Annotated in this window: 48 protein-coding genes (1 of these 48 running past the window's edge); 34 read left to right on the top strand and 14 right to left on the bottom strand. The window is 37.5% G+C overall.

Going from position 1 to position 57,671, the window contains the following annotated elements:
- The 4 genes from rocD to IW15_RS17990 all read left to right on the top strand — a co-directional run.
- On the top strand, positions 1-763 hold the 3' portion of the coding sequence (gene rocD, locus IW15_RS18005) for an ornithine--oxo-acid transaminase (protein WP_034714236.1). It extends 485 nt beyond the left edge of the window; 763 of the gene's 1,248 nt are visible here — the last part of the coding sequence; its start codon lies beyond the left edge, outside the window; its stop codon occupies positions 761-763.
- Positions 764-886: 123 nt separating this feature from the next.
- Positions 887-1,645, top strand: coding sequence for a glycosyltransferase family 2 protein (locus IW15_RS18000; protein WP_034714234.1), 759 nt, complete (start codon positions 887-889; stop codon positions 1,643-1,645).
- A 49-nt stretch (positions 1,646-1,694) separates the two neighbouring features.
- The gene (locus tag IW15_RS17995; protein ID WP_034714233.1) at positions 1,695-2,453 is read left to right on the top strand and encodes a glycosyltransferase family 2 protein; all 759 of its coding nucleotides are present in this window, start codon (positions 1,695-1,697) and stop codon (positions 2,451-2,453) included.
- Positions 2,454-2,455: 2 nt separating this feature from the next.
- Positions 2,456-3,196: a polysaccharide deacetylase family protein gene (locus tag IW15_RS17990; RefSeq protein WP_165585224.1), complete on the top strand. Its 741-nt coding sequence runs from the start codon at positions 2,456-2,458 to the stop codon at positions 3,194-3,196.
- Here IW15_RS17990 and IW15_RS17985 read toward each other — a convergent pair.
- On the bottom strand, positions 3,193-4,272 hold the full coding sequence (locus tag IW15_RS17985; protein ID WP_034714232.1) for a glycosyltransferase family 4 protein: 1,080 nt from the start codon (positions 4,270-4,272) through the stop codon (positions 3,193-3,195). The genes IW15_RS17990 and IW15_RS17985 overlap by 4 nt on opposite strands.
- Positions 4,273-4,331: 59 nt before the next feature.
- Here IW15_RS17985 and IW15_RS17980 point away from each other — a divergent pair, with 59 nt between their 5' ends.
- Genes IW15_RS17980 through IW15_RS17970 form a run of 3 tightly spaced genes read left to right on the top strand, consistent with a single transcriptional unit; the run spans position 4,332 to position 7,537 of the window.
- Positions 4,332-5,309, top strand: coding sequence for a CgeB family protein (locus tag IW15_RS17980; RefSeq protein ID WP_034714229.1), 978 nt, complete (start codon positions 4,332-4,334; stop codon positions 5,307-5,309).
- Positions 5,309-6,232: a glycosyltransferase family 2 protein gene (locus tag IW15_RS17975; protein ID WP_034714227.1), complete on the top strand. Its 924-nt coding sequence runs from the start codon at positions 5,309-5,311 to the stop codon at positions 6,230-6,232. Before IW15_RS17980 ends, IW15_RS17975 begins: the two co-directional genes overlap by 1 nt.
- Before the next feature lie 6 nt (positions 6,233-6,238).
- Entirely contained in the window at positions 6,239-7,537 is a 1,299-nt protein-coding gene (locus tag IW15_RS17970) for a glycosyltransferase (RefSeq protein WP_034714224.1), read from the top strand.
- Here IW15_RS17970 and IW15_RS17965 read toward each other — a convergent pair.
- The 3 genes from IW15_RS17965 to IW15_RS17955 are packed head-to-tail and all read right to left on the bottom strand — an operon-like array spanning position 7,534 to position 9,692.
- On the bottom strand, positions 7,534-8,175 hold the full coding sequence (locus tag IW15_RS17965; protein WP_034714222.1) for a glycosyltransferase: 642 nt from the start codon (positions 8,173-8,175) through the stop codon (positions 7,534-7,536). The genes IW15_RS17970 and IW15_RS17965 overlap by 4 nt on opposite strands.
- Positions 8,175-9,344, bottom strand: coding sequence for a glycosyltransferase family 2 protein (locus IW15_RS17960; RefSeq protein WP_084681482.1), 1,170 nt, complete (start codon positions 9,342-9,344; stop codon positions 8,175-8,177). The genes IW15_RS17965 and IW15_RS17960 overlap by 1 nt, the downstream gene beginning before the upstream one ends.
- 3 nt (positions 9,345-9,347) lie before the next feature.
- The gene (locus IW15_RS17955) at positions 9,348-9,692 is read right to left on the bottom strand and encodes a phosphomannose isomerase type II C-terminal cupin domain (protein ID WP_034714218.1); all 345 of its coding nucleotides are present in this window, start codon (positions 9,690-9,692) and stop codon (positions 9,348-9,350) included.
- Between the two features lie 122 nt (positions 9,693-9,814).
- On the opposite strand from IW15_RS17955, the gene gltX reads away from it, so the two are divergent.
- Complete coding sequence (gltX, locus tag IW15_RS17950; RefSeq protein WP_034714216.1) at positions 9,815-11,542, top strand: glutamate--tRNA ligase; 1,728 nt, start codon at positions 9,815-9,817, stop codon at positions 11,540-11,542.
- A gap of 48 nt (positions 11,543-11,590) precedes the next feature.
- Positions 11,591-12,547 (top strand): acetyl-CoA carboxylase carboxyltransferase subunit alpha, encoded by a 957-nt coding sequence (locus tag IW15_RS17945; RefSeq protein ID WP_034714213.1) that lies wholly within the window; start codon positions 11,591-11,593, stop codon positions 12,545-12,547.
- A 42-nt stretch (positions 12,548-12,589) separates the two neighbouring features.
- Here the strand turns inward: IW15_RS17945 and IW15_RS17940 are convergent, their stop codons facing one another.
- A complete protein-coding gene (locus IW15_RS17940) occupies positions 12,590-13,306 on the bottom strand; it encodes a DUF6759 domain-containing protein (protein ID WP_034714211.1) in 717 nt (238 codons plus the stop codon).
- Positions 13,307-13,441: 135 nt separating this feature from the next.
- On the opposite strand from IW15_RS17940, the gene tsf reads away from it, so the two are divergent.
- From tsf to IW15_RS17890, 10 genes are all read left to right on the top strand, one after another.
- The gene (gene tsf, locus IW15_RS17935; RefSeq protein WP_034714209.1) at positions 13,442-14,269 is read left to right on the top strand and encodes a translation elongation factor Ts; all 828 of its coding nucleotides are present in this window, start codon (positions 13,442-13,444) and stop codon (positions 14,267-14,269) included.
- 187 nt (positions 14,270-14,456) lie between these two features.
- A complete protein-coding gene (locus tag IW15_RS17930) occupies positions 14,457-17,804 on the top strand; it encodes a T9SS type B sorting domain-containing protein (RefSeq protein ID WP_034714207.1) in 3,348 nt (1,115 codons plus the stop codon).
- Positions 17,805-17,882: 78 nt separating this feature from the next.
- Positions 17,883-20,723 carry a T9SS C-terminal target domain-containing protein gene (locus IW15_RS17925; protein WP_034714205.1) on the top strand — a complete coding sequence of 947 codons (2,841 nt, stop codon included), beginning with the start codon at positions 17,883-17,885 and terminating at the stop codon, positions 20,721-20,723.
- A 132-nt stretch (positions 20,724-20,855) separates the two neighbouring features.
- Positions 20,856-23,696 (top strand): T9SS type B sorting domain-containing protein, encoded by a 2,841-nt coding sequence (locus tag IW15_RS17920; RefSeq protein WP_034714203.1) that lies wholly within the window; start codon positions 20,856-20,858, stop codon positions 23,694-23,696.
- 113 nt (positions 23,697-23,809) lie between these two features.
- Positions 23,810-27,208, top strand: coding sequence for a T9SS type B sorting domain-containing protein (locus IW15_RS17915; RefSeq protein ID WP_034714200.1), 3,399 nt, complete (start codon positions 23,810-23,812; stop codon positions 27,206-27,208).
- 159 nt (positions 27,209-27,367) lie between these two features.
- Positions 27,368-28,156, top strand: a complete 789-nt coding sequence (locus IW15_RS17910; RefSeq protein WP_084681480.1) for a hypothetical protein — start codon at positions 27,368-27,370, stop codon at positions 28,154-28,156.
- A 200-nt stretch (positions 28,157-28,356) separates the two neighbouring features.
- Positions 28,357-29,130, top strand: a complete 774-nt coding sequence (locus IW15_RS17905) for a DUF6759 domain-containing protein (RefSeq protein ID WP_034714198.1) — start codon at positions 28,357-28,359, stop codon at positions 29,128-29,130.
- A 99-nt stretch (positions 29,131-29,229) separates the two neighbouring features.
- Positions 29,230-29,907, top strand: a complete 678-nt coding sequence (trmB, locus tag IW15_RS17900) for a tRNA (guanosine(46)-N7)-methyltransferase TrmB (protein WP_034714196.1) — start codon at positions 29,230-29,232, stop codon at positions 29,905-29,907.
- Positions 29,908-29,924: 17 nt separating this feature from the next.
- Positions 29,925-30,623, top strand: a complete 699-nt coding sequence (locus IW15_RS17895; protein ID WP_034714194.1) for a DUF6759 domain-containing protein — start codon at positions 29,925-29,927, stop codon at positions 30,621-30,623.
- A gap of 4 nt (positions 30,624-30,627) precedes the next feature.
- Entirely contained in the window at positions 30,628-31,062 is a 435-nt protein-coding gene (locus IW15_RS17890) for a DUF6759 domain-containing protein (RefSeq protein ID WP_034714192.1), read from the top strand.
- Between the two features lie 100 nt (positions 31,063-31,162).
- Here the strand turns inward: IW15_RS17890 and rpsB are convergent, their stop codons facing one another.
- The 3 genes from rpsB to rplM all read right to left on the bottom strand — a co-directional run bounded on the left by rpsB (position 31,163) and on the right by rplM (position 32,957).
- The gene (gene rpsB, locus IW15_RS17885) at positions 31,163-31,924 is read right to left on the bottom strand and encodes a 30S ribosomal protein S2 (RefSeq protein WP_034714190.1); all 762 of its coding nucleotides are present in this window, start codon (positions 31,922-31,924) and stop codon (positions 31,163-31,165) included.
- A 182-nt stretch (positions 31,925-32,106) separates the two neighbouring features.
- Positions 32,107-32,493, bottom strand: coding sequence for a 30S ribosomal protein S9 (rpsI, locus tag IW15_RS17880; protein ID WP_034714188.1), 387 nt, complete (start codon positions 32,491-32,493; stop codon positions 32,107-32,109).
- An 8-nt stretch (positions 32,494-32,501) separates the two neighbouring features.
- Entirely contained in the window at positions 32,502-32,957 is a 456-nt protein-coding gene (gene rplM / locus IW15_RS17875; RefSeq protein ID WP_034714185.1) for a 50S ribosomal protein L13, read from the bottom strand.
- A gap of 345 nt (positions 32,958-33,302) precedes the next feature.
- Between rplM and IW15_RS17870 the strand changes: the two genes are divergently transcribed.
- Positions 33,303-34,418: a DUF3667 domain-containing protein gene (locus tag IW15_RS17870; protein WP_034714184.1), complete on the top strand. Its 1,116-nt coding sequence runs from the start codon at positions 33,303-33,305 to the stop codon at positions 34,416-34,418.
- Here the strand turns inward: IW15_RS17870 and IW15_RS17865 are convergent.
- On the bottom strand, positions 34,415-34,747 hold the full coding sequence (locus tag IW15_RS17865) for a hypothetical protein (RefSeq protein WP_034714376.1): 333 nt from the start codon (positions 34,745-34,747) through the stop codon (positions 34,415-34,417). The genes IW15_RS17870 and IW15_RS17865 overlap by 4 nt on opposite strands.
- A gap of 184 nt (positions 34,748-34,931) precedes the next feature.
- Here IW15_RS17865 and IW15_RS17860 point away from each other — a divergent pair, with 184 nt between their 5' ends.
- The 5 genes from IW15_RS17860 (at position 34,932) to IW15_RS17840 (ending at position 42,451) form a co-directional block, all read left to right on the top strand.
- Positions 34,932-38,279 carry a methylmalonyl-CoA mutase family protein gene (locus IW15_RS17860; protein WP_034714183.1) on the top strand — a complete coding sequence of 1,116 codons (3,348 nt, stop codon included), beginning with the start codon at positions 34,932-34,934 and terminating at the stop codon, positions 38,277-38,279.
- Between the two features lie 135 nt (positions 38,280-38,414).
- Entirely contained in the window at positions 38,415-39,293 is an 879-nt protein-coding gene (locus tag IW15_RS17855; protein ID WP_034714182.1) for a hypothetical protein, read from the top strand.
- 94 nt (positions 39,294-39,387) lie between these two features.
- Positions 39,388-40,434, top strand: coding sequence for a hypothetical protein (locus IW15_RS17850; RefSeq protein WP_131368594.1), 1,047 nt, complete (start codon positions 39,388-39,390; stop codon positions 40,432-40,434).
- 58 nt (positions 40,435-40,492) lie between these two features.
- A complete protein-coding gene (locus tag IW15_RS17845; RefSeq protein ID WP_034714178.1) occupies positions 40,493-41,203 on the top strand; it encodes a Dph6-related ATP pyrophosphatase in 711 nt (236 codons plus the stop codon).
- Positions 41,204-41,332: 129 nt separating this feature from the next.
- Positions 41,333-42,451 (top strand): serine hydrolase domain-containing protein, encoded by a 1,119-nt coding sequence (locus IW15_RS17840; protein WP_034714176.1) that lies wholly within the window; start codon positions 41,333-41,335, stop codon positions 42,449-42,451.
- Here IW15_RS17840 and IW15_RS22155 read toward each other — a convergent pair.
- The 3 genes from IW15_RS22155 to IW15_RS17825 form a co-directional block, all read right to left on the bottom strand.
- Positions 42,435-43,049: a hypothetical protein gene (locus tag IW15_RS22155; protein WP_051882184.1), complete on the bottom strand. Its 615-nt coding sequence runs from the start codon at positions 43,047-43,049 to the stop codon at positions 42,435-42,437. The two genes, IW15_RS17840 and IW15_RS22155, sit on opposite strands and share 17 nt — an antisense overlap.
- A gap of 80 nt (positions 43,050-43,129) precedes the next feature.
- The gene (locus IW15_RS17830; RefSeq protein ID WP_034714173.1) at positions 43,130-43,840 is read right to left on the bottom strand and encodes a hypothetical protein; all 711 of its coding nucleotides are present in this window, start codon (positions 43,838-43,840) and stop codon (positions 43,130-43,132) included.
- On the bottom strand, positions 43,837-44,160 hold the full coding sequence (locus IW15_RS17825) for a PadR family transcriptional regulator (RefSeq protein ID WP_034714171.1): 324 nt from the start codon (positions 44,158-44,160) through the stop codon (positions 43,837-43,839). Before IW15_RS17825 ends, IW15_RS17830 begins: the two co-directional genes overlap by 4 nt.
- 102 nt (positions 44,161-44,262) lie before the next feature.
- Here IW15_RS17825 and IW15_RS17820 point away from each other — a divergent pair, with 102 nt between their 5' ends.
- On the top strand, positions 44,263-44,811 hold the full coding sequence (locus IW15_RS17820; protein WP_034714169.1) for a 2'-5' RNA ligase family protein: 549 nt from the start codon (positions 44,263-44,265) through the stop codon (positions 44,809-44,811).
- A 42-nt stretch (positions 44,812-44,853) separates the two neighbouring features.
- On the opposite strand, the gene IW15_RS17815 is transcribed toward IW15_RS17820, so the two are convergent.
- Together IW15_RS17815 and IW15_RS17810 are read right to left on the bottom strand one after the other, a co-directional pair.
- Positions 44,854-46,218, bottom strand: a complete 1,365-nt coding sequence (locus tag IW15_RS17815) for a peptidase M64 domain-containing protein (RefSeq protein WP_034714167.1) — start codon at positions 46,216-46,218, stop codon at positions 44,854-44,856.
- 2 nt (positions 46,219-46,220) lie between these two features.
- A complete protein-coding gene (locus IW15_RS17810; RefSeq protein ID WP_131368593.1) occupies positions 46,221-46,712 on the bottom strand; it encodes a hypothetical protein in 492 nt (163 codons plus the stop codon).
- 102 nt (positions 46,713-46,814) lie between these two features.
- On the opposite strand from IW15_RS17810, the gene ruvC reads away from it, so the two are divergent.
- The 8 genes from ruvC to IW15_RS17770 all read left to right on the top strand — a co-directional run.
- The gene (gene ruvC / locus IW15_RS17805; protein ID WP_034714372.1) at positions 46,815-47,369 is read left to right on the top strand and encodes a crossover junction endodeoxyribonuclease RuvC; all 555 of its coding nucleotides are present in this window, start codon (positions 46,815-46,817) and stop codon (positions 47,367-47,369) included.
- Positions 47,370-47,654: 285 nt separating this feature from the next.
- A complete protein-coding gene (locus tag IW15_RS17800; protein ID WP_034714163.1) occupies positions 47,655-48,722 on the top strand; it encodes a DUF4407 domain-containing protein in 1,068 nt (355 codons plus the stop codon).
- A 14-nt stretch (positions 48,723-48,736) separates the two neighbouring features.
- Positions 48,737-50,599, top strand: a complete 1,863-nt coding sequence (locus IW15_RS17795) for an AAA family ATPase (protein WP_034714161.1) — start codon at positions 48,737-48,739, stop codon at positions 50,597-50,599.
- Positions 50,600-50,731: 132 nt separating this feature from the next.
- Entirely contained in the window at positions 50,732-51,322 is a 591-nt protein-coding gene (locus IW15_RS17790) for a phage tail protein (RefSeq protein WP_084681478.1), read from the top strand.
- Between the two features lie 5 nt (positions 51,323-51,327).
- Entirely contained in the window at positions 51,328-52,014 is a 687-nt protein-coding gene (locus IW15_RS17785; protein ID WP_034714159.1) for a T9SS type A sorting domain-containing protein, read from the top strand.
- A gap of 250 nt (positions 52,015-52,264) precedes the next feature.
- Complete coding sequence (locus tag IW15_RS17780) at positions 52,265-53,806, top strand: T9SS type A sorting domain-containing protein (RefSeq protein WP_034714157.1); 1,542 nt, start codon at positions 52,265-52,267, stop codon at positions 53,804-53,806.
- A 5-nt stretch (positions 53,807-53,811) separates the two neighbouring features.
- A complete protein-coding gene (locus tag IW15_RS17775) occupies positions 53,812-57,108 on the top strand; it encodes a hypothetical protein (protein ID WP_034714155.1) in 3,297 nt (1,098 codons plus the stop codon).
- A gap of 6 nt (positions 57,109-57,114) precedes the next feature.
- Positions 57,115-57,671 (top strand): DUF6443 domain-containing protein (locus tag IW15_RS17770; protein WP_034714152.1); only part of this gene is annotated, 557 nt, incomplete at its 3' end.

Below are 57,671 nucleotides of genomic sequence, written 5' to 3'. Positions count from 1 at the left end.
CAACCAAAATTATGGACCGTTTACTCCAGGATTTATTAAAATCCCTTATAATGATATTTCTGCCTTAGAAGAAATTTTGAATAGAGAAGCCGGAACTATTGCTGCATTCTTAGTTGAACCTATCCAGGGTGAAGCTGGAGTATATGTTCCCGATGAAGGTTTCCTGAAAAAAGCTTCTGAGCTTTGTAAACAACACAATGTGCTGTTCATTGCTGATGAAGTTCAAACTGGTATCGCAAGAACCGGAAAATTGATCGCATGTCACCATGAAGATGTACAGCCTGATATTCTGATCTTAGGGAAAGCTCTTTCAGGGGGAATGTACCCAGTATCTGCAGTTTTAGCTGATGATGCTATTATGAATGTTATTAAGCCGGGACAACATGGCTCTACGTTCGGAGGAAACCCTATTGCCTGTGCCGTAGCCATTGCCGCTTTAGATGTGGTCGCAGAAGAAAATTTATCGGAAAGAGCTGAAAATTTAGGAAATATCTTCAGAGCTGAAATCGAAAAATTAATAGGAAAATCTGATCTTATAGCGAAAGTAAGAGGAAAAGGGCTTCTGAATGCAATCATCATCAACGATACTCCGGAAAGTTCTACAGCATGGAATCTTTGTTTACAATTAAAAGAAAACGGATTGCTGGCAAAACCTACACACGGAAATATCATCAGATTAGCTCCCCCATTGGTGATTACTGAGGAACAATTACACGAATGTGTGAAAATTATTGAGAAAACTTTCCTAGAATTTAAAAAATAATCCCACAAAAATAAAAATATAACACTCATATTCAGAGTGTTATATTTTTTCAATCAAAACCCAACAAACGATTGTTTAACTTCCTGAAATTATTATAATCTAAAAAAATGAAAATAATAACGAATGGAAGATATAAAGCTGAGCGCACTGATGATCGTGTTCAATGAAGAGAAAAATATTGAGGGCGCCTTAAAGTCCCTCGAATTTGCAGATGAGATTATTGTTCTTGATTCATTTAGTACTGATAAAACAATTGAAATTATCCGCAAAAAATTTCCTCAGGTAAAAATATTTCAAAATAAATTTGAAGATTTTACAAAACAACGCAATTTGTGCCTTACGTACGCCAACCATGATTGGATCTTATTTTTAGATGCAGATGAAAGAATACCTCGCGCATTAAGGGATGAGATTAAAAAAGAAATTAAAAACCCGGATGCAAAGGATGCCTATTTTTTCAAAAGGAAATTTTTCTTTATGAAAAAACCTGTCAATTTCTCCGGCACCCGGAATGATAAGAATATCCGTCTTTTCAAAAAGGAAGTAGGACATTACGATGACACCAAAAGAGTACATGAAGGCTTAAGCAATATCCAAAGTTCAGGAACGTTACACAACTATCTTTTACATTTCTCATTTGACACCTACGAGGCTTATTATAGAAAAATACTGCATTACGCCAATCTCAAAGCCAAAGATTTACACGAGAAGCATGTTCAATATGGTTTTTTTAAGCAGATAGGGAAAAGTGCTTTTAACTTTTTTAAAATGTATATTCTTAAATTGGGAATTCTGGATGGCAAAAAGGGATTTATACTTTCTTATTTTAGTGCTTTAACATCTTTTAAAACGTTTGAATACCTGAAAGAACAGTATTCATAACAATATCTGAAAATAAACTGTATTTTTGCAACAATAAAGTGAGTACCTTATGAAACTTTCTGTTGCAATTATAACGTTCAATGAAGAAAGGATTCTTGAAAAAACCTTATCCTCAATTGAGGATTTGGCAGATGAGATTATTATTGTAGACAGCTATTCTACTGATCGTACAGAAACAATTTGTAAACGTTTTTCAAAACTTAAATTTATTCAGCAAAAATTTCCGGGTTTCGGCCGGCAGAAAAATTACGCGATAAGTTTATGTACCTCCGAATGGATTCTTTTTCTTGATGCCGACGAAATACCGGATGAAACCGCAAAAGATTCCATTCGTAAAATCATTTCTGACGAACATCAGAAATGTTTTGTTTATGATATCAGGTTTAACAATATTTTCTTAGGAAAAGCACTGAAATATGGTGGCTGGGGAAATACCAGAAGAGAACGTTTTTTCAAAAAGGGATATGGAAAATATTCTGAGGATATCGTGCATGAAGAATTCATTACGACAGAAAAAAAATGCAGACTGGACGGCAGAATCAATCACTATACTTATAAAGACATCCATCACCACATTGAAAAATCGAATAAGTATACATCTATGATGGCGGAGAAGATGTACAGAAACGGGAAAAAAGCAACCGTTGCGAAAATCCTGTTTAAACCACTTTATCAATTCATCAAATCTTATTTTTTAAGACTGGGCTTTTTAGACGGCCTCGTAGGATATTATGCAGCCTTTACAGCCGCTTTCTACACTTTTCTGAAATATAAAAAGCTACACGAGATTACCAATTTAAATAAATGACAATGTTTAATTTCTTTGCAAGAATATTGGGTTTTTCGAAAAAGAAAAGTATTCGGATCCTGATGTACCATATGGTCCTGCCTAAGGATAAAAGTTATAAGGAAAATCTCATTGTTACCACTGAAGATCTTGAAAAGCAATTTGAATATATTAAAAAAAGATATCAGACTCTGTTTTTTAAAGAATTAGAAAGTAAAAAATCGCTTCACCATAAAATTATATTAACCTTCGACGACGGCTATTATAACAACCTTGAATATCTGCTTCCTCTGCTTGAAAAATATCAGCTCAAAGCAACCATCTTCATTCCTACAGAACTTATTCAAAATGATGAGAAGAACGATAAAAGGAAAATGATGACCTTTGATGAAATACGTTCTCTAAATCCAGAACTGGTTGAGATCGCATTACACAGCCATACCCACAGAAATTACTCCCAGATATCATTGCAGGAAGCAGAAGAAGACCTTCGTGAAAACATGGCCATACTTGAGGAAAAGCAGATCGCTTTTACGAAAGTTCTCGCCTATCCCTATGGTAAGTTTCCTAAAAAAAATCCTCAGAAAGAAGAATTTTTCAGGATGCTGGAAAGATCAGGAATTACGGCTGCAGTAAGAATTGGAAATAATGTAGATTATTATCCCTGGAAAAATAAGTTTGAAATTAAAAGAATCGACATCAAAGGCTGCGACAGTTTTAATGCATTCAAATGGAAGCTTAGACTGGGGAAAATAAAGCTTTAATCCAGCAGCGCTGCATACAGTTTTTGATAAGCAACAGCCATTTCCTTATAGCCGAACTTCAACGCTCTTTCTTTCAGCTTTAGAGCGTACTCCTGTCGATTTGAATTGTATACCTGCATCCCAGATTCATAAATTCTCTGCATGTTTTCTGCAGAAAAATCATCAAAATAAAAAGCTAGATCACCGCCTATTTCCGGCAGGCTTGTCAGTTTGCTCAGGAACACAGGTTTTCCAAAGTACATGGCTTCTACGGGAGGAATACCAAACCCTTCTGCCAATGAAGGATGACAGTATGATTCACAATGCTGAAGAAGAAAGTATTTTTCATTATTATCAACATTTTCCAACATATGAACCCGCTCTTCTAGTCCCAGAGATTTAATTTTTCCTAAAAACTTTTCATTATAGGCAGATTTTGCCGAGGAAGTAATCAACACAAGATGTTTGTCATTTCCTGAAATAAGATCTAATAAAACCTCCTGATTTTTTTTAGGAAAAAGAACACCGATATTAACAATATATTTTTCATTGATAAAACTGTAGTGGTTTTTTGAATCAAAATTTAAAGTTTCCGGGAAAATAAGGCCATTATAGACCACTTCTATTCTAACGTTATCTTTCAAATGGAAAAGATGTTTATTTTTAATGAAATCATCTTTAGCAAATTCAGAAATACAGGCGATGGTATCTGCTGATCCGATGTTTTTCTGAACCAGTTTAATACTTTTTTGTATTTTCTGATCAGAGCTGTTGTCATGCAAAAAATTAAGGTCATGAAGCGTCACAATCTTTTTCTGCCCAGCTTTTACCTTATGAAAATAATCAGAAAGCTGATGGGTAGAATGAATTAGTGAAAAAGACTTTGTAGAAATAGGGAGTTTTTTCTCCCAGAACTTCCAGTTGATGATAGTAAATGTATTTTTAGTGACAGGAATATTTTTTTCAGGTCCGTAGAAAGAGTAATCAAAATTAGTTTTTTGTTCATCCAATCCCTTTATCAGCGAGACACATACATTGGCAATTCCCGATTTGGGGTACTTCAGTCTTTCAACATCAATGAGAATTTTATGATACATTATGAGTGAGCTTTTCTCCAAAAATATAAATTTAAATATGAAATCTTTATTTTTGCAATATGAAAATTTGTTTAATCAGTTTTGATTTTTGGCATTATGACGAGCATATAGTCAAAAAACTAAACGAGAAAGGTATTGAAGCTTGCCATATCAACATTGGTGCCTTTACTCATAAAAATTCCGGAGAGCGCCTCAAGAATACTTTCAGCAAAGTATTCCTAGGGAAAAATCTGAAATATCATAAGAGACAAGATTTCATTTTAGAATCTCTGGAAAAAATTGGCAGACAGGATCAAATCCTTGTCATTAATCCCGAAGCTATTGAGGAAAGAATTCATCAAAAGATCAGGGAATATACAGACCGGAACATCGCCTATCTTTACGACAGCGTGGCAAGAAACCCGGTTAAACATCTCCTACATTATTTCGACACCGTTTTTTCCTTTGATGATGAAGACGTTAAAAACTTTGGATTTGAAAAAATCACCAATTACAATTATCTGGACTATCTTCCGGCGGCAAAGCAAAGCCCTAAACTGGATCTTTTCTACATCACTTCCCATGATAAAAAAAGATTATCTATTTTAAATACGTTAATCAATAAATTAGAGCCCCTGAACATTAAATTTGAAGTGATTACAGCCGGGAAAAAGAGCTGGAAAAATCAGCTAATACAAATTTTTGACACCAAAAATATTGAAATTTTAAAATTCAGGACAAAAAATATCCCACACCATTCCCTTCCGTATTATTATAAAAATACGAAGGTTATTCTGGATTTGATGCGCTGCAACCAAACCGGACTAAGCTTCAGGATTTTTGAGGCCATGGCTCTTGAAAAAAAGATCATAGCCGATAATCCGGCAATCAAGAACTACGATTTTTACAATCCGGAAAATATTTTAATCTTAAACGAAGATTTCAGCAATATTGAAAAAGATTTTTTTGAAAAGCCATACGAAAAGCTTCCGGATACAGTTTATTATAAATACACCTTAGACAATTGGGTCAATACGATCTTCAAATTAGATAAATAATGAAAATTTCTGTTGCAGTCTGTACCTATAATGGTGAAAGGTTTCTTCACCAGCAAATCGATTCTATCCTTGGCCAATCGGTACAGGTAGATGAGGTGGTAATCTGCGACGACGGTTCTACAGATCAGACCATCCGAATTTTATCAGAATATCAGGATAAATTTCCCGGAGTTGTTAAGATTCACATTAATACAGAAAACCTAAGAAGCGTTAAAAATTTTGAAAAAGCGATTTCACTCTGTACCGGTGACATTATTTTCCTGAGTGATCAGGATGATGTCTGGCATCCTGATAAAGTAAAAGATTTCCTGAAAGTATTTGAGGAAAACCCTACTATTGAAGTGATAGCCTCCAATGCTGTTACCATTAATGAACAGGGCGGAACGATCGAAAAAAACACCATATGGGATATTTTCAGCCTTTTTAAGCAACATCATATCGCCTTTACTTATTTTGAGGTGATCAATCTGGTCGGAAATATTGCTACCGGAGCCAATATGGCCCTTAAAAGAAGCATCATCAACGATATCATCCCCTTTCCTGCCAATCATTATCATCACGATGAATGGATCGCTTTAGTGTCTTCCTGTAAAAATACTTTTTATTTTATAGATGATAAAAAATCCTGCTACCGCATCCATGACCAGCAACAGGTAGGCGGAATTTTCTTCAAAGGCAGTGAAGATATCATGATGCAGCGGTTTAATATTCACAACAATAATGTTTCTTTCAGAATCTTAAAAAGACGGATTTTACTGTTGAAAGATAAAAAGAATAAAATTTTATCTACGCAAAATTACGCCAGCAATCCTATCTTTGCACGAATGTTGAAGTCTATACAAGAGTATGAAAACCATGTAAAGGATCATCTTAAAATGACTAATTTCATACAATATCAACTATTTAAATTATTATATTTCTAATACAATATGGGCAGTAACGCAAATTTTGGGGTTAACATTTCAGGGTACATCAATAAGCAGTTTGGTTTGGGAGAGGGCGTACGCTCTAACATCAGAGCCATCAAAACCACGGATGTTCCTTATGTCATCAATGATTTCAACATCACCATTTCAAAACACGTGATGGATGAAACCCAAAATGCACTGGCTGTTTCTGAGGAGAATCCTTACAACATCAATCTCGTACAGATCAATATCGACCGATTGCATTCTGTAATGCAGGAAACGGATAAGTCCTATTTCCAAAATAAATACAACATCGCTTTTTGGGCTTGGGAACTGGAAAACTTCCCTGAAGAGTCTAAAGTTTTCTTCAGTCTTTTTAATGAAATATGGGTACCAAGTAATTTTTGTACAGAAGCCATTTCCAAAGTTTCACCGGTACCAGTGGTCAAGATGATGCACTCCATTGAAATTGAAACTCCATCCTATACAAGAAAGGATTTTAATCTTCCTGAAGACAAGTTCATTTTCATGACGATGTTCGACTATTACAGCTCGATCGTAAGAAAAAACCCTATTGCAACTATTGAAGCGTATGAAAAATCATTTGGAAAGAATAATCCGGATGTTCTTCTTCTTATAAAAACTTCTATCAGTAAAGAGTTTTCTGCTGAGAAAAAAATGCTGGTCGATAGAATCGCCGACAACAAAAGCATTATCATCATTGAAGAAATTTTAGAAAGAGATCAGTTGTACAGCTTAATGAACTGCTGTGACTGTTTTGTTTCCCTGCACCGTTCTGAAGGCTTCGGGCTGACGATGGCTGAGGCAATGTATCTGGGGAAACCCGTTATTGCAACCGCATATTCAGCAAACACAGAGTTTATGAATATCAACAACTCTTTTCCGGTGAAGTATACTCTTATAAAAACAGGAGATCTCTACTATTTCAGTACAGAAAAAGATATCTGGGCAGATGCAGATGTAGATCATGCTTCTGAACAAATGTCTCTTGTATATAATGATAAAAATATAGCAGCTGCAATAGCTCAAAGGGGACAAAGCGACGTTAAAAAATTCCTTTCACCCGAAATTATGGGTGAGAAAATCAAGCAGAGACTGGAACTGATCAATAGAGAAATCATTCCTACTCTTTCAAATAAAACATCTAACGAGGAATCGCTTTTAAAATTTGAGATTAAAATACTTGAAGAAAAACTAGCTAAAATCAGAAGTTTAAAACCGGTACAATGGAAAATACAATTTAAAAATCTGCAAAATAAACTTACCGGCAAAAAAAGAAAATATTTCTGGGAAGACTAATCCAGTGTTTCGTAGAAATCGTTTTGTTTCTTCTGCTTCTCAAAAGTTTTTTTGTGGATCAGGCAAAAGTCGTAATCTTTGGGCATTTCTGTGAAGTTTTTATTGCCATAGAGTACTTCATGGACTTTATTTTTCCAGAAAATCTTTTTGTTGTTTTTAATAATTCTGGCCTGGTAATCCGGAAAATTGACATATCCTTCTGCATTGACGTTCCATTTCATTTCTCTGATGTAATCTTCGGTGATACCTTCCACGATGTTAATTCTGGGAACAAAGAAACATTCTACGCTTTTTTCTTTTCTTAAATAAGGTTTAAGTTTTTTGATAAAGCCATCAGCAGGATATTCGTCAGCATCTATCTGAAAAAGATATTTACAGCTGGCATTGTGAATCAGATTATTTTTAAAAGTTGCAAAATCCCCATTCAACCGGGCTTCAACTACTTTGATTTTCGAACCGTACTGCGACAGCAGTTCCCCTACTTTCTCATCAGGATTCGTCATATCACGTAAAATGAGTACTTCATCTTTTGCGTCAATTAGAGGTAAAAGACTATTCAGAAGTATCTTCAGTTCTTTATGCTCATTGCATACCGTGATGCCATAGGTTACTGTAACAGGTCTTAAAAAATCAAACATTATTTCCTTTGTATTAGTTCGCGCTCATAAGAAGCATCCTTCAACACTTCTATTCGCAGATTATTGCTTTTAAAGTGATTCTGCTTTCCAAAAACTTTTTGGAAAAACGATCTCTCCGAGTTTTTCTTCTCGTCTATACTATCTGCAAGGTTCCTGAAGCTTTGCATATTTTTTTCAGAAAGCTTTCTCGCATCAAACCGGATAATAACATCATCTAAAACCTCATCATTTTTACCTTTAAACTTTTCGTTGAGATCAAATAATGTTTTCGGCTGCTCATCTGAAATATATGATTCGGCAGCATAATCGGAATAAATGTGATCTGCGAAAATCTCCAAAGCCCTGACAGCTTTGTGATTAGGGTTTTCTAAAATCAGTCCGTACTTCAATTTCTTTTTGGTTTTCGACTGATTCATGAATCCCCATTTCCGTATAAAATTACGAAGTGAGTTCTCTTCTATTTTCTGGGTTTTGTCTTGAAATTCTTCCGAAAATCTGGACGTTTTACTTACAAAATGATATACCATGGCATTTGGACACACAAATGTTTTTTCGCCCGACATTCTCAATCGTAAAATCAAGTCATCATCCTCACAAAACATGGGTTTGAAAAGCGGATCCAAACCGTTTACTTTACGCAATACCTCTTTTTTGGCTGCCAGAAAGAAACTTACGTCTTCGGTATAGTTTCCTTCCTGTTTTTCCTGTTGATTTTCAAACTGAAAAAAATCGTTGAACTGAAAGGAATCAAAATCACTTCCAAAATCCTGAATTTCTTTCCAGAGTCTTTTATCCGCAGCAAAGATAGGTGGTTCCACCACTTTATAATACACAAGATTGTGTTTTGAAAGTGCGTTTTCAAGTTCACCCAAAAAATTCCGTCCAATCACCATATCATTATGCAGAAAACACACATATTCTTTTGTAGAGATTTCTATGGCTTTGTTGTAGGTATCCGAAAGCGTTTTTTCATCCGGACTGAAAAAATGAACAAGATTTTCGTCTTTTAAAGAATCAAGCCACTCGTTGGTTCCATCCGAACTTCCATAGCTTACAAAAACAATTTCTGCATCCGGATAGTTCTCTCGTATCGAGTGATAACAGGTTTTTGAATATTCTACGTTATTTTTTAATCCTATTAAAAGAGAAATGGTGTTCATTCGTTTCATGGTTTAGCTTCTGTCGTATTCATCCTCAATTCTTACGATATCATCCTCTCCGAAATACGTTCCGGTCTGTACCTCAATAAAGATAACAGGCTTTTCTGACAGGTTCATCATCCGGTGTTTGGCTCCTAATGGAATAAAAATACTTTCACCGTAAGCCAATTGTATTTCTTTATCGTTCAAAACGACCGTTGCATCGCCTTCAATGATGGTCCACTGCTCCTGCCTTTTGTGGTGATATTGGTAAGACAGCTTCTCCCCCGGGTTTACTTCTATTCTTTTCAGTTTGTAATTGGGCTCATCTGCCAACACAAAATATTTTCCCCAGGGCCTTTCGCCGATTTCTAGCATAATCTCTGAATTCTTAATTGATACAAATGTAAAAATTAAGATTAAAAAAGCCAACAACCAAATGGTAAAACATCCTTAAAACGCATAATTTTAAGTAAATTTGCACCTAAATTTTAATTAAAATGGAGAAAGTAAGAGTACGTTTTGCTCCAAGTCCTACCGGACCTTTACATTTGGGAGGCGTAAGAACTGCATTATATGATTATCTTTTTGCCAAAAACCAAGGCGGAGAATTTGTATTGAGAATAGAAGATACGGATACGGCAAGGTATGTGGAAGGAGCTGAGGAATATATTGAAGAAGCCCTGGAATGGTGCGGAATCATCCCCGATGAAAGTCCTAAAAAAGGAGGGAAATTTGCTCCTTACCGACAATCTGAAAGAAGAGATATTTACGACAGATATACCGAGCAGATCCTTACAACAGATTATGCTTATCTGGCATTTGACACTCCGGAAGAACTGGATGCTGTCCGTGCTGAATTTGAGGCAAATGGTGATGTTTTCTCTTATGACAACAAAACCAGAAACCATTTAAGAAACAGCATTACCCTTTCTGAAGAGGAAGTACAGCAATTGCTGGATCAGAAAACGCCTTATGTGGTGAGATTTAAAATGCCTGTTGACAGAACATTAAACCTTGAAGATATCATCCGTGGGCATTCTTCTGTGAATACCAATACTTTAGATGATAAAGTTCTGGTTAAAAACGACGGAATGCCAACATATCATTTCGCTAACATTATTGATGACCATGAAATGGAAATCTCCCATGTGATCCGTGGAGAAGAATGGCTGCCTTCTTTAGGTCTTCATACCTTACTGTATGAGGCAATGGGTTGGACCGCTCCGCAATTTGCCCATCTTTCATTGATCTTAAAACCGGATGCCGCATCACTTATTAATAAAGATAATATAGACAGCATTACCAAAGCTTTTACCGAGGATTTTATTCTAAAAAACAACACTTATTCATTTGATGAAGCCTCTGTTTTGATTAAATCTTTCTTTACAGAGATTAAAAGCCCAAGGTTTAAATCATCCTTGACTGAAAATGAAAAAGACGATGCTTTAACTGCTGCCGTAAAAGCCTTTCTGAAGAAAAGTCTTTCCGGAAAATTAAGTAAAAGAGATGGTGATAAATTCGGATTCCCGGTATTCCCGTTAGATTTCAAAGATCCTGCAACAGGAAATATTTCTAAAGGATACAGAGAAAACGGATACCTTCCGGATGCCTTCATCAATATGGTGGCATTATTGGGCTGGTCACCGGCTGACGATAAAGAAATTCTTACCATTGAAGAGATGAGCAAGGAATTTGATCTTCACAAGGTACATAAGGCAGGAGCAAGATTCAGTAAAGAAAAATCAGAGTGGTTCAACCATCAGTATATGCAGACAAAATCCGACGAAGAAATTCTTCAGATGTTAAAAAACACGAAAGTGGATATCTCGGCTGCTTCTGATGAAAAATTACTGAGAATCATTCATTTGATGAAAGAAAGAGCAACCTTCCCGAAAGACATTTATGAAAACGGAAAATTTTTCTTCGAAACCCCTACTTCTTATGATGAAAAAGCATCGAAAAAAGCATGGAACGATGAAACTTCTACTATTTTAGAAGAACTTTCTGTACAATTGGAATCAGTAGATTTCACGGCGGAAATCTTAAAACAGGAAGTCCATGATTTTGCGGAAAATAAAGGCCTGGGAATGGGAAAAGTGATGATGCCGCTGCGTTTAGCATTGGTTGGAGAACTTAAAGGTCCGGACGTTCCTGATATCCTGGAAATCCTTGGAAAAGAGGAAAGTAAGGCCCGAATACACAATGCTATCAATAATTTTAAATAGAATTCTATAATTTTTCATAAATTTGAAAGATTTAATTTACTTCAAGAAATGGAATATTTAAGTTTCGAACTTCCTATAAAAGACTTAATGGATCAATACCAGACCTGTTCTTTAGTAGGAGAAGAAAGTGGTGTTGATGTAAAATTAGCATGCAGCCAAATTGAGGATAAGATCATAGAAAAGAAGAAAGAGATCTATGGAAACCTTACGCCTTGGCAGAGAGTACAGCTATCCCGTCATCCGAATCGTCCGTATACATTGGACTATATTCATGGAATGGTGGATAAAGGCAGCTTCTTAGAACTTCACGGAGACAGAAACTTCGCAGATGATCCTGCAATGATTGGCGGTTTGGCCACTCTTGACGGTCAGAAAGTGATGATTATTGGGACTCAGAAAGGAAGAACAACTAAGGAGAGACAACACAGAAGATTTGGTATGCCAAATCCTGAAGGATACAGAAAAGCTTTACGATTGATGAAGCTTGCTGAAAAATTCAATATTCCTGTGATTACTTTGGTGGATACACCGGGAGCTTATCCGGGATTAGAAGCTGAAGAGAGAGGTCAGGGTGAAGCTATTGCAAGAAATATTTTTGAAATGGTTCAGCTTAAAACTCCAATCTTCACGTACATCATCGGAGAAGGAGCCAGTGGTGGTGCTTTAGGGATAGGTGTGGGAAACAAAGTATACATGCTTGAAAATACATGGTATACCGTAATTGCCCCTGAAAGCTGTTCATCCATCTTATGGAGAAACTGGGATCATAAGGAAGATGCAGCCAATGCATTGAATCTTACCCCGGCAGATGCTTTAAGAGAGAAATTTATTGACGGAATCATCGAAGAGCCTCTTGGAGGAGCACAGTATGACCCTGAAACGACATTCTTAAATCTGAAAAACTCTATTCTACAGAATATTAAAGCTTTTTCTAAATTTACAGGACAAGAACTCGAAACCCAGCGACAAGACAAGTTCATTGCAATGGGTCAGTTTAAAGGATAAAATAAAAAGGTTAAGAAATTTTCTTAACCTTTTTTGTTTTTATTAATCGGCTACATTCAGTACGATTTCAATATCCTGGTCAATCCTCTTTAATGAAGAGTATTTTGCATCGCAGACCACGGTGGTCAGAACATATTCTCCTTTATTCACCAAAATAAAATTCTGTCCTTTTGCGGGAACCGTGAGATTGTAAAATTTCTTACCGGTAAGCTTTACAATCAGGTTACAGCTGGATTTATTTTTAATATTCAGATAGGCTTCCGTATTGGTAGGATCGTTATTGAAAAGATGAGTCAGCATTGCGGCTGTTCTTTTGGATTCTTCGGTAGGTTCAGATCTGTTACTGGATCCTGTACTTTTTGCAGAACCAACGGAAGCATAGTTTACACTTCTTTCAGCCTTAGCAGGGGAAGAAGCGTTTGATGCAATAGTTTTACCGCTGTTCAGCTCATTATTTTTAACAATTTTTTCAATTTTCTCTTTACTGATAGGCTTAATCGTAGGTTTGGCTTCAGGGGAATTATCTGCCATAATCATATCGATAAGTTTTCTTTTGAAATAATCTGTTTTTGGATGTCCGGGATTCTGTTTTAAAAATCCTGCAATGATTCTGGCTTCTTTTGAACTTTCTGCATCCTGCTCGGTATAGATAATCACAGTTTCTTTTTCTATAACAGCTTTGGTTTTCGCTTTCTTCTTTTTTTGAGAAAAGCCAAGTGTGAAGATGCATACAAATAGAAGTAGAAGGATTTTTTTCATTAATTAGCTATTAAATATTAGTAGATATACAAATAACGCAAAAAGTCATTTTTTAGTTTATCATTAAAATCATTATCTTTGCCCTGCTCAAAAATAAACTAAAAAATCAATCTTAAATAAAAAAAAATAGATATTATGTCTTATACACCAGCTGCTGCAGACGTAGCAAAATTGAGAAACATTACAGGTGCAGGTATGATGGACTGCAAAAAAGCTTTAGTTGAAGCTGAAGGAGATTTCGACAAAGCGATCGACATCCTTAGAAAAAAAGGACAGAAAGTAGCTGCTAACAGAGCTGACAGAGAGTCTGCTGAAGGTGCAGTTATCGCTAGAGTAAACGAAGATAACACTTTAGGAGTTATCATTTCTCTAAACTGTGAGACTGACTTCGTTGCTAAAAACGAAGCGTTCATCGAGCTAGCTTACGAATTAGCTGAGATGGCTGTCGTTGCTGCTTCTAAAGAAGAGCTTTTAGCTACTGATTTCCACGGAATGACTGTTGCTGAAAAACTTATCGAGCAAACAGGTGTTATCGGTGAAAAAATCGAGATCGGTACTTTCGAAAGATTAGACGGACCTTTCGTTGGAGCTTACATCCACGCTGGAAACAAGATTGCTGCAATCACTTCTCTTTCTGCTAAAGTAGACGGAGCTGACGAAGCTGCTAAAGCTGTTTCTATGCAGGTTGCTGCTATGAACCCTATCGCTCTTGACGAACATGCTGTTTCTCAGGAAACAATCGATAAAGAATTAGAGATCGAAAGACATAAACTTACTGAAGAAGGGAAACCTGCAAACATTATCGACAATATCTTGAAAGGTAAAATGCAGAGATTCTACAAAGACAACACTTTGGTACACCAGGATTTCATTAAAGACGCAAGTATTTCTATTGCTGATTATGTAAAATCTGTAAATGGAGACCTTAAAGTAACAGGATTTGTAAGAGCAAGCTTAGCTTAATTTCTCTTTTCAAAGAAAAATACTGATCCCGGTGAATTTTCACCGGGATTTTTTTGTGCTCATTATGAACCATTTATTACGCTAATCTTAAATCTACAACAATATACAGGCAAACAGAATTTCGCGGGATTTTTTATGTAAAATTTTGACTTTTAATGTTTAAATTTGCTGCCCCTTATAATAATACATGAAAAAACTTCTACTCGCTATCTGCACTTTCCTTTGTCTGTTAGTTAATGCACAATTAGATACTGAACACTGGTTTGCTCCAATGTCTGCAAGTTCTCTTCAGGGAAGCGCAGAATGTTACTTATATTTGTCTACCAATGAAACAGTAGCCTTTCCCGTACAGATTTATAACAACAATACTTTATTTTCTACCGTACAGGTAAGCAAGGGAAACCCGGTACAAGTGACCATTCCCAACAACTTCATGGTGGCTTCTACGCTGTCGAATCTGTTTAATGCCAGACCGATGGGACTAAATGTAAAAGGAAATAAAAAATTCTTTGCCAACTTCAGGTTTGCCGTTCCCAATCAGGCTGAAATTATAACTTCAAAAGGATTAGCCGCTATCGGAAAAAACTTTTTCGTAGGAGTGGCTCCCAATACAACGGCAAAACCATATGTCAACTCAACCATTGGTGTTATTGCGACAGAAGACAATACTACGGTAACACTATCAGGATACAATCCCAATGTTGTTTTCTCTGATGGTATTTCGGCTCCTACCAGAACATTCACTCTTAATAAGGGTAAATCATATATCATCGAAGCACAGAGTGACCTGGCTCCAAGCAATTTAAACGGACTCGTAGGAGCCAAAATTGTGGCCAATAAACCCATCTCTGTAACCAATGGAAATTTCAACAGTATTTATACGACTCAAAACAACAGCAATGTAGATGTCCTGATGGATCAGGCTGTTCCTGTAGACCGTTTAGGAAAAGACTTTGTGATGGTAAAAGGAAACGGCCCGGCGAATTCAGGAATGGAAGCTGCTCTGGTTGTTGCGACCGTAAACAATACCAAACTTACTGTAAACGGAAACCTTTTGAATAATGTTACCATGAATGCAGGCCAATACTATATTGTACAGGGTACCAACTATATCAACCAGGGAAACAGTAACTATAATATGAGCATCTCCGCTACTAATAATGTATATGTCTATCAGCTTCTGGCAGGAACTTCCGGAAGTACGGTATATGCAACCGGAGGAATGAACTTTATTCCCCCATTGAGCTGTTTTCTGCCAAAGGAAATTAATGAAATAGGAATTATTAATAAAATCGGGGCTACCAGTTATGATACTAAACTTAATATCATCACCCAGGCAGGTGCGGCTGTAACCTTAAACGGAAACCCGATTCCTGCCGCAAGCGGACCTTATCCTGTAACGGGAAATGCTGGATGGGTAACGTATTCTATCCTGAATATCACAGGAAATGTAACGGTGAACTCTACAAAACCTGTAACCGCAGGGATAGCAGCCGGAAACGGTGCAGTAGGCTACGGCGGGTATTTCGCAGGGTTTTCTTCGGTACCGGCGATTACAAAATCTGGAGATTGCTATGCCGGGATAATTCTTCAGGTAGACAGCAATTATGATGCATATCAATGGTATTTTAATGGGGTTGCAATTCCAGGGGCAACTTCTTATTCTATCAATCCTGAGCTTTACGGTGCGGGAACTTATACCTGTTACATTACAAAAAATAACTGTGAGTCCAGAATGACTACAGAATACGAGTATACGCTATGTCCGCCTATATCTACGACAACCTATAATATCGGTTCTTGTAATACTAAAGTAATCACTCCTGTATTTACTAATTCAACACAGGCTATTGTTCCTTCTTTTACAAGTATTATTTCGCAGCCTACGAATGGAACAGCAGTAGTAAATCCAACAACAGGACAGATCACTTATACTCCTAACCCGGGGCTTACTGCAGATACAACGGATACATTTATCTATTATATTCAGGGGAATGGAAATCCTGCAGCATTTGAATATTTCAAAATTATCATAAATACGGATGTGCTTCAGGTAACGAATGCGACTTTATCGTCTTGTACCACCAACAATGGAAATGGAACTTTCAACCTCACTACAGCCAACGTTACTCCTGATCTGGGTACGACAGTTACTTATTTCACGAACGCCAATCTAACCGGGCAGATTGCAAATCCGGCTGCTTATACGGGACCAACGGGTATTATTTATGCCAATGTAACGTCGGCCGCAGGATGTTCTAAAACGGCTCAGATCACTTTAACGGCGAATCCTTCTCCGAACATCAACACTAGTAATTTCAATGCGGATATTTGTGATGATAATTTCGATGGAATTATCAGTGTTAACTTTGCAACTGTTACTCCTCAGATTGTTACCAATGCAGGGAACTTTACGGTTAAATACTATCTTAGCCAGGCAGATGCCACTGCAGGAAATAACAACACGCTTCCTGTTAACTGGACGTATACTGCCAATACAACTGTGTATGTCCGAGTGTCGGCTAATTCCGGTGACTGCCCCACTGTTTTTGGTCAGATCAATTTTAAGATTGGAAATAAAATCCCATTACTCACTGGTACTGCCAACATGAACATCTGTGACAGTAATCTCAACGGTTCTGAAAATGTAAATCTTAACGATTATAAGAATTTATTCACAACAGATCCTGCGGTAATTTTATCATTCTATACAACATTGGCCAATGCGCAAAGCGGAACCAATCCTATAGCAGCTACGCAGCTTATTACTTCAGTAAGCACGTATTATATCAGATTTCAAAGTCCTGCCGGATGTCCTAATACAGGTGTTTTAATTCTTACTTTAAAATCTCCCAAGAAATCAGAAAAACTGCACGATCAGGTAATCTGTTCAAATGAGCATGTAATATTGGATGCCGGTCCGGGATTCTCATCATATTTGTGGAGCAACGGGGCAACCACGCAGACTATTAGTGCTGGAGCTGGAAATTATTATGTAGATTTAGGTTTTAACGGATGTATTTACCGTCAGAATGTAAGTGTAACTACCGCTCAGGCTCCTACCATTACAAGAATAGATGTAGTAGGATCAACAGCCACTGTGTATGCTACAGGAGGTACCCCTCCTTATCAATACTCTTTAAACGGAATCGATTATCAGACTTCGAATGTTTTCATAGGACTTAACAGAGGAATCCACAATGTATACGTTCTGGGAGCCGATGGATGTCTTCCTGTAACGAAAGAGTTTTTAGTAATCAATCTTGTGAATGCCATTACTCCGAATGGGGATGGAATTAATGACGTTCTTAACTATTCTGATCTGAAAATAAAACAGGATGTAAGCATAGAAGTTGCAGACCGATATGGAGCACAGGTATACAAGTCTGCTGACCGAACTTACAGCTGGGATGGAAAGGTCGCGGGAAGAAACCTTCCAACCGGAACTTATTGGTATGTAATAAAATGGATTGAACCAGACACCAAATTACCAGTTTCATATTCAGGATGGCTTTTAATTAAAAATCGCGAATAATTTTTATGTTTTGTTTACATTTTATTAACAATATCTCAAATATTATTTTAATTTTGTAGAAATCCTAATTCCCACCACATGAAAAGATTTCTACTCAGTTTAGTATTAGTTTTTTTTACAATTAATACCCTCTTTGCACAAAGAGATACGGAGCACTGGTTTGCGCCAATGGCTGCAAATGCATCTGCGCTCTCCAGTCCCCAGCAGGCATTATATTTTTCTACAGACTCGTTAATACCTTTCCCGGTAGAGATCTATAGTAATGGTTTGTTACTGGGAACAGTTACAATCACAAAGGGCGATCCTAAAGTATTTCCGATTCCTACCACGAATATGATAACTTCTACCACCAGTGAAAAATTCACATCGGTAGGCAAAGGGCTTTACACTAAAGGGCCGAAACCTTATTTTGTAAACTTCAGATTTAGTGTTTTGAGCCACGGAGAGATATTAACTTCTAAAGGTAAAGCAGGAATTGGAAAGAAATTTTATGCTGCGGCAACTCCAATGACAGGACAAACCCTTACTTATCTGAATTTTACAGCGGGAATTCTGGCAACAGAGGATAATACTACAGTAACCGTTTCAGGATATGATCCAGGTGTTCAGTTTTCTAATGGTACTACCGGAGCCACCAACCCAACGATGACCTTTACTCTTAATAAAGGAAAATCATACATTATTGAGGGATTGCAAAATAATGGTACCAATGCTACAGGTTTTATCGGCGCAAAAATAGAATCTGATAAGCCTATTTCTGTAACCAATGGAAACTTTAACGGCCAGTTTGCCCTTCCGCAAATTAACGGAAGTGGTTCAGATATCGTGATGGACCAGTCTGTACCTACAGACCGATTAGGAAATGAATTTGTTCTTGTAAAAGGAAACGGACTTATTACCGACGGTGTAGAAGATGCACTGATAATCGCAACAGAAAACAATACGGAAGTATTTGTAAACGGCGGAGGTACTGCTGCCGCGACCCTTAATGAAGGACAATGGTACCGCGTAAGCGCAGGTCCTAACGGCACATTTGTAAATAAATACATTGATCAGGGAAATGGGCACTATAATATGCACATCAAAACAACGAAAAATGTATATGTATATCAGCTTCTGGCAGGTATTGACAATTATACTGCTACAGAAGGGTATAACTATGTTCCCCCTTTGAACTGCTTCCTGCCAAGGAAGATTGATGAAATTGCAATGGTAAATATTCTACCTCCTACCACCAATACCGTAAAATTAAATATTCTTACTGAAGCAGGAGCTACCGTTATGGTAAACAATGGACCACTGCCTGCAACACAGGGACCATATCCTGTTACAGGAACTACTGCATGGGTATCTTATTCTGTTCCCAATATAACAGGAAATGTTACCGTTACCTCTACAAAAGCAGTTACTGCTGGAATCGCCGGTGGAAGTGGGGCTGTAGGATACGGTGGGTATTTTGCAGGATTCTCTTCTATTCCCGTTATTGCAAAACAAACCGGAGAATGTGTTCCAGGTATTATCCTTGAAGTGGATGACAGCTACGAGACCTACCAATGGTACCTGAACGGAACCATTATCACCGGAGCAGTAAGCAATACCTACACCCCGACACAAGCCGGAAACTATACGGTAAAAGTAACGATGGGAAGCTGCCCGCCGGTTACGACACCAATTTATAAAGTGTTTACCTGCTTAAAACAGACTACACAGACCTTGAATGCGTGTTCTACCAAAGTAATTACAGCAGCATTCACATCCTCTTCACAAACTCCGGTTCCGGGTACGCTGGTTATCATTACACAGCCTACGCATGGAACTGCAACTCTTAACTCAAACGGAACCATTACTTACGTTCCAACTCCTGGATATCTGGGACCTGATAAGATTGTTTACAAATTCTGTGGGAATGCCGCTGAATTTATAGACTGCGAACAGATCACATTAAATCTTACCGTTGTTCCTTTTGTTGTAACGGATGTATCTATCACAGCCTGTCAATATGATGTAGATCCTTATGCTTATTTTGATCTTACGACAGCTAATGTTACCACTTACAATCCGGTAGTGAAAAAGTATTACCGTACGCTGGCTGATCTTCTTGCCGGTGCCAATGAAATTACTAATCCTGCAAGTTATCCTTCAACAGGCGGAACTGTTTATGTAAAAGTAACGACCAACGAAGGATGTACAGCGAATGCTAAAATTACCCTTACTGCACTTCCAATTAAGAAATCTCCTGTTCTGGTTGATCAATATATTTGTATTGACAGCAGAACAAATCTTGACGCTGGTCCCGGCTACGATTCTTACCGATGGAGCACTGGAGCAACCACTTCAGTTATCAATAATGTACCGGTAGGTGAATATTGGGTAATGCTCGGAAAAAATGGATGCATCCTGAAACAAATTGTGAGAGTAAAAAAGACAGATGATCCGGTAATCGCTCAAATTGAAATTTCTAACAATACGGCAACAGTAATCGTAAATGGCGGAAAACCACCTTATAAATATTCCGTAGACGGAACTTCTGCATGGCAGGATTCTAATGTATTCACCGGTCTTTCAAGAGGCCAGCATACATTCTATGTGAAAGATGCTTACGATTGTACGCCTGTTTCTGTTGAAATTACAGTTCCTAATTTATTAAATGCCATTACTCCAAATGGTGATAATAAAAATGACTATATAGATTACAGCGAATTATCTTATAAGGAAAACCTCAGCTTCGTAGTATATGACAGATATGGTAATAAGATATTTACCGGAGATAAGTTCAATAACTACAAATGGGACGGAAAGCATTATGATAAAAAACTGGTTACCGGAACCTATTGGTACCACATTAACTGGAATGAGCCTAATAAAGCAAAAACTCCAATAAAATACACCGGTTGGATTCTTGTGAAAAACAGAGAATAACAGTACAACTAAATAGTAAGCCACGATTTTAAAATCGTGGCTTTTTTATTGTTTCATTACTATTTTTTTATAAATATTTTCAATTTATAAAGATTATTCCGTTATTTTTGCAGAAATCCTAATTCCATTTAAATGAAAAAATTTTTACTCACGTTTGCATTGATTGTCTCGGCAATTAATGTCCTCTTTGCACAAAGAGACACAGACCACTGGTTTGCTCCGATGTCAGCCAGATCAACAAACATTCTCAGCCCGCAGCAGGCTTTATATTTCTCAACAGATTCTGTTACACCATTTCCGGTAACCATCTACAGCAATAACACTGTAATTGGAACTGTAACGATCAGCAAAGGAAATCCGCAGACTTTTACCATTCCTCTGACGAATATGATCGCCAGCAGTACCGGCGAACTTTTTACGCCCGGAACGAAAGGACTGTATACGAAAGGAACAAAACCATATTTTGCAACCTTCAGATTTTCTGTAAGCAGCCACGGTGAAATCTTAACCTCTAAAGGAAAAGCCGGAATCGGTACAAAATTTTATGCCGTCGTATCTCCTATCCTGAATCCTATTAATGCATTAAACTTTACAACGGGAATTTTAGCGACTGAAGACAATACTAAGGTAACGGTTTCCAACTATTCTCCTGATGTAGTATTTACCAATGGCTGGACCGGTGTTACCAATCCCACGCTGACGTTCACTTTAAATAAAGGACAGTCTTATATCATTGAGGGGACCGGAGATCAGTTAGGAAATAAAGAAGGTTTTATCGGGGCAAAAATAGTCTCCGACAAACCTATTTCTGTTACCAACGGAAACTTTAACGGTCAGTTTGCCATTATTCCCGCCGGTGGCTTTTTCGATGGATCTGATATTGTAATGGACCAGTCGGTACCTACAGACAGACTTGGAAACGAATTTGTTGTGGTAAAAGGAAACGGAGACATCAGCGAAAGAATGGAGGATGCCCTGATTGTCGCAACGGAAGATGGGACACAGGTATTCATCAACAACTCCACCACTCCGGTTGTTACTCTGAATGAAGGGAAAAGCTACAGGGTCAATAAAGATTTCAACACCAATTATATCAATCAGGGGAACAACCACTATAATATGTACATTAAGACATCCAAGAATGTCTATGTATATCAATTATTAGCAGGGGTTGCCACTAGTAATGCCACCATTGGATTTAATTATATTCCACCTTTGAATTGTTATCTTCCAAGAAAAATTGACGAGATAGGAATGATTAATATCCTTCCTCCAACAGTCAATACCGTAAAATTAAATATTCTTACCGAAACCGGAGCGACAGTTACGGTCAACGGAATACAGCCTCCTGCTGCACAAGGACCTTACTCTGTAACAGGAACTACTAATTGGGTATCGTACTCTGTGCCCAATGTTACCGGAAATGTAACGATTACTTCTACAAAAGCGGTAACCGCAGGTATTTCCGGAGGAAGTGGTGTGGTAGGATATGGAGGATATTTCGCGGGATTCTCATCCATTCCGGTTATTGCAAAACAAACGGGAGACTGTATTCCTGGAATCATTCTGGAAGTAGATGACAGCTTTGAATCTTACCAATGGTTCAGAAATAATACCTCTATTCCCGGTGCTACAAATAATACCTACACTCCAACCCAGTCAGGAAATTATACCGTACAAATTACAGTAGGAACATGCCCACCGATATTTACTCCGGTGTATAAAGTATTTACATGTCTTCAGCAAACCGTTAAAAATGAGACAGTGTGTGACGGCGTTAAAATGATCGTACCGGAATTCACTACCTCTACTCAGGTTGTGGTACCGGGAACGGTAACCATTGTAACTCCGCCTGCTAACGGAACGGCCACTATAGATCCAACTACTGGAGTAATAAGCTACGCCCCTACTTTCGGATATTTAGGCCCAGACAAAATCGTTTACAGATTCTGTGGAAACAACCCTGATTTTACCGACTGTGAGGAAATAACGTTGAACTTAACCATATCTGAAAGCCCTATTGTAACAAATGCAATTTTAAGATCCTGCTTCATAGAAGCCAATCCTGCTACGGCTTTATTTAATCTTACTAATGCTACCGTTACCGGACAACCGGGCGTCACTAAGAAATACTATCCGTCTCCTACTGATGCCATCAACGGAACCAACGAAATTACAAATCCAACGGCTTATGTTGCTCCCAATGGCGTGGCATATGTAAAAATATCAAATGCAAATGGCTGTTACAGGATAGCAGAAGTAACCCTGGTTGTATTACCACCTGTAAAATCGGCTGTATTAGTGGATAAAATCATATGTATTGAAGACAAAACAACATTGGATGCGGGACCTGGATTCAATGGCTATGAATGGAGCACAGGAGCTACCACCCAATCGATCAATAATGTAGGAGTAGGAACCTATTGGGTAAAACTGAAAACCGGTGAATGTATCACGACACAGACTGTGAAAGTATACGCTTCGGAACAGCCTGTAGTTTCAACAATTGATATTGCTGGCAACACGATTACAGTGTATGCTGTTGGTGGTACCGCTCCTTATCAGTACTCTCTGGATAATATCAATTGGCAGACTTCTAATATTTTCACTGATGTAGCGAGAGGTAACGCTATTGTATACGTAAAAGATGCTTACGACTGTGAACCTATACAGGTAGAAGTTACCATTCCTAATCTGATTAATGTAATTACTCCAAATGATGACGGAGTAAATGATGCGATAGATTATTCTGCATTGGCACACAAAAATAACCTGATATTTAATATTTTCGACCGCTATGGAAGTAAAATTCATCAGGCAGATAAATCCAACGGATACAAATGGAACGGAACCACCAATGGAAGAAGAGTTCCTACCGGAAATTACTGGTATGAAATCGGCTGGACTGAGCCTAACAGCAAGCAGACAGCGATAAAATATACGGGCTGGATCTTAGTTAAAAACAGACAATAATTTATTCAAAATAAACTTCTTTACGCCACGATTTTAAAATCGTGGCTTTTTTATTACTTTTTCAACTAATTAATACATTTTATTATTAAATTTGTGACAAATACCAGTACTGAATGAAGAAAATTCTATCTTTTTTACTTATATTTTATATTTTCACCTCTGCCTTTGCACAATTAGACAGGGAACATTGGTTTGCTCCTATGGTAGACCGGACGGGCAATCCAAATCCTTATCAGAAATTATACCTATCCACCAATAGAACCACTCCTTTCCCGGTAAGCATTTACAATAATAATGTATTGATCGGAACTGTCACCATCAGTAAGAATAATCCTCAAAAATTTGATGTTCTCCGGGAATATATTATTACGACTCTTCAGACAGATTTATTTACACCTACCACAAAAGGATTGTATCTGAAAGCAGAATTTCCCTTTTATGCCAACTTAAGATTTTCAGTGTTTAATCATGCTGAAATTATTACTTCTAAAGGGATACCTTCTACCGGAAAAAACTTTTATGCAGCCAATGCCCCTATAACCGTCAGTAATCTGATTCTCAATTTCATGACGAGTGTACTGGCCACTGAAGACAATACAACAGTTACCGTATCAGGATATAAGCCTACAGTTCAGTTTTCTAACGGGACCACTGGAGCAACCAATCCCACCATGACTTTCAGTTTAAATAAAGGTCAATCCTATATCATCGACGGCAGCGGAACCATTGCCGGAAATTCTGACGGATTTATCGGGGCAAAAATTACCTCCAATAAAGCCGTCAACATTACCAATGGAAACTTTAACGGACAGTATGCCGGAAATTATGCTTCAAGCTCAGATATTTTAATGGATCAGGCAGTTCCCGTAGAAAGACTGGGAAGTGAGTTTGCCCTGGTAAAAGGAAATGGAAGCATCGGAGCCAATATGGAAGGAGCTCTTATCATCGCAACAGAAGATAATACCCAGATTTTTTTAAATAATGAAATTCCGCCTATTGCCACCCTTAATACAGGGCAGTATTACGTGGTTCCGGATACAAAATATCAGCTTCAGGGAGGAGGACATTATAATTTATATATCAGAACTACAAAAAACGCCTATGTCTATCAGGTCCTCGCCGGAGACTCAGCGACGGGTAATGAAGTAGCCACCGGAGGGTTTAATTTTATCCCTGCACTCAACTGCTATCTTCCCAAACAGATCAACGAACTGGGTTTCATTGATGAAAATTTTGTTCATTCCAATAATAACCCTTCGGGAATTCTTAATATTCCTACCAAACTTAATCTTATTACCCAAAGAGGTGCTGTGGTTACCGTCAACGGAGCTACCCCTCCCGCAATAACAGGTCCTTACAGTATGACCGGAACTACAAATTGGGTGACCTATGGAATTCCCAATGTAACCGGAACAATTACTGTAGTTTCAGATAAGGCTATTACTGCAGGCATCAATGCAGGAAGTGATGCTGTAGGGTATGGCGGATTTTTTGCAGGGTTTCCAACACAGCCGGTTATTTTAAAATCAGGAGGAGATTGTGTTCCCGGAATTGTACTGACGGTAGATCCTATCATTTATGACAGCTATCAGTGGTATAGAAACGGAAACCTGATTGTCGGAGCAACCAATCCATCTTATACTCCTGTAGACTCAGGGTTTTATACCTGCTCTGTAACTATGGGAAGTTGTGCACCATTGGTGACCGAACAATTTAAAGTACTGAACTGTATGAAACAAACGGCTGCAGTTTACAGCCTCTGTACTTCACAAACCATAACCCCTACATTCAGCAGCTCTGCGCAAACTCCTGTTCCTGCTACGGTTGCTATTGTTACAGCTCCCACTTTAGGAACGGCAACGATAAATCCTGTAACAGGAATTATCACATATACAGTCAATACTCCCGGAACAACAGGAACAGATACTTTTACGTATACATTCTGCGGAAACGATCCTATTTTCACCGATTGCGAAACGGTGACCGTAACCATCAATATTCAGGCTTTGATAGTCAACAATGCTACATTACATGCCTGTAACATCAATGGGCAGGGAACATTTAACCTCACTACAGCCAATCTTACGAATAATTCACCGGTCACCATAACGTACTATCCTACTCTTACCGATGCGCAGACAGAAAATCCCGCTGCTCTTATTACTTCCGCCAATGCATATACTGCTCCCAATGGAACGATTGTGTATGCTGTGGTAAAAAATAATATCGGCTGTAAAAGCATTGTCCAGATTACCCTCAGTCTCTATAATCTTGCTATTGTTCTCGACAACTATACCGGTGTTTTCTGCGATGATAATTTTGATGGAACTGTTACCGTGTTATTATCCAACATTACTCCTTTTGTTCTTAATAATCCCGGTTATTTTACCAATGTAAGATACTATGCAAGTTTGGCAGATGCCAATGCAGGAAATGCCAATACTCTTCCCAATAGTTGGAGCTATACTGCAGCAACCACAATTTATATAAGAGTAGATTCTCCTGATGGCTGCGCAACCGTTGTCAAGCCTTTACAATTTACCATCGGAGCAAAAATACCGTTGATAAAAAAATTGGCCACAATAAGCTTATGTGACGAAGATCTGGATGGAACAAAACTGATCAACCTGGGAGCATACATCCCTCAGTTTACAACAGACCCGAATGTTCTCTACACCTTCTATGCAACCCAGGCAGATGCTCAGAATAACGTAAGCCCCATCACCGGTACAGTGAGTGTTACCGGAACTCAAACTTTTTATATCAGATTTGAAAAAGCCGGAGTCTGTCCCGAAGTAGGTTCAATTACTATTATTATTAAAGCACCTAAGAAATCTGATATTCTCGTAGATCAGATCATTTGTGCCAAGACCAAAACTACCCTGGATGCAGGACCCGGATTCGAAAGTTATCTCTGGAGTACCGGAGCTACTTCTTCCTCTATCTCTAATATTGGCGTTGGAAATTATTGGGTAGACCTTACATTCAATGGTTGTGTGTACAGACAGTATGTTAACGTTATAGAATCTCCGGTACCTTTAATCACCTCTATAGAAATTAATGGTTCTACCGTAACGATTGGTGTCAACGGAGGCACACCGCCTTATGAATATTCTTTAGACGGAATCACGTGGCAGAATTCCAATATTTTCACCAATGTAGCAACAGGAAGCCACATCATCCATGTAAGAGATGCTAAAAGATGTGATGAAACCACAAGACCTTTTGTTATTATTAATCTTATCAATACCATTACTCCAAATGGAGACGGGTACAATGATGATATCGACTATTCCGCTCTGATGACCAATAATAACCTGGAGTTCAGAATCTTCGACCGTTATGGTGCAGAAGTTTTCAGAGGCAGTCCTACGAACCGGTATATCTGGAACGGAACTATGGGTGGAAGACCTGTATCCACCGCTACCTACTGGTATTTTATCAGCTGGACAGAGTATGGCTCTACGACCTCTGTGAAGTACACCAGCTGGCTTCTGGTAAAACACAGATAAACCCCTGTCTAAAGGAATGATATTTGCTTCTTTTGTATTAAAAAGAAATTTATAACATTCATTAACAGTTTTACCGTAAAGTTTAATATAATTTTAACCAGTTTTCTCAACTTTACCCGGTATAAATTGCTGTATTTCTACGTAATTTTGCCCCATTATATGAAGAAGCTAATTACTCTAGTGCTGTTGGTTTTTTTGGTGAAAATCAGCGCCCAAACATACTCCGGAGAAGTATTTCTAAGGGACAATTCTGTTTTATATCTCAATCAGGTATATGTCACGAATCTAAATACCCAGAAAACCGTTCTTACCGATTATAACGGCGATTTTAATATCCCGGCCAATCCAGGAGATGTGATCCGGTTTACCTCTATCGTTACCGAAAGAAAGGATGTGAAGCTTACCCCTCAAATGTTTGGACAGAAAAATCTAACTGAACTAAAAGTAGCTTATTATGAAATTCAGGAAATTGTCATCAACCGGTTTAAACCTACCGGAAACCTACGGTATGATGTAAACTCCTTAAGAAAAGAAGATAAAGCACTTGCATTAAAAAAGGTGATTGGATTGCCGGAACCTAAAGGAAACGGATTACCTCCGGAACTTCCGATTGCTGGGTTAAGAGACGGAGGTCTTACCTTCAGCCTGGAAAGCATTTATGATATGCTTTCGGGAGAAAGAAAGAAAAAACAACGGTATGTTGCCTATGAAAGAATGAGCAGCTCTGTAACCGATATTAAAAATTACCTTGGAAAAGATTATTTCCTGAGACTTAAAATCCCTGAAAACCTGATTGATAATTTCCTTCAGTTTGTGTATACTTCAGAGAATATTCAGCCTTACATATTGGCCGGTAACTATGAAGCTATAAAAATTCCGATTGAAAAATATATGCCTATCTACCAGAAAAGGCTTAAGAACTCTCACCTTCAGGAAGTTATAAATTAAGATCATCAGCAGGATATTAAAAAAAATGTATCGTATAATAATTTTATAGTATACATTTTTTTTTGTTCATAAATATGCCTAAATTTATGTCACAATCACGTGTTTAAAATAAAAATAATATTATTCCGTTATCCTTTTTAAAGACTAATTGCATAGAACACAAATTAAGAAAACTCCAATTTTCAATTTAATATGTATTAATGAAAAAATTAATTTTATTCCTTAGTTTGATTCTCTCCTTCACTATGTCTGCCCAGAAAAAAGGGAAAGACTACAGCAATATATTGAAAAGTAAGAGTATTTACGAAATCAATGCCTTTTTAAGGGATGCTCACCCGGATGATCCCCGACGATCCGTTTTAAAACCCAGAGTCATGGAAATGATGAAGGAATATATCAAGAATGCTCATCCTGCCGATCAAAAAGTAAAGGATATGCAGGAAATGCTCGCGTTGCTCAGAAGAAGACCTTCTACCAAAATCAGTTTTGATGAAATGAATGCGATTATCAAGCAAAAACAAATCGCCAAATACAAAGCTGAACTCGCGGCAAAGCAATCCACCGTAGTCTATACACCAAGCAACTCTCAAAATACATTTGTAGTAAATCCTACAGCCAATTCGGCAGTACCGGATGCAGAAGCAGAGGAGTTTAATATGCTGATGGCTGTCTCTCCCGTTGAGCATAAAAACAAAACAGTGAAAATATTGAATTCCCTGTTTGATAATGATCCTATGAGCAAAGAATGCATCGTCCTTATTGAAAATAAATCAGACTGTAATATTATCGTAAGAATGGAAAGTGTCGGCACCATCAAATACCGACTTGCCGTTCCGGCTCATAATGAAAGCTCAATCGTAATAGAAAAAGGAAGTTACCTCTTTACCAGTCTTGTGTGCGGTGCTCAATACGCTTCCCAGAAAACAATTGAAAGACCCATCATGGTTTCTTTAGGGAGCTCTCCAGCAAAGTAATCTATAAAATGAATATAATCATTCCCGCCTTTTTTATCTGAAAAAGGCAAGGTATTGTATGTAAATTTCACTATTTTTGCGGGATTTTCATATAAACTCATGGGTAAAAATAAATTAGCAAGATTCACAGAAAACAAAATATTACCGAACGTAATCCAACCTACAAGAGAGGAAGCTTTACAAGGTTTTGAACTTAAAGGAAAATGGAGAACAAATTTCTTTAAAAATGATAATCCCATTGTTCTTGAACTGGGATGCGGAAAAGGAGAATATTCAGTAGGACTTGCAAAAACATTCCCGGAAAAAAACTTTATCGGCATCGATATTAAAGGAGCAAGATTCTGGTTTGGAGCCAAAGAAGCTGTAGAAAACAACATGACTAATGTTGCCTTTCTGAGAAGCCAGATTGAGCTTGTAGATCATTTTTTTGCCGAAAGTGAAGTAGATGAAATCTGGATTACCTTTCCAGATCCACAAATCAAATACAGACGTACAAAACACAGATTAACGCATCCTGACTTTTTAGAACGCTACAAAAAATTCCTGAAACTGGGTGGAATTATCCACTTAAAAACGGATTCAGAATTCTTGCATGGCTACACCCTTGGATATTTACAAGGTGCTGGCTATGAAATCATCTCAGCACATCATGATATTTATGGTGCCCCTGAATATGATCCCAATACAGAACACTTAAGAGATATAAAGACATATTACGAAGAGCTGTTCTCGGCCAAAGGAAAAACAATAACGTATATAAAATTCCGGATAAGCTGATGAAATAAAACAAATTGATGAAAAAAAAATTTTTAACGACCCTCCTCTTTATTTTCCTTGTCCCCGTTTTGGCTCCCGCACAGAAAAAAAACAAAGACATCCTGAAAAGCACAAATACTAAGGAAATTGAAGAGTACCTCAAGAATGCACATCCCGAAGATCCCAAAAGGAGTGTGCTGAAACCTAAGCTTATTGCTTTAAAGAATGCTGAATGGACAAAAGGTGCAAAGACCGCCAAACCCATGGAAGCCAGGCCTGTTATCACTGATATTCCCAACAGATTTATGAGGAATTCTAATTCTGATGATGCGGAAGAATTCAAAAAACTGATTGCAGAAAATTCAGACCAGCATAAGGATAAAACGGTTAAACTTCTGAACGCTATGTTTGATGAAGATATTACCCGGAAAGAAGCCATACTCCTGTTCAGGAATAATTCCGACTGCAATATTATCTTAAGAATTGAAGGAAAAGACTTCTACAACCTTGCCGTCCCTGCTCATGGTGAGAACTTTATCGTTCTCAATAAAGGTTCCTATAGCCTGAATAGCAATGTCTGTGATGTAAAATACACCTCCAATAAAGACATAAAAAAAAGTATATTTGTAGTGATTGATAATCCTGGCACTTCTAAGTCTGAGGAAAAGAAAGATCCGGTACAAGATCAAAGAGAACCGGCAAAGGAAAAACCTGTAAAAAAGAAAAGATCAAAATAACTGTATGAAAAAGCTGTTTATTTTCTCCGGCATATCGTGCATCCTGATAAGCTGTAATGCAAACTACGGTACATATCCCATAAGAACGTCCTATCCTTCCCGTTCAGGAAGCTCTGCCAACAATACAGACGGTGAATACAATGAACTTATTAAGACCTACAAACCAGAGACTGCAGAAGTACTGAATGATCTTCTCAATTCCGATTCACCGGGGAATCCAAGAACGTCTATCTCTGTGGAGAATAAATCATTCTGCAATATGGTTCTTACCGTAAGCGGAAATAATTTCTTTAAAAAAATTCCCATCGCTGCCGGCAAAATAGGGTATACTATGGTTCCTAAAAATCAAAACTACAAGCTGTCTGCCATGCTGTGCAGATCTTCTTATCAGAGTACCCAATTTATAACCAGCTCCTATTCTATAAAACTTAGTCAATAGAAACATAACAGGAACTATAATCGTCCTGTTTATAAAATTATTCAAAAAAAAACGCTGGACATAATCCAGCGTTTTTTCTATATAAAAGAAAATCTTTTAATTATTCAGCATCGAAATCAGCATCTGTTTCCGCAGATACTTTTTCTCCTTCTTCTTTAGATTTTTCTTTATCAGCTTTTCTTTGAGACTGCCCTTCTTTGATAGAATCAGAAACTACGTTTAAGATCATATCGATAGATTTAGAAGCATCATCGTTTCCAGGGATAACGAAGTCAACTTTTCTAGGGTCAGAGTTTGTATCAACAATACCGAAAACTGGAATACCTAATTTCTTAGCTTCAGTTACAGCGATGTGTTCTCTCATGATATCTACAACGAAGATTGCAGAAGGAAGACGAACCATGTCAGAGATAGAACCTAAGTTTTTCTCTAAGTTAGCTCTTTGTCTGTCAACCTGAAGTCTTTCTTTTTTAGATAAAGTTTCGAACGTACCGTCTTTTTTCATTTTGTCGATATGGTTCATTTTCTTAACAGCCTTTCTGATTGTAACAAAGTTTGTTAACATACCTCCTGGCCATCTTTCTGTAATATAAGGCATATTAAGTTCAGAAGCGTGTTTTGCAACTACTTCTTTTGCTTGCTTCTTAGTAGCAACAAATAGAACTTTTTTACCTGCAGAAGTTAATTTTTCTAAAGCGCTACAAGCTTCATCCAATTTAACTGCTGTTTTATGTAAGTCTACAATGTGAATACCATTTTTCTCCATAAAAATGTATGGAGCCATATTTGGGTTCCACTTTCTAGTCATGTGACCGAAGTGTACGCCAGCCTCTAAAAGGTCTTTTACATTTGCTTTTGCCATGTTTTCTGTTTTTGTTAGTTTACTTTCCGCTTCTTATGCAATCAACAACTTCTTTAGATGGGAGAAGTGTTTGGATGCTAAACGTAACGGGCAATTTTTTGTTTTGATAAATAGATTTTAGATATAAGATAACAGACAGAAAAAATTCTGAAATCTGAAACCCAGTACCTGAAGTCTGAAAATTAACGTTTTGAGAACTGGAATCTCTTTCTTGCTTTTTTCTGACCTGGTTTCTTTCTTTCCACCATTCTTGCATCTCTTGTAAGTAAACCAGCAGGCTTCAATGCTAATCTGAACTCAGCGTTGATTTCGCATAAAGCTCTTGAAATACCTAATCTGATAGCTTCTGCTTGACCTGTATTACCACCACCGAAAACATTTACGGTAACGTCATACTGACCAACAGTTTCAGAAAGGATAAACGGTTGGTTCAATTTGTAAACCATTACGTCTGTAGAGAAATACTCGCTAGCATCTTTACCGTTTACTTTGATGTTACCAGTACCTGGTCTCATATAAACTCTTGCTACGGCAGTTTTTCTTCTTCCGATTTTGTGAACTATAGACATATTAATAATTATTTAAATTCGTTAATATTAATTGTTGTAGGCTGTTGAGCTTCATGCTTATGCTCAGTTCCTTCATATAAATAAAGGTTTTTAAGCAATGCAGATCCTAATCTGTTTTTTGGAAGCATACCTTTTACAGATTTTTCCAATACTTTTAAAGAATCTTTCTTTTGAAGTTCAGCAGCTGTCATAAACTTCTGTCCACCAGGATAACCTGTATGCCAGATGTAAGTCTTATCAGCCCACTTGTTTCCGGAAAGCGTAATTTTCCCAGCATTCAAAACAATAACGTTATCACCACAATCTACGTGAGGTGTAAAGTTTGTTTTGTGCTTACCTCTCAAAATCTTTGCAACCTGAGAAGCTAGTCTTCCCAATGGTTGTCCTTCAGCGTCTACCACAACCCATTCTTTATTAGCAGTAGCTTTGTTCGCTGAAACAGTTTTGTAACTTAATGTATTCACACGTTTTAGTTAAAGATTAAACATAATTTTCCCCATAAGGGTGTGCAAAGGTACATATAATTTTTGTAACCCAAAAACATATTTTACTTTATGTTTCCCAATTCGTATATCCTTTAGTAACACTATAGACCTTAACGATCTTAATTATTTGGCATAAATATTGTAAAATGAATTTCGATGAAAAAAAACATTTTTAGAAGATTCTAAAAACACAGGTGATAAAGTAAAGAGTTTGGTTACTAAACTCTTACTTTATTAACTTTCTTTTAAACATTCCCTTACCGGCTTAGCAATTCTGTTTTTTATAGTGCGAAATAATTATATTTGCGCTAAATTCCAATATCCATGAGCCACGGAAAAATTAGAGAAGATAAAACCTGTCTGAACTGCGGACATCAAGTCGAAGAAAGATTCTGTACCCATTGCGGACAGGAAAACACAGAGCCAAAACAGGTATTTCATTATCTGTTCACCCACTTTATTGAAGATTTCACGCATTATGACGGACAGTTCTGGAAGACCATTAAAAATCTTCTGTTCCGTCCCGGGAAGCTCACTTCAATTTACCTCGAAGGGAAGAGGCAGCTGTATGTTCCTCCTGTTAAGCTCTATATATTTATAAGTTTCATTACCTTTTTCATGTTTTCGCTTTTTCCATTGATGAATTTTGGTTCCAATCATAAAGAAACGGCTCCAACCCTTCATGACAAGAAGAAAAAAGACAGTATAAACGCTATTACTACAGCTCGAATTAATGGAGCCATCAAAAAGAACAATGAGAATGTTTCAAAAGAAGATTCTGCAACTATTGCGAAAATAAATAAAACACTCGCAGAGAATGCAAAGGCAACTGATCTGGAAGACGAGCTCAATTTAGATCATGGAATAGATGAGTCTACAGTGATATCCGGTGCCAGAAATGCTAAAGAATATGACGCCATCGTAGCTAAAAATCCGTCCTTAGGATATAACATCTCCTCTCCTTTTGTTCATAAGTTCTTTGAACTGAAAGAGAGCGGCATCACTAAGAAAGAGATATTTAAGAAACTCTATGAAATATCTTTTCACAATCTGCCGAAAGCCCTTTTTATCTATCTTCCTGTTTTCGCCCTATTTTTATGGTTTTTTCATAACAAGAAAAAGTGGTGGTATTTTGATCACGGGGTATTCACGCTCCACTATTTCTCATTTTTATTATTTGTCATCACCATCATATCTATATTGATACATACCCAAAAATTAGTCAACCATATTAAGGTTTTTGATGTGCTGATCGACATTTCTTATTATGTACTTGCCTTGTATAGTATAGGATATTTTTTTATTGCCCATCACAGGGTATACCACTCACATGGTTTTGTAAGTTTTATCATTGGATTTTTCCTGTTCTTCATCAATTTTTTCGCTTTTTGCTTTTTGGTGGTAGGCTTAGGATTAATCAGCTTCCTGATGATCCATTAGCGGCGCAGTGATTTGCTTCCTCTGAAGCTTGCAATTAAATAATAGGCTACAAAAACCGTTGAAAATTTCAGGATGGAAGGCACCGCCAGCTGTACTGTAAAAATAAGGCTACCTATTAATACGAAAACGGCCATAGCGGCAAAAGACAATCCAAGTTTCTTAGGCAATGAAAAATTGGGGGTATCCAGGTAATAGGCCAGTCCCCAGGCAGCGCCGAAAGCTACTGCGTAATACAAATCTAAGCCGATATTTTCGGTACTCAGGAAAAAATAACTAATAAGGAAACTGACTACCGTTCCTAAAGCGAAATACATCAAGGCTTTTTGCATATCTTTAAAATATGTCGCAAAAATAAAGAATTTACCCATCATTTCTAAACGAATGTTTGTTTACAAGGAGAAAATCCAATTCGTAAAAAAGAATTAAAAATCTATTTATCAATCATTTAAATAATAAAATCGGGTTCTTATTTTATTATTATATTTGGTAATTCAGAAATTTTCTAGATTTTTTATGGAAACCCAAAAATATACTCCTAAAAACAAAGTGCGAATTGTGACAGCAGCGTCATTATTCGACGGACATGATGCAGCGATTAATATCATGCGCCGTGTTATTCAGGGAACAGGATGCGAAGTTATCCACCTTGGACACGATAAATCAGCAGAGGAAGTTGTAAATACAGCGATCCAGGAAGATGCTAATGCCATTGCTTTAACCTCATACCAAGGAGGCCACAATGAATATTTCAAATATATTTATGACCTTTTAAGGGAAAAAAATTCGCCCCAGATTAAGATTTTCGGAGGCGGAGGCGGTGTAATCCTTCCTGAGGAAATCGACGATATTATGGCGTACGGAATCGACAGGATTTATTCTCCGGATGACGGGCGTGAGCTTGGACTTCAGGGAATGATTGATGACCTGGTGAAGCGCTCGGATTTTTCAACAGGAAAAGACGTAACAACAGATGACCTGGATGCCATCAATTTTGAAAACTCTACCAGTATTGCCAAAATTATTTCCGCTGTTGAAAACTTTTCAGAGGAAAAACCGGAACTGGTAAAAGCGATTGATGAAAGATCAAAAGAAATCAACATTCCAATCATTGGGATCACAGGTACAGGAGGGGCAGGAAAATCTTCTTTAACTGACGAACTGGTAAGACGTTTCTTACGTTCCAATACCGATAAAAAAATTGCTATCATCTCTATTGACCCTTCCAAAAAGAAAACAGGAGGTGCATTACTGGGAGACAGGATCCGTATGAACGCGATCAATGACCCAAGAGTGTATATGCGTTCAATGGCGACAAGAGAAAACAACGTTTCTGTTTCTCCGTTCATCCATTCAGCATTGAATGTGTTGAAACTGGCTCATCCGGATGTCATCATTCTGGAAACTTCGGGGATTGGTCAATCCGGTTCAGAAGTTTCGGATTTTGCAGATGTTTCCATGTATGTGATGACTCCTGAATATGGAGCTTCTACACAGCTGGAGAAAATCGACATGCTGGATTATGCAGATCTTGTGGCTTTAAATAAATCTGACAAGCGTGGTGCTTTAGACGCCCTTCAAGCCGTTAGAAAACAGTTCCAGAGAAACCATCTTTTATGGGAAAGTCCGTTGGACGATATGCCGGTATATGCCACAAAAGCATCTCAGTTCAATGATCATGGGACAACAGAATTATACAACAGATTAGTTGAAAAAGTAAATGATAAATTTTCAGGGTTAAACTTACAAGGTTTTGTTGAACAGGAGATTACGGAAGAAGTAACTATCATTCCTCCAAAAAGAGTTCGTTATCTTTCTGAAATCGTTGAAAACAACAGACAGTATGACGCCAATGTTGAAAAACAGGCTGAATTAGCAAGAAAAATGTATCATATTGAAGGGGTGAAGAGCTTCCTTTCCAATGAAACATTAGACGCTGAATATCAAAAGGCAGAAAAAGACCTTCAACAGGAAAATATCGATTTCTTAAAAAACTGGGATGATACAAAACAGGCTTTCAAAGCTGAGTTTTATTCCTATTTTGTTCGTGGAAAAGAGATTAAAGTGGAAACCTCAACAGAATCTTTATCCCATCTTAAAATTCCAAAAATTGCCTTACCTAAATATACGGACTGGGGTGATCTGATCCAATGGAAGGGCCAGGAAAACCTTCCGGGAGCATTTCCTTACACTGCCGGAATTTATCCATTCAAAAGAACAGGAGAAGATCCGACAAGAATGTTCGCCGGAGAAGGGGGTCCTGAAAGAACCAACAGAAGATTCCACTATGTTTCTGCGGAAATGGATGCAAAACGTCTTTCAACAGCGTTTGACTCTGTAACGTTATACGGTCAGGATCCTGCGCTGCCACCGGATATTTATGGTAAAATTGGAAATGCGGGAGTTTCTATTGCTACATTAGATGATGCTAAAAAACTGTATTCCGGATTTGATCTGGTGAATGCAATGACTTCAGTTTCCATGACGATCAACGGACCGGCTCCGATGCTGCTGGCTTTCTTCATGAATGCTGCCATCGATCAGAACGTTGAAAAATATATTGCTGAACATAAGTTAGAAGCTAAAGTTGAAGCCGTTTTAAAAGCAAAATTTGACGATAAAGGCTTAGAAAGACCAAAATATAACGGAGAATTACCACCATCCAATAATGGATTGGGACTAAAACTGTTAGGAATTACCGGAGATGAAGTTATTCCGGCTGAAGCTTACGCTGAAATTAAGGCCAAAACGATTGCGACCGTTCGTGGAACTGTTCAGGCTGACATTTTAAAAGAAGACCAGGCTCAGAATACCTGTATTTTCTCTACTGAATTCGCCTTAAGATTAATGGGTGACGTTCAGGAATACTTTATCACAGAAAAAGTAAGAAACTTCTACTCGGTTTCTATTTCAGGATATCATATTGCAGAAGCGGGCGCCAATCCGGTGTCACAGTTAGCATTTACCTTAGCAAATGGTTTCACATATGTTGAATATTATTTGTCAAGAGGAATGGATATCAATGATTTCGCCCCTAACCTATCATTCTTCTTCTCCAACGGTATCGACCCTGAATATTCAGTGATCGGACGTGTGGCAAGAAGAATCTGGGCAAAAGCAATGAAACTGAAATACGGAGCAGACGAAAGAAGCCAGATGTTGAAATATCACATCCAGACTTCGGGACGTTCACTTCACGCTCAGGAAATTGATTTCAACGATATCAGAACAACGCTTCAGGCGCTTTATGCGATCTATGATAACTGTAATTCACTTCACACCAATGCGTATGACGAGGCAATTACGACTCCGACTGAGCAGTCTGTAAGAAGAGCGATGGCCATTCAGTTGATCATTAATAAAGAATTAGGGCTAGCGAAAAACGAAAATCCACTTCAAGGTTCATTTATTATTGAAGAATTAACGGATCTTGTGGAAGAAGCTGTGTATGCAGAATTTGACAGAATTACCGAGAGAGGTGGTGTGCTGGGTGCAATGGAAACTATGTACCAGCGTTCAAAAATCCAGGAAGAATCAATGCATTACGAATGGCTGAAACATACCGGAGAATATCCGATCATCGGGGTAAATACTTTCCTTGGAAAAGATGGTTCACCAACGGTTCGTCCGGGAGAAGTAATCCGTTCTACGGAGGAAGAAAAACAGGTTCAGATTGAAACCCTTCATAATTTCCAACGATCTAATGAAGATAAATCAGAAGCTGCTTTAAAAACATTACAATATGCTGCCATCAACCAGCAGAACTTATTCCATGTCATGATGGATGCGGTAAAATACTGTTCTCTGGGACAGATTACCAATGCTTTGTTTGAAGTAGGCGGTAAATACAGAAGAAACATGTAGTCCGGGTCGGACAAACAATTGATAAAGTAAAACCTCAAAGAAATTCTTTGAGGTTTTTTTATTACTTTCAGAATGCAGCGAAATATGAAATCTCAATCTATTTTTTTTGTATTTTTAAGGATATAAAAACTTATCATGGAGAACGAATTTCAGATCCCCGCTCCCTGCGAACAAAAATGGGATAACATGCAAAATGTTTCCGGAGGGAAGTTTTGTGACTTATGTACAAAAAAAGTATTTGATTTAACCGATAAAACAGACACTGAAATCCACTCATTATTAAAAGAAAATGAATCCATCTGTGGAAGAATACAGTCTAAAAGATTATATTCCACTCCAGAGCATCCAGATACCCACTACAATTTTTTCCAGTTCCCTTTCAGGAAAATTGCTGGCGGCGTATTTTTGGCGGCCATGCTTACGCCTAACCTTAATGCACAGAAAGCTAAAACAGATACACTCGACTCAAATATTGAAATTGGAGCTATTATTTATGCCATAAGAGACCCTGATTACGAACCTGACAAAGACTGGAAATTTTACAGGCCAGAAACTAAAACAGTAAGCATCAGATATTCAGGAAGTAAGGAGACCTTACAACAAGCTGAAAGAATACAAATTCTCACCCTGGCAAAAAGATACAGTGCTTCTTACAGTGTATCTGTTCCGGAATATGATCTTGGCTTTAAAAACATTATGGTATTTGAAACTCAATCCAATGAACCTCAAACACCAAATCCTGATCGCTTTTATGTTTTCAGTGATAAAAGAAACAGAGAAGACGAAACGATTTTATATGCGAATCTGGACAAGGCAAAAAAAATTGAGTTTAAGCCCAGAAAGAACACAACACTCTGTTTTCTGGATGGAGCAGAAATCTCTTTTGAAGATTACGAAAATAATAAAAACAATAGTTCCATAACTTCTTATTACTTATCAGAAATCTATGCAGAAGAATTACTCGGAAAAGAATATCATCTCGAAGACGGAATTATTCTATCATACTCTCACTAAAAAAGTTTGAATTGTTAAAAAAATGAATTCTATTCTAAGATTTAACGGATTTTTCTATTTTAGTAGTTAGAAAACATCCATTTTATATAATACCATGAAAAACATCCTACAAAAAACTCAATTACTCATTGTGTTATGCTTTACCGTCTTGCTATTTTCCCAAAAACGGGTAGAAGATTTCACCATCAGTCTTCCTGATCAGAAGCTGGAGAAAAGTTATTATAAAACCATTACATTAATCGATAACAGGATAGACACTACTTCTCTTGGAATTGTACAGAAAGGTGCTTTCAATGCCAAAGCGAGAGTGGTTCCCACAAACAGTTTGCAGAATCAGTTTCAGAATCTCTTACAGCATATTAACGGTGCTGATGCTGAAAATGGAACAATCGTTATGCATCTTAAACAACTTTATTTTGCAGAAGTCACCGGAGCATTCAGTGAGCATGGTTACTGCTATTTCCAGGCCTATTTATTTGCAAAAAACGATGATGGAACCTATTCCTATCTTGATACAATAGATTCTGTCATTGATCACTCTTCAATGGACGTTACCAAAGCCACCATGAAGAAAGGAAGTGAGATGGTAAGCAATTTCATCAGTAAAAACATCTCCAAAAAAGCACCAGAAACCAATCATTATACACTGGAGGACATCAGAAATTTCGATGATATTGAAAAGCAGAAATTGAGTCTTTACAGTTCGGAAGTCTTAAAAGACGGACTTTACAAAGATTATCATTCTTTTAAAAACCAGATACCGGACAAAGAGGTGGTTAATCCAAAATTTTACGGGAAGTCGTCTAAGATCATTAAAATATATGAGATAATGGACGGCAAAGAAAAAGAAGTTAAGAAAAACGATACTTACGCCGTAGTCTATCAGGGAATCCCTTATATTTATGTTCCTGTTGAAAACTTATTCACAAAGGCTGAAAAGAGAGACGGTGATTTTTACTTTATCGGCAAGGTAAAAGGCACTGCAAAAACGGGCAATGTGATTACAGCAGCTGTCTTTTTTGGAATTGTCGGCGGCCTAATTGCTTCCGGCACCACCGCCTATCCTTTTGAGCTCAAAGTAGATTATATGAACGGGGCATTGATCCCGATTAAAGAAGTAGAAAAGGCAGAAAAATTATAAACCTTATGCATACATCTTCCTGCAATCAGGAAGATTTTTATTTTAATTCCGAAACCTTATGAAACCAAAAGCGGTATTCAACTGGAGCAGTGGAAAAGATTCTGCGCTGGCTCTCTATAAAATTTTACAGGAGGATCGTTATGAAGTGACTTCTCTTCTTACCAGTATTAATGAAGAATACCAGCGGATTTCAATGCATGGAGTGCATATCGATCTTTTACAAAAGCAGGCCAATAGCATAGGCATCCCTTTAATAAAAATGGAAATTCCGAAAGAACCATCCATGGAGCAGTACCGTGAAATCATGAGCAATACCATGATGGAAATAAAATCCCGGGGAATCAGCCATTCTGTTTTTGGAGATATCTTTCTGGAGGATCTCCGCCAATACCGCGAAGAACAATTAAAATCCATCGGGATAGAAGCCGTTTTTCCCCTCTGGAAACAAAATACAGTAGACCTCATCCATGAATTTTTAGACCTTGGCTTTAAAACAATTGTAACCTGCGTGAACGAAACCTATCTTGATAAAAGTTTTGCCGGAAGAATTATCGACAGAGACTTTATTCGTGATTTGCCTCCTAATGTAGATCCCTGCGGAGAAAACGGAGAATTTCATACTTTTACCTTTGATGGTCCTCTGTTCAGTGTTCCCATTCCTTTTGAAATTGGAAAAACGGTAAAAAAAACCTATCCTAAGCCGAAATCGGAAACATCAGATAAAGAGGAAGATTATGTTTTTTGGTTTTGTGATCTGATCTCCAAATAAATGATAACAGTCCTTTTCTTTTATTATTGAAGAAATCCCATGAATAGAAACTCTTCCTTCAAAAGACCATAATTTTCACTCTTGGCAAGTTTTTTTATTTTCACTATTTTTAAGAAAAACTTTATTCAAATGTTGAAAAATGTATTGCAGAGCTCCCTATTTTTTATTTTTATCATGTCCGTTGTCTCGTGCAAAACGGAGATTCAAAAACCGGCAGTCGATAAAAATGCCGTCATTGATTCCACCATCACCGCTTTTCAAAAAACACTTCTGCAGCAGCAAATAGATTCTGTTTTCAAAAAATATAATTTTAACGGAAGTGTAGCCGTCTTCAAAGATTCTATTCCTTTGTACCGAAAGGAAAACGGTTTCGCAGACTTTAAAAGCCGTACAAAAATTGACGACAATACCATTTTTGCCATCGGTTCCATAAGCAAACAGTTTACCTCCGTCCTGATTTTACTTCAAATGGAACAGGGAAAATTGAATGTACAAGATAAGGTTTCAAAATATCTGAAAGAATTCCAGAACAAAGAATATGAAAACATCACCATTCATCAGCTTCTGAACCATACGTCAGGCTTGAATACTCTGGGAGGGAAACTCATGTTTAAAAGCGGTTCCAATTTCTTTTACTCCAATGATGGGTTCAATGCACTAGGAAAAATTGTAGAAACCGTTTCCGGGAAATCTTTTAGTGACAATGTAATGGAGCTTTTCAAAAAAGCAGGAATGAAAAATTCTTCCACAGGTGCTGTTTTTGAAGGAACAGGTTTTGCCGGAGCCTATCTTGGAAATGAGAAAAACGCTGAAAAAGTTCCGGATATGCCAAAAAGACTGGGAGGAAAAGAAATCGGACTTCCTGCAGGCGGTGTTCTGTCTACCATAGAAGATCTTCACCAATGGAATAATGCTCTGTATGGTGGAAAAATCCTGCAGCCTAAAACGCTTACCACATTTATTTCTAAAAGTTCAGAAAGGCATCATCAGATTTTAGGGAAAATGGGCTACGGCTATGGAATCATGCTGAATATTGGAAATCCCATTGCTTATTTCCACAGCGGTTATATCAAAGGTTCCCCTTCTCTGAATATCTATTATCCTGAAACCAAAACTTCAGTCATTATCTTGTCTAATATTGCAGATGAAGAAAAAGGGAAAAGCTCGATTTTCAGACCCCATATTGAGGTAAAAAAAATTACGGATAACCTTGAAAATATACTGATGCAGCTTAGATTAAAACATTAATTTTCCTGCTGTTGTAATAAAGAAGCTGAATCTTGGTAGTTATTGCATAAAGAAAAAAGACTTTTGCAATTCCCAAATCCTTAAAATTAAATTCATCATTCAACAAATACATAAAAGACAGCAAAATAACAATCAATAGTACATTTCTTGCCACCAATGGATGAAAGCTTAACTGGATATAATCGGAGAATTTCATTTTTTTAATGATAAAATTATATCCCAGCATACCGACCAGCACTCCTAAAAACAATACTTCCAGATAGAAGAAGAAATCAGGATTTATCAGCAGCAAGCTGGATAAAAGAAGAGATGATGCCATTCCAGTCAGCGTTATATTCCTGAACCTAGTCTGAAGGATCTTCTTTTCAATTCTAGTGATCTTTTTAAATGACAGCGGATCTGCTTTCACCATTTCCAGTTCGTGCTGCCAATTCAGTTTTGTCTGCAGGAAAGCTTCCTGAAAGTTCATTTCATCAGCATCCATAAGATCTGAGATCTGCAATATAAAATGGTCTTTGATCTCTGAAAGAAGTGCCTGATTAAGTTTTTTTGAAATAAGATACCTTGTGATCTCTCTTTCCTGAATATCGTTTGTCATCTGTTAAAAATGGTATGAATGGTTATTAAAATTTTTCTGAATTGTAATGTATACAGAATACCCTATCACTAAAAATTGGCCTAAGCAAGAAAGTACTGTATCTTTTTTACTGTTTTTTGATGTTCTAAATAATTAAATAAAGCAAATGCCACAAGAATTTGCATAATAAACGGTAAAATCAGGGTAACGGCTGTAAGTATTAATTCTGTATGATCTTGGTTTATAAAGAACATATAGGCATGATGACCGTTTTTCCACATAAGCTGCATCACAGCTGTCGTACTGATCGTTAGCAAACTGATGTTCGTCTGATATAGCGTATAAAAAATTTTACCTTTATATTTGTAATCCCTGCCTATAAGCTTTCCATTGTTATAATTCAATGCTACAACAACAATCGGAGTTATAAAAAATACAGAATTGAGTATACGGAATGCTATCGTATAAGTTTCCTCGCTGTTTGAACAATAGATGAGCAGGATATTAAGAGCAAAGGATATCATGGCTATTAATACAGACTTTTTCAATAATCCGTTATATTTTGTTTTGATAATCTTTTTTGCAATCACTGGAATCTTGCCGGAGTAAAAGAAATAGCGGGTCATTGTAAATTCTTCACCCCAGGATTCTTTAACCTGAGAAAAAGCATCTTCAAAACTGAGGTTTTCAGTCTCTTGAATACCTGTCACCTGATCCAGCATATGATCTTTGATTTCCACCAGCATATCCAGTGTAAGATTTTTAGACATAAGGTAATCCATGATCTGTTTTTCCTGTTCCTCAGTCATCATATATTAAAAATAGTGGTTAGGTTCAATAAATAATTCTTCATTTCGTTTTCCTGTACGACCTGCTGCTGCAGTCCTTTTTCGGTCAAAAGATAATATTTCCTGTCTCTGCCGTTTATTTTTTGGATTTCCGATTTGATGATTCCGTCATCCTCCAGTTTATGGAGCAGCGGATACAGTGCTCCTTCGGTCATCTCAAGCTCTCCCTGCGTCAGTTCCTTAGCCCGCTGGGTGATCTGGTAGCCATACATCTTTACTTCTTTTGACAATAATTTCAAAATAATATTCTGCAGCGTTCCTTTGTAAAGACTATTCTTTTTCAATTCTAATTTTTATACATTACAAACTTATGCATAATTTTCTTATGTATAAAAATTTATTTGAAAATTTGAACTTAAAAATAATTTAAACCTTATTTTAGACTAATGAAAAAACTATATTTCATAGCTATTTATCCACCTCAGCAGATTATTGATGATATAGAAGTCTTCAAAACAGATCTGGCGTTGAATTATAACAATGCAAAAGCCCTAAAAAATGATGCTCACATTACGCTATTTCCTCCTTTTTACCGGGAACTCGAATTAGAAAACGATATTTTCACGGCATTTGACAAAATTGATCTTAATATTTCTCCTTTTGAAATTGAGTTAAATGGCTTTGGAAGTTTTCCTAATCCCAAAAATCCCGTCCTTTTTATACAGCCTGAACATAATGAAGATGTAATCAAATTATACCATCATGTAAAACAGCATTTCAATTTCATGAAATATTCTTTTCATCCTCATATGACGGTTGGATATCGGGACCTAACTTTTGAAAATTTCCAGAAAGCATGGGCCTTGTATAAAGAAAAAGAATTTAAAACGAAATTCTTAGTTAACGAAATATCGCTTCTCCGACATGACGGAAAATGGATTCCTATTGCGAAAAGAGCACTTAATCCGGGGTCACACACCGAAAAAGCCGACTGATCCAGTCGGCTTTGAAAATATGTAGCAAAAATTATACTTTACTTATTCTTTTATAATTTTCTGAGAAATTACCAAACCTTCATCATCTGCCACATTGAGCGTATAAGTTCCTGTTGGAATCGTACTGATATTGACAAACAGCGTTGCCGAATCTTTCATTTCAAAAGGTACAGAAATAAGCCTTCCAGCTCCGTCATACAATGATACTTTCGTATTTTTTGAAAAATCCTGTTTTCCTTTGATATAAAATTCACTCTGTGCAGGATTAGGATAAATTCCAAATCTTCTTTCTACAGCTTTAACTTCAGCCATTTTAAGCGTACTCTTATTCAACGTCCAGGTAACATTAGCAAAATGTACCGCATTATGGCCCGTCACTTTGATCAGTGGATTATTATCGGTCACTGAAAACAACAAGGTGTTGCTTCCACTGTTTAGTTGGCTAGGACTAATCGTTAACGAATTTCCTGTTGCAGAAAGAGTCGTTCCATTAAGCTTCCATGAATTGACCAATGTATTGGGAATCGGCAGAATTTCATTGACTGTAAAGGTAATATTGGAACTTACATTCACGGTTGTTGTATTTCCCGGTGTATAAGAATCCACAGGAGAAACCAATGAATGTATTCTTTCAATAATGGCTTCTTTACACACTGAGCAGAACTGTCTGTCAAGATACCTCATCTCACAGTTTTGATGCGGGCGGTACCACGAAGGGCTTTCCGTAAAAGGATACACTCCTACACTGTTGAGCCCTACCCAATTTTTCCATTTAACCGTTGTTGTATTGGAATTCTGAGTTTTATTCGGGGATTCTCCGGTACCGGCAAACCAATATTCATCCGCTAATTTACCAAATGAATGTCCCAGTTCATGAACTACAATTTCATTGGATGCACTATTTAAAGAAGCAAATGCATACGTTCCGCCACAACCTCCGTATTCTGTAGAATTCCCCAACACGTAGGTAATGTCATAGTCCGGAACGTTCGCAGCTAAAACCTGAGCCACTTTATTGGTCGTATTGCTGTAAATACAGCGGTGAACCCCAAAATCAAAACCGCTTCCCAAATAATTCGTAGGATTGGAAACCGGAATCACAGGCTCCGTGACATCTGTTGCCGTCCCCGGATGTTTGACTCCGCTTTGTGTGGAAATCACTTTCACGGCATAGGCGTTAAAATAATTTTTGTATTCCGTATAAGGACTTTTCGTAAAAAGATAATTGATAGTGGATTGGGCCGAGGAAACAAAGCTACTTTGCTGGGCTGTTGTAAACCCGTCTCCCAACACTGCAATATTAATACGTTTATCATTCGAACCGTTATTAAGGATCGATACCGTTTCAAAAGTCTGAGAAAAACAGAACGACGTACTGGCCAATAAGAGAAATAAAGCTTTTTTCATGATTAAAGTTTTTCGTTAAATAATAATTGATTCCCTGCACTGGTAATTTTCTCAACCCGCACTGTTTGGATCTCTGCCGAATGAGAATAACGAACACTGAATTCTGCAGTTTCAAGAGAAACCTTGTGTCTGCTGATCCCTTCTTTTTCAAAACTTTCCATATTCTGGTTCAATGGGTCTTCCACCAGCTGTTTAACGATTTCTTTACCGTTTGCATCCGTTAGTAAAACAATGAAATCACCAATGCCGGCAGCCTCTCTGTCGAAAGACGGAACAGATTTAAGCTTTCCATCAGCGACTTTCCTGGATTCCAGCGTGATTTTTTCCAACCCGGAATTGTTTTTCTCAACCTTAAAAAAGAGATAGCCAATCTGGCCTTTGTCATTCAATGAAGTCTCGCTTTTCAATGGATCTCCTTTAGGTAACCCGCTCACCTGTAGAAAACTACCATATACAAAGACTGGAAGGATAAAAAGTTGTAATAGAATTTTCATAATCATTTTTTTATGAAGTTAAGAAGTTTTCACCATATCAAGATTTATTTTTATTATTTTTTTTCACAAAGAAAAAATATAGAATGTCATATCTTTGAACCAATGATTTCAGAAAAAATAATTTTAGGGATAGATCCCGGAACAAGTATTATGGGTTTCGGTATTATTTCCGTTAAAAAAGGCAATATGGAGCTGGTTTCTATCCATGAGCTTATCCTAAAAAAATATCCGAACCACGAAACCAAGCTCAAATATATTTTTGACAAGACTTTAGCCCTCATCGATGAATATCATCCTGATGAAGTCGCTCTTGAAGCTCCCTTTTTCGGTAAAAATGTACAGAGTATGCTGAAATTGGGCCGTGCACAGGGTGTTGCAATGGCTGCAAGTCTGCACAGAAATATTCCCATTACAGAATATTCACCCAAAAAAATTAAAATGGCCATTACAGGAAATGGGAATGCCAGTAAGGAGCAGGTTGCAGGAATGTTAAAAAGCCTTTTAAAACTGAAAGAATTTCCTACCAAATATTTAGATGCTTCCGATGGTCTTGCCGTTGCGGTATGTCATCATTTTAATTCGGGAACCATAGCAGATACAAAAGCGTATACCGGCTGGGACAGCTTCCTGAAACAAAATCCGGATCGTTTAAAGTAACTATGTAATGATATAAATCTTATAAAAGGCCCTTTTGCGAGGGCTTTTGTTATGAAATAATTTTTGAAATATCTTAAGCTTGAAATAAATAATAGTATAAAGATTATTCTATTAAAGGTATAAAACGCAGCAATAATTAGCATATCTCTTCCCCTTAAACTTCTTCTAAATTAATAAATTGATTTACAAATAATTACAAGCCAAACAAGAATTACTTGGTTAAACATAATACCATCTTTAACATTGGTATGATTTTTAGTATTACATTTGTATAAATTTTCTAGTATGAAAACGAATCAACAAACTATAAATCAATCGAATCATAACATTAATTGGTTCCAGAAATTCCTCATGATCTGTTCCGGAGGAAACATCCATATTTTAAGAAAGACCCCCAGCGAATGGAATAAATTTTCCGGAATTGGTGGGATCGTCCTATTCACCGCAATTTTTGCTACCCTTTCCGCAGGCTATGCTATGTATACCGTATTTGACAATATATGGGCAGCAACGGGTTTCGGAATTCTTTGGGGATTAATGATCTTCAATTTGGACCGCTATATTGTTTCTTCAATCAAGAAAACAGGAACCTGGTGGAATCAGATCTTAATGGCTATTCCCCGATTGATTCTGGCCACTTTTTTAGGGATTATTATTTCAAAACCGTTAGAGCTTAAGATTTTTGAAAAAGAAGTAAACAAACAGTTGAATACAATTATTCAGAGAAATAAAAAACAGCTTCAGGGCGAATTGAACGGAAGGATTCTTCAACAAAGCGGACCTTTCGATACTGAAAAAAAGCAGATCTCAGAAAAAATAGCCCAATATCAAAAATCATATGATTCTGCTTCTGTAGAACTAGAAAAAGAAATTTTAGGAAAGCAATCCGGTTTAACAAGTGGTAAGGAAGGTTTCGGACCGAATGCAAAACGGAAGCAGGAGCTAAAGGAGCAACGCAGACAGGATTTGGAGAACTATGAGAAACAAGCCGCTCCAAGGCTTGATTATTTAGATAAAGAAATATCAAAGGTGTATACCAATCTGGAAACCGAACGAAAATCCACAGAAACGATAGAAGATAAGTTCAATGGATTTGCAGCCAGACTTCAGGCTTTGGATGAACTGGGTAAAAATTCAGCGATCATTGGGCTAGCAGCAGCTTTTATCATGGGACTTTTTATCTGTTTGGAAATCTCCCCTGTCTTGGTTAAATTAATTTCTCATATAGGTCCTTATGATTATCTTTTAGAGAAAACTGAAAATGATTTCCGACTGTATGCTAAGGAGAAAATTGAGAAAGGAAATGACTTAACCGATTTTAGAATTGAGGATTTTAAAGATCAATTAAAATAACGTATTTTTCACAAATGATTATTGATAAAGAAGAGATTCAGAAGAAAAAGAAAAAGCTGGACGACTGCAAAGCATTCCTAAAAAAAGAATTTATAGGGATCGATACAATTATTGATGATGTCATGGAGTATCTTCAGATCTGGTATCTGATGCCGGAGATTCTGACCCGCCCTGTAGTGATTAATCTCTGGGGAATGACAGGAGTCGGAAAAACAGATCTGGTGAGAAAAATGGTCAGTTTTCTGGAATTCCAAAACCGGTTTGCAGAGATTGAACTCAGCAATACCGATGAAACTACATGGAATAAAAGCGTTGCCGACATTCTTCAAAGCAATGGCCTTAGTGATGAAAAACCGGGTATCGTCTTGTTTGACGAGATCCAGCGATTTAATACATTAGATGCTGATGGAACTCCTGTCGCACAAACCAAATTTACCGATTTTTGGGAGCTTTTAAGCGATGGACGCCTGAGTAAGCGGGAGCGTGATGATCTTGAGCATTATTTGTTCTCTTATCTCTTCCGCAAAAAAGAAAATGAAAGAAGAAAAGTGAACGGTGAAACAGATCTTGAAGAAAATCCTTATCTTAATCTATGGGACGCCAAAGAGCTTAAAAAATACCTGAGTATAGAAGATGATGTCATGAGCATCATTGATATGAAGGAGGAAGATATGGTAAAGCTGATCCTTAAGAAACAGAAGGAAAAAAAGATCTATGAACCGGTAGACTACAGCAAAATGCTGATCATCATCAGCGGAAATCTTGATGAGGCATTCCAAATGTCACGGGAAACCAGTGAAGCGGATGTAGATGCCAATATTTTTCATGCTTTTACCAAAAAAATAACGGTTGTAGATATTAAAAATGCATTGACCAGAAAATTCCGTCCTGAGCAGGTGGCACGTTTTGGAAACATTCATTTAATTTATTTTTCTTTAAAAACAGAAGATTTTAATCAGTTGATTCAAAGGGAACTTGATAATCTGAAAAAGAAGACCAAGGCAAAATTTGGAGTCAGCTTAAAAATTTCTAAAAATATTAATGCTTTGATTTACAGGAATGGTGTATTTCCAGTTCAGGGTGTCCGTCCTGTATTCAGCAGTGTGGTAGATATTTTAGACACCAACCTCAGCAAATTCCTTTTTGAGGCTATCATTCATGATGACAAGGCGATAGAAATAGATTACCTGGAAAGTAAGAAGACCATCACCGGTAAGATAGGAAGCAAAGTGGTTGAAGTTCCTTATTTGGGCCGAATTGACAAGATACGTCAAACCAATCAGCTGGATGCTGTAGCCAATATCAGCGTCCATGAATGTGGACACGCCATCTCTTATATACTGTATACCGGCTTTGCTCCTTTACAACTGAAGAGCAAGGTTGCCAGCAGCTATGCCGCAGGATTTACATTTCCGCACCAGATTCATGATACAAGAGAGAGTCTTCTGGATAAAATTAAGATTTATCTGGCGGGAGGTATTGCTGAAGAAATTATTTTCGAAGAAAAAAATGCCAGTGTAGGAAGAAGCCATGACAGAGAACAGGCTACTACTCTAGCGATTGATTATGTCAGAAAATATGGATTTGAGGATGATTACCAAGCCACCTATAACCTGGAGGATTATCCCCATCGGATGCAGCAAGATATCACAGATGTGAAAATCGAAAAACTGATGCAGGAACTTGCTAAAAAAACCAGGGAAGATTTACTTACCCATGTTGAATTATTAAAGAACATGAGCAAAGTCCTTAGTGAAAAAGGAAGCATGGAACCCAAAGAAATTTATGATATTGCCCAAAAGCATCAATTGGAAGTGAGTATTAAAGAAGAAGGACACCTCCATATTGCAGAATATCATAAGATGCTAAACTTATAGGAGGAAAATATTCACCATATAATCAATATGCATTTATACATATTACCTTTTAGTTAATTCTAAAAGGTTTTTTGTTTTAATAATCAAAATATGTAGAATATTTTATAATTTTACCCAACTAATTTAAACATCATGAAAAACTTAATTTTAACATGCATACTGCTTTTCAGCGGTGCATTTACCTCTACCCTAAAAGCACAAATGGATCCATATCTGGGCCAGATTATTTTTGTGCCTTATAACAGAGTACCAAACGGATGGGCAGAATGTAACGGCCAGCTTCTTCCGATCAGTCAAAACGCAGCCCTATTTTCACTCTTAGGAACCACTTTCGGAGGGAATGGAACTACCAACTTCGCCCTTCCTGATATGAGGGGAAGAGCTCCTATTTCTCAGGGAATGATGCCTGGAAGTCCTAACAATTACACTGTAGGTGAACCTGGAGGCAGTGAAACGGTCACTCTAACAGCCCAGCAGATGCCTATGCATTCCCATACTGTCAATGCTGTAACCAGTGAGGGAAATCAAAATATCCCAACTAACAGCCTTCCTGCAGATACCAAACTTTTAGATAAGGAGTATTCTGATGCGAATGCTAATACGACGATGAAGGCAACGATGATCAATCCGGCAGGAGGAAACCAGCCTCACGAAAACAGATCTCCATTTCTTACCTTGAGATGTATTATTGCCACCCAGGGTATTTATCCATCTTTTAATTAGCGGGTATGAAAAATCTATATGTATTAGCATTAGCTCTTAGCAGCTCATTATCTGCCCAGACTATTACCTTCAAAGGCTGTATCAATCTATTTGATGACCAAACCTTTACCTTTACAAAAACGTCAGTGGATGCTTATAATAAAAACATTTACATGACAATACCTATCAATGATCAGCAACCCTGTGGCGGATTAGGAAATTGTGAATTCAAAATCCAGTGGAACAATACACTGACAAGGTGGGAGTTTCTTGCAGACAGCGGAAACGGAGATTTCGTTAATCCTTACCTGATGTATTATAATTCCACAGGAAATAGTCCCGCTGCGAATCCACCAAGCAACGGATTCGGAACATGGGTAGAAAATACCGTTGTCACCAATGGACAGTGTGGTGGAAATTTAACAGCTGCCAACTCTACCCTGACGGGCGATGTACACAGTTCCACGTTAACAACTTTAAATACTACAAAACCTAAAATTCAGATTTTCCCTAATCCGGTTTCGGATATCATAAGCATTTCAGGTTTGGACAATATGACCTCCGTTGAAATTTTCAATATGAATGGCCAGCTTATAAAAACAGATCAGCTTGGCAATAAAATTAATGTTTCTGCATTAACGTCAGGGGTTTATTTATTGAGGGCAACTGCCAAAGATTCACAAATTTATGAATTTAAATTTGTGAAAAAATAGAATATAATATTTTATCTACAACGGTATAATTAAAAGCTTTCAGAAATTCTGGAAGCTTTTTTAATACGACAAGTTTTGTCGTGGCGGAGAAATAGATTTGTAATAACAAGTAAATGCTAAGAAAGAAAAGACACCATGTGATAAGATTCATATTAAATCTTTTTAACGTGAATTTAATAATTGCTAAAAAATGTTAAATTTGCAGAATTATAATAATAAAAACGACTATTAACTTTAAAACACATAATAGATGAGAAAACTCTACACGAGTGTACTTTCGATGTGCACTGTTTTGGGCATACATGCCCAGGAAGTGTTGTGGCAAAAAGACATTAAATCCTCCACACAGGATTTCTTAAGCCAAGTCACTACAACGATCGATCAGCAATACCTTATTACAGGAAGTTCGATACAATCTAAAAAAATTTCTACGGATAATACCCAAAACAACGGCTACGATTTTCATTTAGTCAAACTCAACCAACAGGGTGATCAGGTCTGGGAAAAATATTTTTCAGGAAATAACCACGATTTTCTATCAGCTTCCGTAGCCACTCAGGAAGGAGGATTTCTTCTGGCTGGAACTTCGTATTCCGGAAAAGGTTTAGATAAAAAAGAGGATTCCAAAGGAGGTTCTGATATCTGGCTGATCCGGATCAATGAATTCGGAGATGAGCTTTGGCAAAAAACATTGGGAACTTCTTCCGATGAAGAAGCAAGATCTGTGATTCAAACCACGGATTTAGGATTTTTTGTGGCCGGAAATGTACAAAACTCAGCCAGAGGATACGGTTCCAAAGATGTTTTAATTATAAAACTCGACAAAAACGGAAAAGAACTGTCACAATTGATTCTGGGAGGAAAAGGTCTTGATGAAATGGAGAAAATGATTCCCACCAAAGACGGCGGAGCATTGTTAGGAATATATTCCAGAAGTAGTGTCGGAGGTTCAAAAAAAACCGAAAACTTTGGCGAAGGAGATTACTGGATCATCAAACTCAATAAAGAGGGAAAAGTAGAATGGGAAAAGAATTATGGAGGTAAAGGAGATGATCATTTGAGAACCTTAGCCCTAACCTCAAACGGATACATTATCGGTGGAGAATCCAGATCCGAACGATCAGGAAATAAAACCGTTGGTATTGAAGAAGGAACGGATCTGTGGCTGATTTCATTAAACGAAAAAGGCGAGGAAATCTGGCAAAAATCCTACAATTTCAAGAACCGAGATGTGCTGATGGGAATGAGTGTCCTGCATTCAGCGGATGATAAATCTTCAAAAGGAATTTTACTTGGTGGATATACCCAGGCAGAAGGCCGAATAGAAAGTGATGATGAAACCTTCTGGATGCTGTACTTAAATCAGGATGGCAATGAGCAGTGGCGGAAATATGTAAAAGGAGAATCCCGAAAGAAAGAGGAAAGATTGTCTGATATAAAGCTTAACCGAGACGGTTCTATTATACTGGCAGGAACCAGCGCCGAAGAACTCGGAAAAGAGAACTGGAAGATTGTAAAACTTGGTGACAGCCAGATTGACCAATTGATTGAAAAACAGGAAATCAAAATTTATCCGAATCCGGTAACGGATTATGCGTATGTAGAAACCGGCTTTGAATTTAAAAATGCTGAGATCACTTTATATGATATGGGCGGCAGACAGCTCCAAACACTAAACACTAAAAACAAAATCACCAAAATCAATACCCAGAATCTGATTCAGGGAGCTTATCTGGTTACTGTAAAAACTGATACAAACAAAACAGCTAGTGCAAAGCTGATTAAGAAATAAACACGATGATAAAAAAACTATTTACACTGCTATTACTATCCATTGTTTCATTTGGATATTCTCAAGCTGGAATAGGCGTTAACGCTCAGCAAAATAAGGAAGTACTGTCTTTTCCCACATCACCTGATGCCTACAGCTTTGACAAAGTGGGAAAACTTCCGATGGATTTATTCAACGGAAAGGCAAATATTTCTGTTCCCATCTATGATATCAGACTCGGGGAATTGGTTTTTCCCATCAGACTTTCCTATAATACAGGGGGAATCAAGCAAAATGAAATATCAAGTTCGGTAGGTTTGGGTTGGTCCCTTTCACTTCCTAATACAATTTCCAAGAATATTCTGGGAAAGGATGATGACTTTTTCCCAATATATTTTAAAGATTACAACACAGCCTATCAGTATACTTCTGTTGATCCCTGGAATGACAACGCTAAAAAGGAGATTTTAGGATATCTTTATGAAGGAATGTATGATGTGCAGCCTGATTTATTTTCATACAGCCTACCCTCTGTTAGCGGAAGCTTTGTGATGAATAATAACAAAGGTTTTCCGATCCCTCATGAAGATGTTTTAATCCAAAGGGCTCCTAACAATGGTAATTTCAACATAACAGACACAAAAGGTAACCAGTTTTGGCTTTCGGGAAAGAATTCGGTGATGACCAAAAGATCCCAGACAGCCCCTCAACTGGCCGTAAACTCTTTTCAGATAGACAGTTTACGTACATCCAGAAATGAATTGATAAAAATTGAATACCAAAAAACACTCAACTATTCTGAGGAAAGCAAGTTCGAAAGCAGAATTCTTACCTCTCAAAATGCTCCCGTAGGCTACGTTCCTTTTCCGCCTATCCAGACTTCTCCAGCTCCCAGAATTGATGTCAATAATAACCATGAGAAATTAATTACAAAAATTATATTTCCTGAAGGACAGGTAGAATTTAAATATTCCGGAGACGATAACCTTAGTACCATAGATGGTGAACTGTACAGAAAAGATATCAACTCTCTTGCTGGTGTTGCACTTAAGAGGATCATTGTAAAAGATAAGTCAGGAAAAACAATTAAAGACGTTTCTTTTAACTATTCTTATTTTGAATCGAATGCCACTAATAAAACATATGAAGATTACAGGCTCAAACTGATAGAAGTAAAAGACAATCTTCAAAACAGCAAGTATTCATTTTCCTATAATGAAGATAGCCCGCTCCCAGCAAGAAATTCTAATAACGATGATTATTGGGGATATTTTAATAATAATTTTTATACAAAATCAAATACCAGCATTCCTGATCAGGTTTTTTCAAGTAATATCAGTGCCGCCCAGAGTTCAATAGTTGGCGGAAGAAATAGAAATACCAATTCTAATTTTGCACAGCTTGGGGTCTTAAAGAGTATTAAATATCCTACGGGAGCTTCTAAAAACCTTTATTACGAGAGCAATACTGTAGAAACAGCCCAATATTCCACGATTGATGTAACGGAGAGTTATATGTCCGTGGCCAATTACCAAGATCCGGGAGAATTCAGGAAGCCTCTTCTTGATACGCTAGTAACTGTTCCTTTATCCGCTTTTGTGAACAAGCCTAATGCCAGATTCCGGATTACTTTTGGAAATGGATGTATGAATAATAGTGATGACATCCAGCAGGTTCATGAAAATCGATGCATAGGTAGCTTGAATAATTCAGGACAGGTCTACAGCTCTAATGGAAAGAGCTTTACGGCAGAATTTGGAGCAACAACAAGTCCTCTAAGGATGCGATTGCAGCGTATCGGCGACTGCGGCTGTACATTTTCATTGAGTATCAAATACAATAAACAAGTCCAGTCGAATAATATCAGAGATGTAGGAGGGCTCAGGGTAAAGAAAATAGAAGATGTGGATGCCAACAATATATCAAACATATATAACTACAGCTATCAGATGCTTAATCTGGCAACAGGAACTTATAAAGGATCAGGAAAGCTTAAACGTCCGTTTCAGTTTGTCAAGCCTTTTTACAGGGTAGCCCATTCCAATGCAGAGAATGCAGGTGCTTCCGACTATATCCAGAAAGACTATATGCTCCAGAATACCGGAAGTGCTTACAGCTCTTACAGCATGTCTAATATCGTAACGTATTCCACCGTAACAGAATACAATGATCTGGGAGAAACTATTTATGAGTTTGCTGATGGTAATAGCGGACTGAGCAATGTCTACACGGATAAAACGGGACCCTATGATGACTGGAGATTTGGATTTCCATTAAAAACTACCTATAAAAAAGGAGCCAAGATTTTAAAAGAAGAAACAAATGAGTATGAAATTAATCCGATCAAAAATAAGCTTTCCGGATATAATACGATTACGGATGATGAGATCGCTTTCGGGCTTGATCTGGATATTGTTCCTTATAATGTAGAGAACTTTAATGTACCACCTTTATCATCCTATTTGGTGAATATGAGTGCTGTGGAAATTTATAGTGGTAAAATTGAACGTAAAAAATCAAAAGTAACAGAATATTTTGATGGGAATAAAAAGATTGAATCCCAGACTGAAAACACATATACAGACACCGATATCAATAAACCTATTAACCTGAAAACTACTTCATCCACTGTTCCGTCCGGAGAAAATATCCTGACGACCTACCAGTATGCCCATGAAAAAGGCAACCAGCTGATGATCAGTAAAAACATTGTTGATACCCCTTTAGAAACTTCATCAGTACAAACGGCTAATGGCATCGCTAAAACCATTTCCAGAAGTCAGAGTATCTATCCGGTAAACCAGGGCGAAGCGGATACCCGCGCTTCCGGGCTCGTATTGCCGCTTTCTGCTCTTTCATATGATCTTCAGACCGGAGTATCCTCTACAGAGCTTATTTATGATCAATATGATAGCAAAGGAAATATCATACAATATACCACCAAAGGTGGAATATCAGTAAGTATTATCTGGGGATATGATACAACCAAGCCTATTGCTAAGATAGAAGGTGCAAAGATCTATGACATTCCACAATCATTGATTGACGGCATCGTCAATGCCTCCAATACCGATGCTATATCAGGTACCGACACTTCTGAGCAGTCACTGATAACCGCGCTGGATACCTTTAGGAATAATGCAGGATTATCAGCCTTCCAGATCAGTACCTACACCTATGATCCTTTAATTGGAGTTAGAAGCATCACTCCACCTTCAGGAATCAGAGAGTTCTACAAATACGATGCATCTAACAGACTTGAAAAAGTAGTAGATGCCAACGGAAAAGTGCTGAAAGAATACCAATACCATTATAAAAACTAACACACGATGAAAAAACTTATAATTCCTATCGGTGCTTTACTTGTCACGAGTTTAGCCCACGCCCAGTTAACCCCTACAGAAAATTACATCTATACAAAGACTTATTTATCCGATCCAACGCTTCCAGCGCCTAAAACTTCTGAAACCGTCCAATATGTTGACGGATTGGGAAGGCCCAAGCAGGTAGTGAATATCAAAGCTTCCCCATTAGGAAGAGATGTTGTATCCCACATTGAATATGACCAGTTCGGAAGACAGATTAAAGATTACCTTCCCGTTCCTCAGGGCGGAACCCTGAACGGTGCTATTGTTCCCACACCACTGGCCAATGCCACCCAAACCGATTTGTACGGATCAGAAAAGATCTATGCCGAAAAGACCCTTGAAAACTCTCCCCTGGACAGAATCCTGGAGCAGAGACAGGTAGGTAATGCCTGGAGTGATAAACCTGTGAAATTTAATTACGATGCTAATGTTTCAGGAGAAGTGATCAAATATACGGCTCCTACCGCCTGGGAGAATGGAGCCACAAAATCCGGAATCAGCTATAACGGTACCTATGG

Origin of the sequence: Chryseobacterium soli (genome assembly GCF_000737705.1) — a bacterium.
GTDB lineage: Bacteria > Bacteroidota > Bacteroidia > Flavobacteriales > Weeksellaceae > Chryseobacterium > Chryseobacterium soli.
Note: the sequence above shows the minus strand (reverse complement) of the source record. Positions and strands in the feature narration are given on the sequence as shown.

What these genes read in the sequence shown, in the direction of transcription:
- IW15_RS17980 (WP_034714229.1), top strand. Translation starts at nt 4,332, where the DNA reads ATGAAAATTTGTTTAATCAGTTTTGATTTTTGGCATTATGACGAGCAT.
- IW15_RS17970 (WP_034714224.1), top strand. Translation starts at nt 6,239, where the DNA reads ATGGGCAGTAACGCAAATTTTGGGGTTAACATTTCAGGGTACATCAAT.
- IW15_RS17775 (WP_034714155.1), top strand. Translation starts at nt 53,812, where the DNA reads ATGATAAAAAAACTATTTACACTGCTATTACTATCCATTGTTTCATTT.
- IW15_RS17820 (WP_034714169.1), top strand. Translation starts at nt 44,263, where the DNA reads ATGAAAAAACTATATTTCATAGCTATTTATCCACCTCAGCAGATTATT.
- IW15_RS17915 (WP_034714200.1), top strand. Translation starts at nt 23,810, where the DNA reads ATGAAGAAAATTCTATCTTTTTTACTTATATTTTATATTTTCACCTCT.
- IW15_RS17920 (WP_034714203.1), top strand. Translation starts at nt 20,856, where the DNA reads ATGAAAAAATTTTTACTCACGTTTGCATTGATTGTCTCGGCAATTAAT.
- IW15_RS17910 (WP_084681480.1), top strand. Translation starts at nt 27,368, where the DNA reads ATGAAGAAGCTAATTACTCTAGTGCTGTTGGTTTTTTTGGTGAAAATC.
- IW15_RS17865 (WP_034714376.1), bottom strand. Translation starts at nt 34,747, where the DNA reads ATGCAAAAAGCCTTGATGTATTTCGCTTTAGGAACGGTAGTCAGTTTC.
- IW15_RS17785 (WP_034714159.1), top strand. Translation starts at nt 51,328, where the DNA reads ATGAAAAATCTATATGTATTAGCATTAGCTCTTAGCAGCTCATTATCT.
- rpsI (WP_034714188.1), bottom strand. Translation starts at nt 32,493, where the DNA reads ATGTCTATAGTTCACAAAATCGGAAGAAGAAAAACTGCCGTAGCAAGA.
- IW15_RS17855 (WP_034714182.1), top strand. Translation starts at nt 38,415, where the DNA reads ATGGAGAACGAATTTCAGATCCCCGCTCCCTGCGAACAAAAATGGGAT.
- IW15_RS17800 (WP_034714163.1), top strand. Translation starts at nt 47,655, where the DNA reads ATGAAAACGAATCAACAAACTATAAATCAATCGAATCATAACATTAAT.
- gltX (WP_034714216.1), top strand. Translation starts at nt 9,815, where the DNA reads ATGGAGAAAGTAAGAGTACGTTTTGCTCCAAGTCCTACCGGACCTTTA.
- IW15_RS17810 (WP_131368593.1), bottom strand. Translation starts at nt 46,712, where the DNA reads ATGAAAATTCTATTACAACTTTTTATCCTTCCAGTCTTTGTATATGGT.
- IW15_RS17905 (WP_034714198.1), top strand. Translation starts at nt 28,357, where the DNA reads ATGAAAAAATTAATTTTATTCCTTAGTTTGATTCTCTCCTTCACTATG.
- rpsB (WP_034714190.1), bottom strand. Translation starts at nt 31,924, where the DNA reads ATGGCAAAAGCAAATGTAAAAGACCTTTTAGAGGCTGGCGTACACTTC.
- IW15_RS17795 (WP_034714161.1), top strand. Translation starts at nt 48,737, where the DNA reads ATGATTATTGATAAAGAAGAGATTCAGAAGAAAAAGAAAAAGCTGGAC.
- IW15_RS17945 (WP_034714213.1), top strand. Translation starts at nt 11,591, where the DNA reads ATGGAATATTTAAGTTTCGAACTTCCTATAAAAGACTTAATGGATCAA.
- IW15_RS17780 (WP_034714157.1), top strand. Translation starts at nt 52,265, where the DNA reads ATGAGAAAACTCTACACGAGTGTACTTTCGATGTGCACTGTTTTGGGC.
- IW15_RS17845 (WP_034714178.1), top strand. Translation starts at nt 40,493, where the DNA reads ATGAAACCAAAAGCGGTATTCAACTGGAGCAGTGGAAAAGATTCTGCG.
- IW15_RS17830 (WP_034714173.1), bottom strand. Translation starts at nt 43,840, where the DNA reads ATGATGACTGAGGAACAGGAAAAACAGATCATGGATTACCTTATGTCT.
- IW15_RS17940 (WP_034714211.1), bottom strand. Translation starts at nt 13,306, where the DNA reads ATGAAAAAAATCCTTCTACTTCTATTTGTATGCATCTTCACACTTGGC.
- IW15_RS17815 (WP_034714167.1), bottom strand. Translation starts at nt 46,218, where the DNA reads ATGAAAAAAGCTTTATTTCTCTTATTGGCCAGTACGTCGTTCTGTTTT.
- IW15_RS18000 (WP_034714234.1), top strand. Translation starts at nt 887, where the DNA reads ATGGAAGATATAAAGCTGAGCGCACTGATGATCGTGTTCAATGAAGAG.
- IW15_RS17930 (WP_034714207.1), top strand. Translation starts at nt 14,457, where the DNA reads ATGAAAAAACTTCTACTCGCTATCTGCACTTTCCTTTGTCTGTTAGTT.
- IW15_RS17960 (WP_084681482.1), bottom strand. Translation starts at nt 9,344, where the DNA reads ATGAAACGAATGAACACCATTTCTCTTTTAATAGGATTAAAAAATAAC.
- IW15_RS17965 (WP_034714222.1), bottom strand. Translation starts at nt 8,175, where the DNA reads ATGTTTGATTTTTTAAGACCTGTTACAGTAACCTATGGCATCACGGTA.
- tsf (WP_034714209.1), top strand. Translation starts at nt 13,442, where the DNA reads ATGTCTTATACACCAGCTGCTGCAGACGTAGCAAAATTGAGAAACATT.
- ruvC (WP_034714372.1), top strand. Translation starts at nt 46,815, where the DNA reads ATGATTTCAGAAAAAATAATTTTAGGGATAGATCCCGGAACAAGTATT.
- IW15_RS17895 (WP_034714194.1), top strand. Translation starts at nt 29,925, where the DNA reads ATGAAAAAAAAATTTTTAACGACCCTCCTCTTTATTTTCCTTGTCCCC.
- IW15_RS17870 (WP_034714184.1), top strand. Translation starts at nt 33,303, where the DNA reads ATGAGCCACGGAAAAATTAGAGAAGATAAAACCTGTCTGAACTGCGGA.
- IW15_RS17850 (WP_131368594.1), top strand. Translation starts at nt 39,388, where the DNA reads ATGAAAAACATCCTACAAAAAACTCAATTACTCATTGTGTTATGCTTT.
- IW15_RS17985 (WP_034714232.1), bottom strand. Translation starts at nt 4,272, where the DNA reads ATGTATCATAAAATTCTCATTGATGTTGAAAGACTGAAGTACCCCAAA.
- IW15_RS17890 (WP_034714192.1), top strand. Translation starts at nt 30,628, where the DNA reads ATGAAAAAGCTGTTTATTTTCTCCGGCATATCGTGCATCCTGATAAGC.
- IW15_RS17990 (WP_165585224.1), top strand. Translation starts at nt 2,456, where the DNA reads ATGTTTAATTTCTTTGCAAGAATATTGGGTTTTTCGAAAAAGAAAAGT.
- IW15_RS17840 (WP_034714176.1), top strand. Translation starts at nt 41,333, where the DNA reads ATGTTGAAAAATGTATTGCAGAGCTCCCTATTTTTTATTTTTATCATG.
- IW15_RS17925 (WP_034714205.1), top strand. Translation starts at nt 17,883, where the DNA reads ATGAAAAGATTTCTACTCAGTTTAGTATTAGTTTTTTTTACAATTAAT.
- IW15_RS17790 (WP_084681478.1), top strand. Translation starts at nt 50,732, where the DNA reads ATGAAAAACTTAATTTTAACATGCATACTGCTTTTCAGCGGTGCATTT.
- IW15_RS17975 (WP_034714227.1), top strand. Translation starts at nt 5,309, where the DNA reads ATGAAAATTTCTGTTGCAGTCTGTACCTATAATGGTGAAAGGTTTCTT.
- IW15_RS22155 (WP_051882184.1), bottom strand. Translation starts at nt 43,049, where the DNA reads ATGACAAACGATATTCAGGAAAGAGAGATCACAAGGTATCTTATTTCA.
- IW15_RS17955 (WP_034714218.1), bottom strand. Translation starts at nt 9,692, where the DNA reads ATGCTAGAAATCGGCGAAAGGCCCTGGGGAAAATATTTTGTGTTGGCA.
- trmB (WP_034714196.1), top strand. Translation starts at nt 29,230, where the DNA reads ATGGGTAAAAATAAATTAGCAAGATTCACAGAAAACAAAATATTACCG.
- IW15_RS17860 (WP_034714183.1), top strand. Translation starts at nt 34,932, where the DNA reads ATGGAAACCCAAAAATATACTCCTAAAAACAAAGTGCGAATTGTGACA.
- IW15_RS17995 (WP_034714233.1), top strand. Translation starts at nt 1,695, where the DNA reads ATGAAACTTTCTGTTGCAATTATAACGTTCAATGAAGAAAGGATTCTT.